This is a genomic window from Flavobacterium sp. 9, from assembly GCF_002754195.1.
GTDB lineage: Bacteria > Bacteroidota > Bacteroidia > Flavobacteriales > Flavobacteriaceae > Flavobacterium.
Genome location: NZ_PEEU01000001.1, coordinates 576714 through 634384 on the forward strand (window position 1 = coordinate 576714; position 57671 = coordinate 634384).

Below are 57671 nucleotides of genomic sequence, written 5' to 3' on the forward strand. Positions count from 1 at the left end.
AATCATACACTTGTTTTCTTGTAGAATTTGATGGTAAAGATGTGTCTTCAAAATTGGTTACAATTGGCACATTACCAAATAAATCCAAAAGATTATAGTAGTAATATGCTCTTAATGCTTTCAATTCGGCAAAAATTGGAGCTTTTGCTGCATCTGTCAATGATGATTTATTAACCTGATAAATAATCGAATTGATTTTTGCGATTCCGGTGTAGTTGTAACGCCAAGCCGAAAGAATCAAACGATTGTCCGGTTTCCAGGTATGTTTTTGAGCATCCTGATATTGTCCGCCATCGTACCAGTTTGTACCTCTTGTTGGAATTGTAGCTTCGTCAGAAACAGTTTCTTCAAGAAAGAATACATACTCAGAAGTTGGATAGTTATTAGAAATTCCATCGGCAAATCCTCTTAATGAAGAATATGCTCCACCAACTAATGCATCGACCTCTTTTGGAGTATTTCCAAAATTTCCATCTTCTACCTTATCATATAAATCCTCGTTTAAATTGGTACATGATATCGTAAAAAGCATGCTAATTAATAGTGCTGCTGTTATTTTGATTTTCATTTTTTATATTTTTGAGTTAATTCGCTTAATTATTAAACGTGAAATTTAATCCAACAGAAATTGTCGTTGGTCTAGGATAATTATTGTATCTGTCAATTCCAGGCGCTGCTAATCCGGTTAAATCCATTACACCAGTTTGATTAATACCATCTTGTGCATTTAAACCAATCTCTGGATCTACGCCTTTATAACTTGTAATTACAAATAGATTTTCTCCCATAAGGTAAACTCTCAATTTTGAAGATTTTAATCTCAATGGCATTGTGTAACCTACTGAAAGTGTTTGAAGTCTAAAGAAAGACGCATCTTCGATCCAGTAATCTGAATACTTTGGAGCAGATGTAATTCCGCTGTTCAGGAAATCATCCGGCACATTAAAACTTGGTAATCTGTTAGGATCGTTCAACATCATGTTTGTAGCGTTTAATGCTTTTTGACCAAACATTCCGTATCCTGAAATTCCAAGATCAAAATTTCCGTAAGTAAAATTCATTCCAATACCCATAGTCAAATCAGGCTGAATATTTCCTAAATCTGTTTTGTCAGCATCTACTAAAGCACTTTCAGGAACTACAGCTCCTGCTGCATTATAGTATTGAATTTTACCACTTGCATCAAGTCCCGCGTTTTTGTATCCCCAGAATGTTCCAACAGGATATCCTTCGGCAATAATTTGAGAATATTGTCCTGACATACCTGCTAATCCGTGTAGAGATCCGCTGTAGATAACATCTGTTTTATAAGTTGGATTTGAAAGTTTTTCGATTTTTTGAACGTTGTGTCCTAAAGTCAAATTAGCATTCCAAGTAAATTTATCTCCTTTTATAATGTCTGCATTCAAAGTAAGTTCAACTCCTTTATTCGACATTTCTCCAACGTTTGCCAACATTGTTCCTACTAAATAAGGAGGTTGTGGCACTTCGTAAGTATATAATAAATCGTCTGTGTTTTTAGAATAATATTCAAATGAACCTGTAATTCTATTAAATAAACTAAAGTCTACACCAATATTTAATTGTCTTGTTGATTCCCATTTCAAATCAGGATTTGGGTTTTGTTTTGGCGAATAAGCCAAACTCCAGGTTCCTGTTTTTGGATCATAATAACTATCGTTTCCAACTCCTAAAATAGAAAGAGATTTGTACTCACCAATTCCGTCCTGATTACCAGTAACTCCGTAACCAACTCTTAATTTTAAGTTGTCTAACCAGCCTTTTGTTCCGCTCATAAATTCTTCGCTTGAAACTTTCCATGCCGCAGATGCAGATGGGAATGTTCCCCATTTATTGTTTGCTCCAAAACGGCTTGAACCATCACGTCTCACTGTTGCAGTCAATAAATATTTGCTGTCATAAGAATAATTTGCACGAGCATAAAACGAAACTAAATCTGATTTTCCTTTATAAGAATAAACATCTCCTAAACGATAATTATATCCTGCACCTAAGTTATTATAACTAAAAGCATCAGTAACAAAACCACTACGTTGCGCTCCAAAACCTTCATAAATATTCTCTAAATACGAATATCCCGCAAGAGCTCCAATTGTGTGTTTGTCAATTACTTTATTATAATTTACATAAAGTTCCCCTTGTGCATTTGCGTATTCTGCATATGTTTTTTGAGCATAACCATTTTCAGTTATACCTTCCATAACTGCGTAACTTGGTTTGTAAGTACTTCCTTTTACCGCATTATGTTCGTATGAAATATTCCCTACAGCAGTAAAATCACGAAGAAATTTAACCTCAGTTTTAAAATATCCTAATAATCTATGTCTTTCATTGTCAACAGTTCTGTTAGTTAAAATCTCAACCGGATTCTCATAAATAGTTCCTGCTACAGATGTAAATTTTCCATTAGAATCATATACCGGAATTGTTGGATTTAGATTATAAGTACGTTCAAAAATTCTGTAATCTAATGGATGCCATTTGTCAACATTGGCAAATAAACCCATATCAAATTTCACATCTTTATTGTCTCCAAGATATTGATAAGCACTTACGTTTCCACTTAATCTTTCTAATCCTGTCTTTTTGATAACTCCTTCGTTATTTAAGTACGAAAGTGAAGTTCTGAAACCGCTATCAGCTTTACCGGAATTAATACTCAAAGTATGTGATTGCGAAATTGCTGTTTGCTCAATTGCTTTTTGCCAGTTTGTATTTCCGCCATAATCAATTGCATCTTTGTTTCCGCTGCTGCGAACATATCCTCTCCATTGATTTGCTGATAAAAGATCTAAATTGTCAGCTACATAACCTATGCTTGATAAACCGCTATAAACTACAGAAACACCTTTTGTCCCTGATTTTGTAGTAATGATAATAACTCCATTTGCTCCTCTTGATCCGTAAATGGCTGTCGCCGAAGCATCTTTTAACACATCAATAGATTTAATATCAGATGGTTGAACCACGTTAATATCAACTCCTGCAATACCGTCAACAACGATTAACGGACTGTTGCTTGCTGTTAACGAAGTTCCTCCACGCAAACGGATTGTAGAACCCGCAGCCGGATCTCCCGAAGGACGAATTATATTTAAACCCGCAACTTTTCCTTGCAAAACCTGTTCTGTCGAAGAGATTGTTCCTTTTACTAAATCATCCGCTTTAAGCGAAGAAATAGCACCCGTTAAATCTGCTTTCTTTTGCGTTCCATATCCCACAGAAACTACCTGAACTTCTGCAAGCTGATATCCGTCATTTTGTAAACGAACGTCTATATTTGGTTTTGTAGCTTCAGTAATTTGAACTTTTTGAGTTGTTGATCCAATAAAAGAAACTTCAATAGAACCTCCTACGGCTACATCCAACACAAATTTTCCGTCAAAATCTGTTGTAGTGGCATTTCTGGTTCCAGTTTCCAGAACTGAAGCTCCAGGCAATACATTGCCTGTATTGTCATAAACGGTTCCTGACACATGTTTTTTTCCCTGAGCAAATATTCCTGCCGAAAGAAAAAGCATGAAAATCATGAATACCAGCGATTTAGTAGTCCACATTTGCTGTAGGACTATTTTTTTATTTTTACTATTCATTATAATTGATGTTTTAATTTGATAGTGAATTATTTGTCTAAAGTTTTAAGAGGCATCATTGTATCCGAAATCGTTTTGTCTTTGTTGTCTTTTACCAAAACATGAATTTCAGTTAAATTTGGAATACCATTTAGTTCTGAAACCAAATTGACAAATCCTTTTATCTCAGCCGTTCCTCCAGAAAATTCTCCAGTAATTACTTTACTTCCCGCAGTAATCGTATAGATTAATTTGTTCACGCCGGACTCATTGTTTTTTCTTGACATTCCAAGAAAATCTTTTTGACTGATTTGTAAAGGGAAAAATCCAAAAACCGGTGCTGGTGGCGGTACATAAGCTCCTGCATATAAAACCTGATCTGGAGTTGTTGCTGCCCAATCGTCTTTTACCATCAGGAAAACTAAATTTTTCATCTCGTAACCATCCGGAGCATTGTAATAATCCTTTGGAACTAAATCCATTTTATAAAAACCGTTTCCTAAATCTTTCAATTTTGTTTTGGCTACAATATCCGGTAACCATGATTGGTATTCTTGTTTAATATCCCAGTCGTTCAATCCGCTATGCATGTGTACGCTTGTAGCGCCTGCAAATCCAGGAACCAAGTTGGCGTTGAACAAGATACTTACACCTTTATCAATAGTTGGTTTTGTCGGATAAGCTCTGATCAGCTCATTCGCCGTGTAAAATGATGAAAAATCAGTGTATGGCACATTTGCCACTTCGCTTTGTTTAGATCCGTTTTTATTTTTTAAACGAAACCAAAATCCTGCGCTTGCTGCAATTTCATCTGGGGTTTTAGAAAAATATTCAGTTGGAGTCAAAGTAAAACTCCAAATTTTATCACCTTCATAATGTAATTTTGCAAAGTCTGAAGAGTTTTCCCAATGTCCTGCATCTGGTTCAGATGGTGACCAAATCCAGATATAAAGATCTTCGGTTTCTGCAAATGTGGTTCCTGAAAGATCAAAATACCAGGTAACTTTTTCATCATATTTGTATACCACCGGAAATGATGATATTGGACCTACAGATCCCGCAGCTTCTTGCGCCTTCATAAAATTTGGGGCCATCAAAAGGGCAAGTAAGATTGTATATAGAAATTTTTTCATATTACTTTTTAATTAATAGCATTAAATTTGAATACATAAGACACGAACGGCGATCCTCCTGAAGAGTGCACCAATTGAAACTCCATTTCACCACTTTTACCCGGTGTAGAAGTCAATACAAGTTCATCTGTTTTTTGAGTTTTTTGAGCGTCGCTATACAAATAGATTTTTGTAGGTCCGCCTCCAGTTGTTGGTTGAAAAGCTGTACTTAATTGCCAGTATCCTTTTGGAGCAAATAATGGTGGAACATCTCCTGTAACCTCATAACTCGTTGGATTGTTTTTTTCGTCTACACTAAATTTAATTTTAAAATCTTCGTAGTTAAACCAGGTGTTCAAGGTTTGTTCGCTTGGCTCAATCTTATTTGCTTTCGCAAATTCATCGACCATTTTCAAATTTGTTAATCCCCAGTTTCCATTTACTTTCTCATAAATGGTAATTGGAGCAACGTAGCTTCCGTCATCTGTATTGTCGCAGCCAATGGCAAATAGACACATAATAACAGCTAACCAATAAATACTTTTACATCTCATAAAATTGTGGTTTTTGTTAGTTTTTATCCCTTTAAAAGGACAGTACGAAACTAGATGTTAAATAAATCTAAAAAAAAGAATCTGCGAAAAATCAAGATGTATTTCAAGTAAAAATAAATTCAAATAATTGATAATCAGTATTTTAATAAATTTCAATATTCGCAAAAATCAAGGTGCTGTTTAGATAAAAAAAGCAAATAATTAATGGTAAAAATGACAATATGAAAATTAAATGAGATATTTTTTTCACTATACATATATTTATTAGCTTTTTATTGTATAATTGCAAGTTATTAAACCACTTTTAACATTTCAAAACCATTTTCACGAACCTAACTCCCTTTTTAGAAGCATTTTAAAAAGAAGTTACCTGTTTTAAAAGTTGCTAATCATCAACTCTTAGACTAAATTTGACTTATAAACGAATTAACTCAAAAAAGAACCACCAACTATCTTAAACCAAACCAAACCATGCAAAGAATATTAATTCTATATTTTTTCATTGCGGGTTTTTCTCTAACTGCGAAAGAGACAAATCCTGTTCTAGAAGAATTAGATAAAGTACTACTCAAAAAAGATGTGTACTTAAAACAGAAGTATCATAAAATTGAAGCATTAAAAAGAAATGTTTCAAAATTTACGGTAAGTCAAAACAACGAACAGTTGTACAATACCTATATGGCATTATTTGAAGAGTATAAATCCTTTAAATATGACTCTGCCTATTACTATCTGGAAGAAGCCAAAATCAAAGCAATCGTTTTAAAAGATCCTAAATATTTGGCTAAAAGCCGAATTAAAGAAGGTTTCGTTTTGCTCTCATCCGGATTGTTTAAAGAAGCCATCGATACTTTGAATGTTATCGACGACAAGAAACTCGATCAGAAACACAAATTCGAATATTATTCCATCAAAGCCCGCGCCTATTATGATCTTGCCGATTATAATAAAGATCAGCGTTTTAACATTCATTATGTACAACAAGGAAATCACTTTCTGAAAAAAGCACTGGAATTAATTGGTACAAATACAAACGAATATTGGGCTGCCGAAAGTTTGAAACGCCTCAAACAACAAGATTGGCGTGGCGCCGAATTTGCCTTTAGTTATTGGATTAACAATTATGATTTACCACCGGATTATTACGGAATTGCGACTTCGAGTTTAGGTTATATCTATTCGGAACGCGGATACACCAAAAAAGCCATACAATATCTGGCGCTCGCCGCAATAGCCGATGTTAAAAATGCAACTAAAGAAACCGTTGCACTTAGAAATCTAGCCAACGAACTCTTTAAGATGGGCTATCTTGACAAGGCAAATGAGTATATTAATATTGCTATGGATGATGCGACATTCTATAATGCAAGACATCGTAAAATTGAGATTTCGTCGATATTACCAATTATCGAAAAAGCGCAACTAAACAATGTAAAAGAAAAAAATGATAAACTTGAACGCATCATTATTCTGTTAACGATACTTACGATAATTATCGTTTTGTTCTCGATTATCATTTTCAAACAATTAAAGGAAAGAAATAAAGCCCGAAAAATAATGGCTTCGTCTTATGCGCAACTTCAGGAAATGAACATAAGTCTGAGTGAAGCAAATGCTATTAAAGAAGAATATATCACGTATTTCATCAAAGCAACTTCCGCTTTCATCAATAAAATAGATCATATCCAGAAAAGTACGCTGCATAAAATCATTACCAAAAAAACCGATGAAGTTATTGCGAGTTTAAAACGTTATAATGTAAAAGAAGAACGAGAAAATCTTTTCCATCAATTTGATGAAATCTTCCTTAAGTTATTCCCAACATTTGTCACAGATTTCAATCATTTATTCCCGAATGATCACAAATGTATTGTCAAAAAAGGAGAACTTTTAAACACTGAACTTCGCATTTTTGCTTTGTATCGATTAGGAATCCAGGATAGCAGCCAAATGGCCGAATTTCTGGAACTTTCTGTGGCTACAATTTACACGTATAAAACAAGAATCAAGAGCAAATCAGATTTCAAGGATACTTTTGAAGAGAAGATCATGGCGATTAAAACGATCTAAGTTTCTAAGATACTAAGATGCTAAGGGACTAAGTTTTTTACGGTATACATTTAATAAAAAATGCCACGAATTCACGAATTTTTACACACGTAGATGTAACAATAATTAGTGAATTCGTGGCTAACTTTTTTAACTTTTATTCTATCTTCTTTATTCTATCTTCTTTATTCTATCCTCTTTATTCTATCCTCTTTATTCTATCCTCTTTACTCCGAGGTTTCTAATTGAAGAATTACATTTTGATATCTTTTTCCGAGAGAGAATAATTGCTCTAAAAAAATCATAATCGCCAACGGAACAAAGAAAAACGAGAACATATTTTCTTCATATAAAAAGTAAGTTGTAATCATAAAAATGCGTCCGTATTCAAGATAATACATCCATTTTCGTTGTTCTAATAAAGCGCCACAATTAACAAGCGTTATCAAAATAACCGAAAGCACAAAAACCTTATCAAGAACATTTAGCAAGTCAAAATAATAGGTAAAAACGGTTAAAACCAATGTCGATAATCCTAATTGTATATAAAGATAATTTCGGAATCGAAGTCTTTGATTTGGATTTGCTTTATCCTGCAAAAAACGTTTTTCTAATATTGGACGAATATCCTGATCCATATGTGCCGGACTTCCAAAAACGGCTTTCCATCTCGCCTTAAATCCTTTGGAGCGTTTCCATAATTCATAAATCTCAAAGTAATAATGAAAATGCTGCCATAAGAAACTATAACTCTTTAGCGGATGTGTTAATCCATATTTTGGTTTTTCTTCTTCTGCCTGGAAAGTTCCAAAAATACGATCCCAAAAAGTGAACATATCGCCGTAGTTTTTGTCTAAATATTTCTCATCAGAAGCGTGATGAATTCCATGAACTGAAGGCGTCACAAAAACATATTCTAACCATTTTATTCTTCCGATAAGCTGTGTATGCGTAAAAAAAGAATATGCTCCATGCACAATCAGCATTGTGATTACCATCGAAGGATGAAAACCAACAAAAGGCAAAACACACCAAAAACCCGTTCTCACAATCGCCTGAAAAGTCGTAATTCTGGCTGCTGCCGTAAAATTAAATTCTTCGCTATGATGATGGACAATATGTGCTGCCCAGAAAAAATTGACTTCGTGCCCCAATCTGTGGTACCAATACCAAACAAAATCTGTTGCGAGAATTAAGGCAATCCAAACAAAAATATTACTTGGAATCTCAAAAATTCGATAATTGTTATAGATAAAATAATACAATTGATAAAAACTGGCAGCGATAAATAAATTGATTAATCTCTCAGCAATACCAATGCTAATATTTGAAACAGAACTTTCATAATTGAAAATTTCAGGTCTTTCTTTTCGTTGTGCCAATTTATATTCCAGAAATAAAAACAGGAAAAAAGCAGGCATTGCAAAGGCAAGAAAATTAATATGTTCCATTTTTAAAAATTACTTTTTTTGATTCATAAAAAACTCCTATTCGATTCATTTTAAAACTAAGAAAAAGACATTTCCATTGACTATCATTCTTCTATCAGAATAATAACCAATGAAAATTATCTTTATATTTTAAAAACTTAATTTTAATTCTGTCTGTATTTTGGGGCTTCCAATGCCACTTCTTTTACAGCTTGAGTATCGGCAACTTTTTTCAAAGCAATAACATAAGCCGCAATACGTGGCGTAACATTATGTTTTAGCGCGATTCTAAAAACGGTTTCGAAACCTTTTTCAAGAATATCTTCCAGACGTGTATTGATTTGATGAATTCTCCACGATTCTAAAAGTGAATTTTGCAGCCACTCAAAATAAGAAACCGTAACTCCTCCAGCATTTGCCAGAATATCAGGAATTACCAACACATTATTGTCATGTAATATTTTATCAGCATCAGATGAAACGGGACCGTTTGCACCTTCAACTATAATTTTTGCGCGAATATCATTGGCGTTCTTTTGCGTAATCACGTCTTCTTTTGCAGCAGGAATTAATACATCAACATCCAAAAGCAATAAATCCTCGTGTTTTATAGCAACCGAATTTGGATATCCTTTTATACTTTTATTATTTAGATTATAATACAAGATTAACTCTGGAATATTCAGCCCCTCAGGATTATAAAAAGCTTCAGAAACATCACTAACAGCAACTACTTTTAGCCCTTTTTCGAACAAAAACAAAGCCGAGTGTAAACCAACATTTCCAAATCCCTGAATCGCAACTGTAGATCTTGCCGGTCTTAGCTTTAGTTTTTGAAGAGCTAATAATGTAATAATACTTACACCTCTTCCGGTTGCTTCTACTCGACCTAAAGATCCTCCTGAATGCAAATGTTTTCCGGTTACTACAGCATGAATTGTCTTACCGTGAAGTATCGAAAATTCATCCATAAGCCAGCCCATTTCGTCAGGTCCGGTTCCCATATCCGGTGCAGGAACATCTTTTTCCGGTCCAAAAATATCTGCTAAAGCTTTTGTATAAGCTCTTGTAATTTTTTCTAATTCGGTTTTAGAAAGCGTTCTTGGATCACAAATGATTCCGCCTTTTGCTCCTCCAAACGGAATTCCTGTTACCGCAGATTTCCAGGTCATCCATGCTGCAAGCGCTTTGACTTCATCCAGATTTACGGCTGTATCATAACGGATTCCTCCTTTTGAAGGTCCTAATGCCGTATTGTGAATAACGCGATATCCCTCAAAGTTCTGGATTGTTCCATTATCTAATGTAATCGAAAAATTAACTACGATTTGTTTTTCCGGACGTTGCAACTTTTGCCTGATTGATTCATCAAGATTAAGAATATTCGCCGCAATATTAAAGCGATCAATCATCGATTGAAAGGGATTCTGTTTTATAATTTCTGCACTCATGATATATATTTTTTTAATTTGGGTTCGTGTGATTTAGATTTTTTCCTTTTAGAACACTTTCAAAGCGTTTTTAAGAAAGAGTTTAGTTTATCCTCAATTATTGCATTCGCCAACATGGAATCTTCATCAGACAGCATTGCATCATAATATTGGTATTTCTATTTGATCTCATATTCTTAATTTTTTAATAATTCTAAAAAAAGCCTTTCATGGTGCATGAAAGGCTAAAAAAAAAAATAACTAACAAGTACTTTCTCTATTAACGCCATTTCATCGCATCGTTTGTCATGCAGCATATCTCTGAGCAGCACATAAACGGGATGATATATTGACTATAGTTCTTCATTGTTATTGCAAATTTATAAATATATTTATAAATTCTATAGAATTAGTCGAGTTTATTTTGCAAATAATAAAAGCATAACCTAAAAGAGATTGTAAATTAAGGCTTTAGCCGATTTTAAAAATTAATTAAATTGCGAAATAACAATCAAAATAATAGAAATCAAGGCCAAAAAGAGACCTAAAAAGTTGATTTTGGACAATTTTTCTTTAAAAAAGAACAAGCCAACTAAACTTCCAAGGATAATAACGCCCATGTTCATTCCTGCAAAAACCGTTGAAGGATTTTCCGCGAAAGCCTTATGTGCTTTTAAGTAAAATAGAATATTTCCGAAATTAAAGATTCCGACTAAACCTCCAAAAAGAATATTTTTTGGTTCTAATTTGACGTTTTTAATTCCAATTTCATAAACGCTAATTATAAGTGCAAATCCTAATGCAATACAGAAAACCACAAATAATGATGAAGTATAAGGTAATGTCGTGTATAAAGCGATTTGCTTAAAAAGAATATCGATAATTCCAAAACCCAGTAAAACTACGGCAGGATAAATCCATTTGTTTTCTTCATTATCAGATTGTTTTCTTAAGATGAATAAAAGCGCCAGAAAACCGACAATAAGTCCAATAACTTTATAAGAATTGAAATCTTCTTTAAAAATAAACCAAGCCGCCAAAATTGGGATAAATAATGATAATCGTTGCGCAGCATCTGTTTTTACGATTCCCATATGTTTTATGGAAGCTATTAAAAACAAGAAAACTACAGGTAATAAAATACCAATTGCAATGTAAATATTCCAGGGTGCATTATTATCAACTTCAGTTAAATCTGGAGTAAAAGTAAAATAACAAAGTGCCAGTGCAAACACATAATTGAAGCTGACAATTTGAGTTGGATTACCATTATACTTTCGGGTCATTTTGAAAATTACGCCAACAATTACGCTACAAAGAATACTTAAAATAAGAAACAACATAGGATTAAAATTTGAGTACAAAAATAGTACTTAAACTCCTTTGGTTTTATTTTTCACCTCTTTTATTCCTGCCTTTTTTATTTCTAACTGCGTAATTTTTCCTTTTTTGTTTTTGACAAATTCTATTGTAGTATTGTTATTGTCGGAACGGAAAAATTTCGTTTGAGATTCCGGCAGTAATTCAATATCAAAATCAGTGTAATACAATTTGTTACCCTTTTTCAGGATTTTAATATTTTCATATTCACCAATATATTGATCGTAAACTTTAGTATCTATTTCTGTTTGAATATGTTTGTACGGAAGTTCTACGTCTTTCCCAAAACAAATTCCGGCAAGTCCATAAGCGATATAATATGATTTGGATTGATTATTGGACAAAACAGTAATAAAAACTTTATCGTCAGGAAATTTATTAAACGAAGTCATTGCCCCCAAAAAACCTCCGTCATGCGCAATAAGCTGATGATTTTGATTGTAAAAAGGATTAATAATTAATCCAAAACCAAAATTTTGTTCATTATACGATGTAAACATCTTTTTCTTCGATTCTTCTGATAATAATGTCTGACTTTCGAAAAGTGCTTTATTCCATAAATTTAAATCTTCGACAGTTGAATAAACTCCGTCATGTCCAAAATTAAAATTCCAGTTGATATATGGGTTTTTAACTAATTTGTCTTTATCAGATTTACTATTATCAAAATAATACGATTGAGCCATTTTGTCAACTATTGCATCATTCGACGAAACTCCGGAATTGTACATTTTTGCTTTATCAAATAAATTTTGCTGCAAATACGCCGAATAAGATTCACCGGAAACTTTCTCGATAATACGTGCTAATAAATAATAACCAATATTACTGTAAGCTGTGCTGGTTCCAGGTTCAAACAATAAAGGCTTTTTTGCCAGATATGCATAAACGGAATCTTTATCAAGATTTGTTTTTGTCAAATACAATTCGTCAAAATCCATAGCAAAACCCGAATTATGAGTTAACATCATCTTCAAGGTTATCTTGTCTCCTTTTGTAAAACCAGCAAAATATTTACTAAGATTATCATCTAGCGAAAGTTTTTTATCTTCGGCTAATTGCAAAATGGCAACTGCTGTAAATTGCTTTGAAACCGAAGCTAAACTAAATTTCGAATCTATTACATTTTTTACTTTCCATTCGTAATTAGCAAAACCATATGCTTTTTTTAATAGTAACGAATCATTTTTAGAAACCAGTACAGTGCCGCTAAAATCATTAATAGCAAACTGCGCGTCCATGTATTGTTCTAATTTCGTATTCAGTTCTTTTTGTGAATATCCAAAGGTAAATACCAACAATGCAATTAGAGTTAAGCTTAATTTCATACTATTTATTTTGAACAATTAGTGATTATTTTATTGAGTGTTTTGTCAAGCAATGCTATTTCTTCTAATGATAATCCTTCGAGCGCCGTTTGCCTGTTGATTTTAATAACGGGTTGTATTAATTCGAGTGTTTTTAGTCCTTTCTCTGTGATTTCAAGATTGAATTTTCTACGATCTTCGGGATGAATCGTTCTTGTTATATATTCTTTTTTAACCATTAATTCGATCATTCTGGTAATCGATGCATTATCTTTAAAGACAAGATTTGCCAGTTCGTTTTGAGCAATATTCTGGTTATCGTTTAGTATAATTAATACCAAACCCTGATCTACCGTAATATCTTTTACAACTTTGCTAATATTTTTTTGTGCGAGTTTTCGATATTCTTTTATCGCCTTTTCGATTGAATACAAAGCAGTTCCGGTTGGATTTTCAAGTTTCATATCTTTTTTATTTGACACAAATATAATTGATATATCAATATAATTTCCAATAACTGATATTTTTTTTTAACAAACTCACTCCTTTAGATTTGAAATGGCTTAATTAAAATGAGGATTTTACCGCAAAGCGCGCTAAGTTTTTTTAATTAAGCAGTTTTATAAAAACACAAAGTTCGCAAAGCTTTGTATTGAACCAGCTTTGCGAACTTTGCGTTTGCTAAGCGCAAAACAAAACAAAAACCTTTGCGTGCTTTGCGGTAAATTTCTTTCGGTGAAACTAGTCACTTTTAAGCCAACCTGTAATACTCATTCTGGTATTTTGAGTAACCAAAACCTCATGAACCAATTCATTGCTTTTAAAGAAAACTGTTTTTCCCTGAGTCGGAGCAATTTTCTGGTTGTTATTTTCCTGATGAATCATCAATTCTCCTCCATCACTTTCCTGCCAATTACTATTAAGATAACTAATCATAGAATATTTTCGGCTTGGATTATTTTTAAACTGATCTAAGTGTTTCAGATAAAAATCTCCGGTTTCGTATAATGAATAATGAAATTCGTAACCGGTAATTCCGGCGTAACAGCTTTCGTTTAGATAGATAATAAAAGCATCGATCTGATCAAAGAATTCATTTTCGAATGCATTATTGTTTTTTTTATCCAGCCAATAAATAGAATCACTTCTAATCGCTCCGTCATAAGAAACTTTCTCTGAATTGCCAATTCCAGCTTCTTTCAGCAAACTTTTCTGATTTAAATCAACCAAGTTTTGCTTTAAATGATTTGCTAATTCAGCACTTAAAAAATGCTCTGATATCCCTACTTTGTTCTCAATATAACTCGCAATCAAATCTTCGAAACCATTTTCCATTTTTGTTTTGGGAAAACTGCAAATACAGCCAACGGAGCAAGGTAGACGAAATAAAACTGGTAATGGGTTTATTTTAAATAAATAAAAAATGATGACACTTAATCTTTGTCAAAGTTTTAAACTTTGACAAAGATAGCCGCGCATAAAAACAAGAAACCCGACAGGTTTTAAAACCTGTCGGGTTTGATATATAAGACACAAGCCTTAATTAAATAATTAATAATTCACAATTAATAATTATTTACAATTTACTAATATAACTTCCGTACATATCTTTAAACTGATGTCCTTGTGCGAAACGATCTTTGCTTAATTTTTTATATTCAACCAATCCCCAAAGGATAAATTCTTTCATGAAATATTGGTCCTTTTTATCTAATTGAGGCTGATATTTTTTCAGTAAAACATCTAATGGAGTTACTTCGTCTAAAATCGCCTGATATTCTTTATCCGTAGCGTCGTCTAACAATTCGAAACCACTTTCGGCAAAGAACCATTCGATTAAATCAGAATAAGCCGTTTTTTCACCTTGCTTTTCTAATTTTTCAATCTTAGGTAAAAGCGTTGGAAACAATGTTCGAATTGCCGAACCAATTAAGTTTTGTGCAACCGCCGCAGCTCCCTCCTGCTCTCCTTCGTAAACCAATTCTACTTTTCCTGTAATAGCAGGAATAATTCCAATAAAATCAGACAAACGCAAAGTAGTTTTATCAACTCCGGCTTTCAAAGCTCTGCGTTCAGCTGTGCTCATTAAATTCTCAAAAGCAGTAATACTCATTCTCGCACTTACGCCACTTTTATTATCGATGTATTCGCTATCACGAGCTTCAAAACTTATTTGTTCTAATATGTCTTTGGCTAAACTTGGCACGTAAACCAATTTATGTTGCGTTTCGTCCAGTTTAGCTTCTTGTTCCGTAATTGTTCTCGCAACTGCAACACTTTCCGGATAATGCGTTAAAATTTGAGAACCAATTCTATCTTTTAATGGCGTTACAATACTTCCTCTATTAGTGTAATCTTCTGGATTTGCAGTAAATATAAATTGCATATCCAAAGGCATTCTCAATTTAAAACCTCTAATTTGAATATCTCCTTCCTGCAAAATATTAAAAAGTGCAACCTGAATTCTGGCTTGTAAATCCGGCAATTCGTTAATTACAAAAATACAACGGTTCGCTCTCGGAATCATTCCAAAGTGAATTACACGATCATCAGCATAAGATAATTTTAGATTTGCAGCTTTAATTGGATCAACATCTCCAATTAAATCGGCAACGGTAACATCCGGAGTTGCTAATTTCTCAAAGAAACGTTCATTTCTATGCAACCACGAAATTGGAGTTTCATCGCCTTTTTCTGCAATTATATCTTTAGCAAAACGTGAAATTGGATTTAGTGGATCGTCGTTAATCTCCGAATCTGATACAAACGGAATATATTCGTCTAATAATTCGACCATTTTACGCGCCAAACGTGTTTTTGCCTGACCACGAAGTCCTAATAAATTGATGTTATGACGAGATAAAATAGCACGCTCTAATTCTGGAATTACAGTATTCTCGAAACCATGAACGCCCTCAAAAACTGGCTTTCCGGATTTGATTTTCTCACGCAGATTATTTCGTAATTCATCCTTGATACTGATGCTTTTATATCCCGAGGCTTTTAACTGTCCTAATGTCTTTATAGTATTTATTTCCATTTTTATTGAAATATCTGTTTTGTTATATTTTGATTGTGTTAGACGCACTGCAGTGCGTCTCTACGATATACGGTATGTATGCATTGTCTAAAAAAACCTTAGCAACTTAGATTCTTAGTTCCTTAGAACCTTAAAATTAACGTACACGTTTTTTCCTATTTGTTTCATAATCTTCAAAAATCATTTCGCCCAAACCTTTTAATCCGGTATAAAATGCTTTTCCTTGATTTGCTTCGGTAAAATGATTGACGAAACGCTGTAAATACGGATCGTTTGCAATCATAAAAGTCGTAATCGGAATATGTAATTTTCTGGCTTGTTGTGCCTGCGTGTAGCATTTATCTACGATATATTCGTCGAGTCCGTTACTATTCATATAATAAGAACCGTCACGTTCGCGAACGCAGCTTGGTTTTCCGTCGGTAATCATGAAAATTTGCTTGTTGGTATTTCTCTTTCTTCGCAAAATATCCATTGCCAACTGAAGTCCCGCAACCGTATTTGTATGATATGGACCAACTTGTAAATATGGCAAATCCTTGATTGGAATTGTCCAGGCGTCGTTTCCGAAAACCAAAATATCAAGCGTGTCTTTTGGATAACGTGTCGTAATTAATTCTGCCAAAGCCATTGCAACTTTTTTTGCCGGAGTAATTCTGTCTTCGCCGTACAAAATCATACTGTGGCTAATGTCAATCATCAATACTGTACTCATTTGAGCTTTGTATTGCGTTTCTTCGACAACCAAATCATTTTCGGTCAGCATGAAACTTTCTACTCCATTATTGATTTGTGCATTTCGTAGACTTTCCGTTAGCGAAATTCGTTCTAAACCGTCTCCAAAATTAAATTCGCGAAATTCTCCGGTATGTTCATCGCCATTTCCGGCATGTTTGGTTTTGTGATTTCCGTTTCCGGAACGCTTCAAATTACCAAAAATCTGATCTAAGGCTTGTTGTCTGATTGCACGTTCTGTTTTGGCAGTGATACCAAAACCATCTGTTCCATCTTCTTTAACCTCGTCTTTTATGTAACCTTTCTTTTTTAAATCTTCGATAAAATCATCGATTGTGTAGTTCTCGTCCGTAAGTTTATATTCTTTATCTAACTCCCGAAGCCAGTCTATAGCTTCATCAAAATCACCCGAAGTATGGGTGATTAACTCTTTAAAAATGCCAAAAAGTTTTTCAAACGGAGACTGAAATGGGGCTTCGTACGACTTAAAATAAAAACCCTTTTTAAATTCGTTTTTCATAATTCTAAAATTACGTTATTTTAGAATTACGAAAAAAGAAACGTTTATTAATTTTTAGTTAAAATATTGAAGCAAAACACGTTGAAATTCCTTATAAATTTAGCAATTATTCAAACTTTCCATCGACATAATACCAAGCATTATTTTCGAATTTAAAAGTTGAAAATTCGTAATGCGTCTGTGGTTTTTGATTTGAATCTAAAAAATAGGCTTTAAACTCTACTGTGTTTTCAGTAAAACTTAGAATTTCGAGTTTTTGCCATTTATTGCTTGTCGCCCATTTTAGAATTTCTGCTTTCGAATAATATTGTCTTTCAGAAACATAAGTGGTTTCTAAAAGATAATCGGCATTATGAGTTGCATATCCGGAATATCTTGAGCGCATTAAGGCCAATGCTGTTAGCGCTTTTTGATTGTTTTGAAGATACAATCCGCAGCAATTCTCAAACAACAAACCGGTGTCACAAAAGCATTTTTTATTCTCCATCAACTTGCTCTTCGCCGTTAATTTTTACATGCAGCTGATTCAATAAAACCTGGTATCTGCTTATTTCTCTTAAATCTTCGTCTTCTTCTGCATGATCCAGCATTTCGTCTAATGTTTCATTTACTTCAAGTAACTTATTATTAGCTTCTCTATCGTTTTTTGCAGCAATTAAATCAATAATTTCCTGTACACTTACTTTTAAATCTTCGAATTTCATATCTGTAATATTGTTTTTTTTGTTTCAGGTTTCAGGTTGAAATGAGAATTTTACCGCAAAGTTCGCAAAGTTTTTTTTAAATATCTAAGGCTAAAAAAAGTTCGCAAAGCTTTGCGAACTTTGCGTAATTCTTAGCGTTCTTTGCGGTAAATTTTACGTTCCAGTTTTCACGTTTCAAGTTACTCGTTGCAAAAACTTGAAACTTGAAACAAAGAAAACCTGAAACTTTTTTACTTCTCTTCTTTTTTGTCTTCGTTGAACTTTTTGATAATTTCTTTTAGCTTTTCTTTTCTTGCAATTTCGGCCTGTTTTACTTTGTTTTGGGCTTTATGCAATTTGTCATTATGCTTTTTGATATTCCTTTCGTTGTTGCGTCCCATTATATTTCTCTTTTAATTTCGTCTAAAGTTTTCTCGGTAAAAATCAATTCTGTTATAATTTGTTTTCTCAAATCACCTATATCATCATAATCAAAATGTTTTGCCCAAGACGTTAATTGTTGCAGATTCCTGATTTGTTTGATTCTTTTTGTGGTTTCAAAACTTGTTCTTAAAACAGGTTTTCCATCATATTTCGGATTCTTTTTATGCTGATACGTTACTGTATTTTTTTCAAAATCGGCTTCTATATAATAGAGCTTTTCTTCGGCATTATCCGGATAAAATTCATTCCATGCTGCAAAACCTATTTTAGTTTTAGATGGCGTTTCCGGTTCCATTGCAATTAAACGCCATTTGCTATTAGCCAATCTTCCCCAATGATTTGAAACGCGATACATTCCGGCTTCTGTATAATAATAGGTACTTCCGGTTTTGCTTTCAAACTGTTTTTTTAAACCTTCGATTTCATTTGGAAGTACTTCATGAAACACGCAAAAGGTATTTTTGAACGAATTAGGATGTGGCTTGAAGTTTTTTTGCATGTGCAAATATACTGAGATTGTCCAAGACTCCCTAAAACAAAGATAAATTGATTAACTTTGTACCTTCAAATTTTAAATAAAGAAGTCATGTCTAAAGGTTCAGAAGAAAAAATGATGCAAAAAGGAGTTTATACCGGTATCATGGAGAAAGATGAAAACAACAATTATTTTTGTGGTGAATATCTTTTAGATTATAAAATGGCTCACGCAAATCATACTGTTGGTGAATTAATTACAATCAAATCGGTAATTGAAAATCCAAGCGATATTAGTTATGATAAATATCCAAAGAAGTCGAAAAACTTTCATAAAGCAAATCAGAAACTTGAGGATAAATAAGATTTTGTTTCATGTTTTCTTTGTTTCAGGTTTCAAGTTGAAATGAGGATTTTACCGCAAAGTTTACAAAGGTATTCGCAAAGTTCGCAAAGTTTTTATTGATAAAGCTTTGCGAACTTTGCGTTTTTATAAAAGCCACGAACGAATACATAAAAATACTTTGCGTGCTTTGCGGTTAAACTTAAGTATCTAAAGTATTCAGTCTCACATTCTAATCTTTTAACTTCTAACTCTCAATATTTTACATTTTTTTCGAATATTTTTTCGATCAAAAGTAAAAAGTTAAAAAAAAGTGTACCTTTGCAAAAAATTTGTCGTTTTGAAGTAAAAAACACTCATTTCAAACTAATAGACAAGAAGTTACCTTTTATTTATGAAAAAAATAGTTGAATACCGCAAGTTACTAAACGTAGACAAAACTGCTGAATTAAAAGATTTGAAAACAATCTATCGTAATGCGATGAAAGAATCTCATCCTGATAAATTTCAAGGTGATGATGCTGGTTTAAAAGCTGCAGAAGAAAAAAGTAAGGCTATTATTGAGGCTTATCACTTTTTGGTAAGTATTAATCCTGAAACGATTAAAGCAAATTTACCTGAATATACTGAGACTATCGCAACTTCATCAATTACTGATTATAAATTTGTTGAAGGTCGTTTAATTATCGATTTCTCTAACGGAAGTGTTTACGAATACATCAGTGTTCCTAAAGCGACTTACGTAAAAATGGTAAATGCTGATTCTCCTGGAAGATTCGCAAAAAGACACATTTTGAACTCTTTTACTTGGAGAAAGAAAACAAATCAAGAATAGTTTTTATACTATAATATACTTACAAGCATTCTGGCAACAGAGTGCTTTTTTTATGTCTAAAAATTAAAAAAATGATAATTTAGATTCATAATAATAATAGAAACGAGAGTTTTAAATCAAATAAAGCCAGCAAACAAGCTGATTACAGGAGGATTAGATTCAAAAAAACTATAACAAAATTTTAGGTTCCAAAATTCTTTAAGTTTTAGATTTTTAGATACTTTTGTTGCACAAATCAATTAACTAATTATTTTATAAATGAAAAAAATACTTTTTTTACTTACCGCTTCTGTAGCGATTATGTCATGCAGCAAAGTTAAAGACGGAGAATATCTAATTACCGGAACAGCTAAAGGAATCGAAAACGGAAAAACTATCATTCTTCAAGGTCAGGATCCAACAACAAAAATGACAGTTGCTCTTGATACCGTAAAAGTTGAAAATGGAAAATTCGAAATAAAAGGAAAAGTAGCTGAACCAGCATTTCACGCATTAATTGTTCAAGGTGTTAATCAACCATTTCCTTTCATCTTAGAAACAGGAGAAATCGCTGTTGCAATTGACAAAGACAGTATCCACAAATCTAAAGTTTCAGGAACTTATAACAATGAAGAGTATACAAAATTCACCGAAGAACTAAACAAAACTCAAAAAGGTTTAGTTGATTTTCAGAAAAAAAATACTCAAAAAATGCAAGCTGCTCAACAAGCTCAGGATACTGCAACTATCAATGGTTTGATGAAACAATACATGGAACTTCAAACAGAAGTACAGGCAAATTCTAAAAAGAAATATACTTCTTATGCTGAAGGTCACCCAAAATCATTCATTACTGCTTTGATTCTTCAAAGTATGCTTGCTGATCCAACTGCTGATGTTAAAAAAATCGAAACTATCTATAATGGATTAGATGAGTCTTTAAAAAACACTACTCCTGGAAAAGAAATTAAAACTAAAATAGGTCAAGCAAAAATGCCTGCAGTTGGTGCGTCAGCTCCTCCTGTTGGTAGCGCTAAATGAAGATCAGATTTTTCAGCTCCTAACACAGAAGGAAAAGTAGTCTCGCTTAAAGAAAGTTTAGGTAAAGTGACTATTGTAGACTTCTGGGCTTCATGGTGTGGACCTTGTAGAAAGGAAAACCCGAATGTTGTAGCTATTTATAAAGAACTACACGCAAAAGGTTTAAATATTGTTGGTGTTTCTCTTGATAAAGAAGCAGCGGCTTGGAAAGAAGCTATTGCAAAAGATGGTCTAACATGGACTCAGGTTTCTAACTTGAAGTTTTGGGAAGAACCAATTGCAAAACAATACGGAGTTGAATCTATTCCGGCAACTTTTATTCTTGATGCTACTGGAAAAGTAGTTGCGCAAGACTTAAGAGGTCCTGAATTAAGAGCAAAAATATTAGAGCTTTTAGCTAAATAATACCAATTTCAGAATAAAACAAAAAAAATCTCCCTAGTGGAGATTTTTTTGTTTCTATACATATCTATTTGAATTCAAATTATAGGATTAAGACAAAATCAAGTTAAGGCAGATATTATGTCATAATTAAGCTCGCCATTTAGCTTGCTTAATTCAATGAAAAACCTTTCAATTCTTATCTTTCAGGAAAACTCTCATTCGCTGCAGAAAACGGCATTAAATCGCCTTACAACTCTTGTACTATCTCTATTGAACTTTACAAAATGGAAAACTTATATTTTTCAGCCGTACACAAAGAATCATATTGAAAAGGATACTCTCACTCTATTTCTTCCAAACAAAGCAGAATTAGCCTTAAAAAAGTCTGCAGAAAAAAACTTTAAGACAAACTTCCTTTTTTAATCTGGTTTCTTTGATCTAAGCAAACATTAAACGATGCATATTAAAATAAATTTCCAAAGATTTTATTCTTTGTAGTGCAAGAAAACTAGCTATTCGAGAATATAAAGATTAAAAATCAAAAGTAAAAACATCGAAAAAACAACAGAATAGTCTTACTTTTTAAAATAAATGAAGAAAATACCCAAATTAGATATTTTTTATTTTATTCAATTCCAATGAATTAAAAAATAACTTTAAAATAACTTAAAATTAAGTTGATTTTTTGTTTGTAGACATGAAAAACGTTCCTATATTTGCAACCGCTTAGAACAACAAAGCGCACTAACGCTGAGATCGGGGAGATACTCAAGCGGCCAACGAGGGCAGACTGTAAATCTGCTGTGAAAACTTCGCAGGTTCGAATCCTGCTCTCCCCACTAAAAGTCCTAATGAAAATTAGGACTTTTTTTATGCTCCAAATTTAGATTTTTTTGCTACAAAAACCAAATCAACGCGTAAACGGAATTTTACCACTAAAATTTTTTAGCTTTTATTTAAACTAACAGAACTGAGAAATCATTCCTGAAAATCTATATTTTTTCTGCCTGCATATCTTTGTAACTATTAATTTCTTCTAAGTTTTCATTTTTTGTTTGCAAACATGAAAAACGTTCTTATATTTGCAACCGCTTAGAACAACAAAGCGCACTAACGCTGAGATTGGGGAGATACTCAAGCGGCCAACGAGGGCAGACTGTAAATCTGCTGTGAAAACTTCGCAGGTTCGAATCCTGCTCTCCCCACAAAAAGGGTAAAAGAAGTAAAAAGGTCACTTTTTCAATCTTTTCAAAAACCCGCAAAAAACGTGGTAAAACCTGCAAATCCTAGGATTCGCAGGTTTTTTGCATTTTAGGCAATTTTCAAACTTTATAAAAACACTCAAAAGTTTTGTGGCAGAATCGTGGCACATTTGGGTGTTTGCAAAATGTGCCACAGAATTGCACCTTAACACTTGTAAATACAGGGGTTAAGGAGGTTAACGACTTGTTTTTTTGATGCTATAATTCTACATTTATTAATCTAAAAAGTTGAATTATGTTAGAAAGCAGCTTTGGGTTGGTTTTCTTTTTGAAAATCCCCCGCAATGAAAGTAAAATTAGAACAGTTTATCTTAGAATAACTGTAGATGGAATTCCAAAGGAAACATCCACCAAACGTAAATGGGACAGCACCCGCTGGGACCAAAAAACCGAAAGAGCAATCGGTACAAAAGAAGATGCAAGATCCCTTAACTTCTTTTTGGATTCACTGATTTTAAAAGTCAATGAATACAAAACAGAGATTATGTACAGCGGAAAACCCATAACTTCAGAAAAAGTTATGGATTACGTTCTGGGAAAAATCACCCCAAGGGTTAAACTGCTGGAGGAATTTCAAAAACACAATGACCAAATGACCGCGCTTCTCGGTAAAGGATATGCCAGAGGCACTCTTCAACGATTTACTATCACAAAAAATCATTTAACAGCTTTTATTAAATTTAAGTTTAAAAAAGATGACATGGAATTTGCGGATTTAAATCTTGAATTCGTAAAAGATTTTGAGTTTTATCTTAGAACAGTTCGCGACTGCAGCAATAATACTACGCTTAAGTACATAGCTAATTTCAAAAAAATAGTAATTCGTGCGATTGACAAGGAGATAATCCTAAAAGATCCTTTTAAAAACTTTAAAGGAAGAAAAACTAAGTTGGTAAAAAAACCTCTTTCAACTCAGGAATTATATGAATTGGAGAGACATTATTTTACCACAGACAGGCTCAATGTAGTCAGAGATGTGTTTGTTTTCCAGTGCTATACAGGACTAGCTTACATTGACGCTTACCAGCTTAGGCAGGCAGATATCAAAGACGGAATGGACGGTAACTTATGGATAATGTCTGAGAGACAGAAAACAAATTCGACCACGAATGTCCCGCTCCTGCCACAGGCACTTAAAATAATTGAGAAGTATAAAGATCACCCGATTTGTGTACAGCGTGGCACAGTGCTGCCAGTTTCTGGACTTGCAACAAAAAGTCGGACAAATTTTCTAAGACCTATGCTACACTTTCTATTTTATAAAATTCTAGTTCCATTTCTTTAGGTGTTTTATATCCCAAAGAAGAATGCAGACGTTTTCTATTATACCATACTTCTATATATTCAAAGACTGCTAATTTAGCTTCTTCAATGGTTGTGAATTTATGCTGATAGATAAGTTCTGCTTTAAGGGTCTTGAAAAAACTTTCAGCTACAGCATTATCCCAACAATTAGCTTTTCTACTCATACTTTGAGTGATTAAAGTATTTTTATTAATCAATTTTCTGAATTCTATCGAAGCATATTGTATTCCTCTATCTGAATGAAAAAGTAAAGATTCTGTTATTTCTCTTTTTGATACTGCCATTTTCCAAGCTGGAATAATCGTTTGATCGGTATACATTCGTGTGCTTAATGACCATCCTATAACCTGCCTGTCATATAAATCAATAATAGTAGTAAGATATAACCAGCCGGCAGCTGTTCTTATATAGGTTATATCAGACACCCAAACCTCATTAAGTGATTTTGGTGTAAAATTTCTATTGAGATGATTACTGCACACTGGATATCGATGATTAGAATCTGTGGTTACTTTAAAGCGTCTTTTAAGTTTACTTCTCCAGCCATTAAGAAGCATCAATTTAGCAACTTTCCTTTTGGATATTTTATATCCTTTTCTTTTTAGCTGTTCCGCTATTCTGGGACTTCCGTAAGTTTGACTGCTTAGATCAAAAACTTCTTTTATTAAATCTGTAAATAGACTATTTTCTATAAATCTATTAGAAGGACCGCCACTGAACCATCTATAATAACTACTTCGGCTTACTTTTAAAACGCTGCACATCTTTTCAATAGGATATAAATGTTTATAGCTGACTATAAATTGGTAGATTTCCCATCGCTCTTGGAAAAGATGTGAACGGCCTTTTTTAATATCTCAAGCTCTAATTCTTTTTCTTTAAGGGCTTTTCGTAATTGTTTTACTTCTAAAGAATCTATCTCTGTCTTTTTAGAAATAATTGGTTGTAGATTAGTAAATGTTTTTTGAGAAGACCTCCATTTATAAATACGCTCTACCTGGACGCCTAGTTCATCTGCTAATTCTTTGATGTTTTCTCGCTCGTAACTTAATCGTACTGCTGATGATTTAAACTCAGCACTGTAAACTCGTTTTTTCATAATTCTAAGATATTTATTTTTATTTAAACAGTCTTAAAATTTATGTCCCAGTAAATGTAGCAACTCCATATTTACGTCTTGTATAAAATGGGAGGTGTTTCTCTCTATTATCTTATTTAATTTCCTCACAAAGTACGGGAATCGCTTGTCGGCGCTAGCAAAAAAAAACCATAAATACAAGAAAAAAACCTGCTTTATTGCGTTGCTTTTTGCGCTTGCTTAGCGATTCTCGATGAATGTTCCATAATTATTTACAAATAAGTACTAGTTGAAAAGTATAAAAAAACTCCATTTAGAAATGGACTTAGAATTAAGAAAATTCTATATTATTAAACAAGTTCATAAATTAAATCTCCATTTTTTATGTGCACTAAATAAATTTGAGGTACAATTAAGATATAATTGGGAAAGTAAAATTAGAGTCGTAAATCAAAGGAATTTTATAAAGTAAGCCTAAAAATCTTAGTACTCAAAGTTTTGTGGCAGAATCGTGGCACATGGGTGTCTTGCAAAATAGAAATCTAGTAAAACCAAGGTCTGGCGAGTTTAGGTTCGAAACTTTTAGAAAAAAGTCCCCCAATTCTGCTGACAGGGTCGGCACAATTTATTTTCCATATTCAATGTTTTCAAAATTACATTATATTCATTAAATTAGTACTATGGATAAAGAAGCAGAATTAGGACTCGATTTTATAATTGATAAATTAACAAACTCTATAGAAAACGTGATTACTGGAGATAGTTTTCAGACTGAAATTTCTATTCTCCAAAATTCTGATTTAAAGTCTTTAACAAAGAAAAAAGGTTGGCTTTTTAATTGGAATGAAGAATTTAAAAATCCAATTAGAGATGTTTATAAACTTACAATTTTTGGAAATTCAAAAATAATTCAAGGTCTTATAAGCTTAGAAGTTAAGTCAGATCATGTCTATATGCATCTAGTTGAGAGTGCTCCATTCAATAAAGGACAAACAAAGGTTTATGCTGGTGTACCTGGTAATCTAATTGCTTATGCTTGTAAATTATCTTTTCAGCGCGGGCACGATGGAAATGTTTCTTTTCTTTCAAAATCGCAATTGGTTGATCATTATGAAAAAACACTTGGAGCATTGCATTTCGGTGGTAGAATTATGATAATTGAAACAAAATCAGCTTTGAAATTAATCAATAAATATTTTCAAAATAAATAATTATGAAAACTAAAAAATTAGATTTAGAAATAGACAGTATTGGTGGACTAAGTTCTCTAACATTAGCCGAAGAAAAAGCTTTAAGCGATTTTTTTCAAAAGAAAAAATTAACAAAAAAGAAAACTGAGAAAAAAAAATAATACTTAAAAATTAGAACGTAGCATATCAGACATTTTTTGATGGAGTTGATTCTTTTTTGCCACAAAAGTTGGCAATCGGATCACTTACTATCTCAATTGTTACATTATTGGTTTTGTGGCAAAATCGTGGCACATGTTAATTTGAAAAATTAGAAATTCAATGTTTATAAGCGGTAACGCGTATGGGTCGAATGTCTGTGCTGCCCACTAAAAGGGTAATATTATGAAAGTAATTTACCACTAGTTTTTTTTATTTTAAAGGTCATTTAAAAGTGTATTCTCCTTTATTTCAATCGTGTCCACTTTAATGCGTAATTGGATTTGAAATTTATTCCGAAAGGTATTTTCTTTCTATTTTTTCTTTTGCTTCAGTTAGTAATGAATGCATTTTTTCTTCAAACTGCTTTTTAAGTGGTAAATCGGTCCAGTATTCAGCAACTATTATCCCATCTTTGTGCATTTCAAGTAATTCTATTTGTTCACGACTGCTTTCTGCGCAAAGTATTAATCCAATTGGTGTTTTTTCACCTTCTTGCTTTTCATACTTGTCCAACCATCGCAAATATAACTCCATTTGTCCTTTATGTTTAGCTTGGAATTTCCCTAATTTTAATTCAATTGCTACTAGTCTTTTTAATTTACGATGATAAAATAGTAAATCTAAATTAAAATCTTCACCATCTATAATCATTCTTTTTTGGCGTTCCACAAATGTAAATCCCTTTCCTAGCTTAAGAATGAATTTTTCTAACTCATACAATATTGCCTGCTTTAAATCCTTTTCCAAGTAGCCATTTCCTAAATTTAGAAAATCCAATAAATAAGGATCTTTAAATGAGTATTGTAAATTATATGGAGATGATATTGTTTGAATATTGGCTATTGCGGTACGTTCAAAAGTTTTGGCTGCTATTTGCTTGCGCAAATCCCTAACACTCATTAACTGGTCGCTTACCTGATTAGCATAAAACAGTTTAGCTTCCGGATTTTTGATAGGAATTATTGCTAAAAAGTGGGACCAGCTTAATTGTCTGTAAACTGATCAGCAAACTGCATTCTCCGAAGATTTTTTTCTTCGAAGTTTCTTCCGTATTTACTTTCCAATTGTATCGACAATGCCGACACAATTTGCTTTCCGTATTCTGCTCGTTTGTTTTGAAGTATAGTATCGTTAATTCTAAAACCAATCTCCCAAAAAAGCAATGTTAAAGAACTATTGTTTTGAACAATAACTTGTTGTTAAGTTTGCTCAACAAGCATTGGATAATTCGTTGAGTAAATCAGTTTCAATAAATGCTATATTATTTTCTCTATCCTAGTATGATTATTAATAATAAGTGTCGTAAAAAGCATAGGTTCGAATATATTATAAAATAGAATTAGTGTTGTCCAGTACTTGTTAGTCAGCCGCACTTTTTGGTAATGCAATGTTAGGGTCAGGCATCTTTCTTAAATTAATCACCTCGGGGTTTTCTTCTTATATCCTAAGTATGGCTCACCAAACCATTCTGCCATCCATTTTTCTTCCCGAAGTACAAATTACGTGTGAAGTATAAAAAAATGACTGGAATTACAAGAAGGGATCAAAATGTTCCTAAAAGTATTGAACTGCCAATGAGCATAGTGATGTACCCCAAATACATCGGGTTTCTTGTATACTTGAATGTCCCTTTTGTTACAATTAGAAATACCCAGGTACCTGGAGGAGAATCTGTGCCTAATTTTTGAAAGAACATGCCACTTCCAAGGATAAGAGAAAATACAAGAACAATTGTTATAATTCCAATGTATCTCCAAGGAAAATGTAACCATCGTCCGATTGGAGCAAATGAACGGAGTAGTATCATCGCAGTTAATCCTAAAAGAAGATAAATTGGAGGACCAATACCAAAGGTTATAGGCGAGACATTCGCACATCGACTACGATGAAGCCTTCGTACAGCAGGTGTTTTTAAACAAGATTATATCTAATCAATAAATTTTACCGGAATCTTATTTGAAAATAATTTGCCATGAAATATTTTCACATAATTCTCTTGTAATTCTTTTAATTTAAACTCTGGTAAGCTTTTTTTTGTTTGAGTGCTATCTGAAATATAAATTAAATTAAAATCATACTTTATTTTATTTTTAAATATGAAATATGAAATACTATTATCATAAATATTTGCCTCCTTCAATGGTAAATAAATGATTGTTTGAAAATACTTACTTTGATTTGGATATAATACAAATGAATTTTTCCTTATTGAATTAGAAAAATCAAAATCATTGTTTGGACAAGAATAATTTAACTCATTCAATTTATAACGATTTTCCTGAATTCGATAAGTTTCCGGATTTAACATATCATTAGATTTTATAAAACTATCCCCTCTATTTAAAATATGATGTGGCATAATATTATTATTATTTGTTTGAATATTATAAAAAAGCTTACTCTTTACAATATAAACAAGTATTTAAATCATATTGATTTAGTTACTTCTATCAAATCTTCATTCAAAACAAAGAAATATTTGTATTTAGAAGTATTGGTTAATTTATATGTAATAATGTTTTTTGCATCATTTTTCTCTTTATCATTATACATTAATTTTGTCCTATTAAAGATTGAGATATCTCCAACTGAATTAACTTGCTCATTAATTATTTTTATGGCTACAGGATTTTCCGATAATTCCTTGTTTTGACAAGAAATAAAAACAAGACAATTGAAAATTTTATTTTTCATAATATTATTATTTTTTGATTAATACTAGCTCACTATATGATGGCATACCATGAACATATGCTGCTCCAATTGCGTAATTAACATAAGTCTTAATAAATTAATTAGACGGAGTATAATTCGTAAAAAAAAATCCTAATAACAATGCCGTTTGTGAAAGTTTTTTCTATTATTTTAAAGCTGAAATACTTGTCGGAAATAGTTATAACGAGAAAACAGATGAGATCTGAAGTTTACGAATACATCGAAAATTGGTACAATAAAAAGCGAAGACATTCAGCTTTAGGCTATAAAACAATCGAAGAATTTGATAGAATTAATTTAAGATAAATTTGGAGAAGTAAATTAATAATATTTGGAAATGTAAAAAAACCTGAACATTGTGCTTTTTAAACTTTTTAAATAATTTCAAAATGGAGTAGATACCCTTGTGCCAGAAAAAAGTTAAGATGAATTAACAGATAATTCTTCATCTCGATTATGAGGCAAAATCTTAGCGCATACCTTTTCTCGGAAACAACACCTCACACAAATAAGGAGCTTAGGTTTGAATATATTAAAACCATTTAGGATAAAGGCCACATTAAAATGAAAAAATGAGGATTATTGCTCAACTTTAATTCTGTTAATGTTTGCATTTATCTCTTTCACTATTTTATTTATCTAAAATTACTAACTCTGAACAATACCTTATTGTTCATTTATTTTTTTTGCAACGTCTCTTGAGTTTTTTTGCTCTTTATAATATATACATAGCCTAGATTAGTCATATCATTGAACAACTTAACATGGATCATAAAAGAACTATTTGAAGTCTCCATTTTATCAATAGTTCCAATATCAATATTTTCAGGAAAAATTTCAGACAATCCCCCAGTCACAATTGTGTCTCCTTTTTTTATAGATACACCTCTAGTAATATCACTAAGTTGAACAAAACCAGTGCTTTTTCCATTCCAACTTATAGTTCCAATAAGGTTACTATTTTTTATTTTAGCATTAATTAGACTTTTGTTATTTAAAATACTTGCAAGCTTCGCAAAATTTGGAGACACTTTATCTATGACTCCCACAACGCCTAAGTCATTTATCACTCCCATATCTACATTAATACCGGCTTTCCTTCCTGTATTTATGATTATATAATTTTCATGTAAATCATACGAATTGCTTATAACTTTTGATATAACAACATTTTTAGGGCCTATTCCGAATACACTATCAATTTTTATTACTTCGTTCTTATTTTCTTTATTGAAAAGAATTCTTAATAATTTAGCATTTTCTTCCGCTAATGAGTCATTTTTTTCAGCTAGACCCATATAATTGCCAATGGTATCAATTTTACCATGAACCCCATCACCCACGAATTCAACTGCACCAATAAACTTACTTGTATGATAAGAATGAGATTGAATTGTTAATGCAAGGGAAATCCCTAAGAGTGATAAAAACAATAACCGATTACCATTTTTAATAATAAAATTAAATATTCTCTTCATTATAGTAAATCATTAATATTTATAGATTCTAAAATCTCCAATTTCACGAAAGTACAACTCTTTTTCTACAATTTAATATTTTCACAATAGCCTTAAAACCAAACGATAAAGCTACCTTACAAACTCAGCTAACGATTGCTCATAATTCTGAAAAAGATATTAAAGTGGCTCAATTTCTAGACTGTGATGTTTCACCGGCATATAGTTTTACCGCTCTGGTCTGTCCTTTGGCATAGTCGTAGTTAAAGGAAATACTTAAACTACTAAAAATCTTTTAAGTTTTTTAGATTGTCTAAAAGAACCAAATTATATGTTTTTTTATTAATCGAGTTTAGGTTATAAGTAATTATTTTTTAATCAACTGCTTTAAATCTTGAGTTCAGGAAATTTTAAACCAAAAATGTCAGCGTGAATTTCAGATACTAATGTTATTTTTTCTAAAACTCAAATTCTCCAATCAGAATCTTACTGTCGTTTTCGCGTTTGTTTTCTTTCTGACTCTGAAAAACAGCAATTTTACGTTCTTGTCTTCCATCAGAATAGTACAGATATACTTCTGCCATCACTGTTGTTGGCCCGGAAAGTATATTCTGTCTCTCTCCAAAAAAATTGGTTTTAATTTTATATTTACCCTTTATGGCTTTTTTTAGTAAAAACTGTTCGGGGCCAAAACCCTGAGTGAAATCATTACTTAATCTTCCTCCAATTTCTGTAGATTTATGAGAGTATGAGCAATCTTCCCCTCTTGGATCTGTAACCCAAAGATCTATATCTGTATTATCTTTATTCCAGTTAATTACAACGCGAATGTCTACGGGTAAATTTGCTTTTAGACGATCATCTATTTTGCTCGCATCTACATTTTTGTTTTGGCTCAGAATATTATTAATTTCCATAATCAAAATCTCCTCTATACCGTTGTCTCTTACTGAAATTTCATCTGTATATTCCTGATAAAGCATCGATTTATAGACATTAAGAGCCTCTTGAGGTTTTTTATTATCAATCAGGGCCAATGCATAATCTCTGTGGCTTTGAGAATCGAAAGGTCTCCATTCCAGAATTTTCTGGGTAATCCATAATTCCTTTTCATAATTACCTCTCTGTTTTAGGAGATAATATATAGTCTTGTATAACTCTTCATTCTCCAGATCGAGCTCTGCTAATGTACTTAAAACCTTTAAAGAAAGCACTTTATCTCCTTTTTTGAATAGCAATTTAGAGACATCAAAATAATACGTTACCTGCTTTTCATATTTAGAACGATTTTCAAGATACTTCTGGTAGATTAATTCAGAGGACTGTAAATTCTGAAAATCTTTCATATACTCTTCGTTGCTTTCTACCTCTACCAAAGTTATTTTACCTTGTGGTTTTGTTACCCCGCCAAGCACTGCATTATCAGCACTTGAAATATTGTAAACAGCATTTTCTTGTAATTGATCTTTATTTGCTGATTCTGCTAATGATTGATTAGAAATTTTAGGGTATTGTTTTTTTTCGGAAGGTTTAAACTCAGTATTATACCAAGTTACCAGTTCACGGGTTATATCGAAAGATTTGGATAAAAGGTTTTTTCTTTTTTCTAAAATTTCTTTTTTGTTTCTTGAAACAATTTTATTGTATTGAGATAATAACTCCTGAGGTGGTGTAATTCCGTAACGCACATAATCATTGATGTCATCCAATACAATAAGACTGGTGTTTTTACTCACCACTCCAAACTGTTCGCTCAAATTTCTGATTTCATCACGGTTTTGAGTCGAATTGAGTTCAAGATCATTGATTTTCCTTTGTGCCCAAAATTGCGCAATTGGCCAGTTATCTACTTCTACAGCGGTATTAAAATCTACAGGCACTTCATAGTTTTTATTCCCTACGGAAAAAACAGCAGTTAGTTTACCCAAATTTGGAGCTGAAATTCCAAATATATTTATTGGTTCATTTATTGCAGTTCCCACATTAGGAAATAGTTCCTGAATATCGGCACTTTCTTTAAATCCTAAAAATTTAACAGGCAGTTTATTGTATGTTTTTATAGCAGACTCGGTGTCTAATTCATTAAGATTGATAAAATTTCCTCCTGATTGGAATGCTAAAAGCTTTAGGAGGTTAAAATCAGAAGTAGGCGTACTTACGATACTATTTAGAGGTTTTTTGAATTTTAAAGTCAGATCACCAAAATTTGAAATTCCATCAGAAAATAAAAGATATTCTTCTACTTCCGGAATTTCTTTTAATGCACCAAAATCGGTTCCACCATCATATTTCAAGTCAACAATTCTATTTTTTAATGCACTCCAGTTTCCACCGGAAACCGTAAATTCTTCTGTCTTCTCCAGAACATTATTTAAAAGGATAAAGGATACTGAAATATCTGTGTTACTGGAAAAATAGGCATTAAGAAAGTCAAGCTCTTTTTGGCGGTTTCTTTTCGATCCGCTGAATGAATTGTCCCAAATAATAGCAATCCTATTAGTTTTTGGCTTTTCCTTTACAGGGAAATCCATCGAAACACTCGCTGCAAAATAAAATTTATCACCAGCACTTTTCTGCAGCAAAATATTTGACGACTGATTTACTTTTGGTATTGTTATTTTAAGATTTTCATTTGGTGTAAAATTTTCTTTGCTAATCTCAGCAATCCATTGATTTCCTTGTTTCTGAAAAGCAAAACTTCCATCTGGATTTTCAGTAATTTTGGGAATTATAAGACTTTCATTAATTAGAACTTTCAGATTAAATTTTGGAATACTAGCCGTTCCATTAGCAAAAGTTAAAAGATATTGATAGTCAGAAGCAAGATTTTTTAGTTCCTGATGATACGTAATTTTAATCGTTCTGCTGCCTCTTGCGGGAATCGGATAAATTCTTGTTCGAAAATTATTCCCATCTACTTTTTCAATAATTCCCGGATCTATATTTCTCTTTTCTATACTTTCAAATACTTCCTTAGCTCGTTCTTTGGGAACAGGAACTGCATCTCTTAACTTTCCGTTGATATCTAAAGCGTAGCCACTTATGCTTACTCCTTCAGGTAATGGAATAGTAAGTTTTCCTTCTAAAATTCTGTCGCCCGGATTATAAAATGTGTAAATGGCTGTTGTTGTGGCAAGATTTCCCAAAATCTTCGTCTCAATTTTTGCTTCCTGCATGATAACTGGATGTTTTTTTTGATTTTCTACGTCCAGAGTTGGGATTTGAGAGAAAACGACACTAAATACCATTAATGCACATATAGTAAAAACTTTATTCATATTAAAAAAGTGATTTTTATTTCGTTACAAAAGAGAAAAACTAATAGATTCTTAAGAGGCTCTAATTAGAAAGTACGAATATGCTTAGCGACAATTCCAAAATTAAAACCTTGTACCTCATCTACTCCACTGAAATTGACTGCGATTAACTGACCACACTCATTAAATACCGGTGCGCCACTGGCACCATGTGTAGAAGTGATACTGTATTGAATTTTATTCCCGTCTGATTCTTTACTTATTTTACCATCATAAAGCTGCACTTTTATACCTGAATTTGTCTTTGCCAAATCCATTCCCAAAGGATAGCCAACCATTATTGCTTTTTGTCCGGGAGTTAAAGAGGCATCATTCTCAACTGCATTGTCAAGATTGATGATGTTAGCAACACTTCCCGGTGTTGCATGATCTGTTAATCGTAAAATCCCTAAATCAACATTTGTATCTTCTGAAATTTTTTCAATCTCGCAACTAAGCCATTGGTCATCTGAATCATGAAGTGCAACCGCAATATAGATAGTTTTTACATATACCTCAATATCTTCCTTAGATACATATTTTTTAACCGGAATAGCAACTGCAATATCTATTGTTGCTTTGGTTGTATCTGCTTCTGTATCATTTGAACTGACAAATTCTTCACCCGCTGGCTCTTCACTGGTTTCTTCGCCTTCATCTTCATAATCCCCTTCGCCTTCACTTTCGTCATAATAAGATGCAACTTGCCAGTTTCTTTCAATAAAACTTTGATACTCATCTTCTGAAATATCAGTAGTAAGAATTGAAGCAATTTTCAATTTTAGATTTCTTAACGCAGTATTTGTTTTTTCCTTTTCTTCATCTGATGAGTTCCATGGCTGTAAAACATGGCTATTGGTCAATATTTTTCCGTCTCTGTCTACGAAAAAACCTGTTCCAAAAACAGTTTCTTCTTTTGCATCCTGAGTAGTAAGCTGAATTTCTTTTCCCTTTATTTTTGCAAAATAACCATAGCTGTGTCTTATCAATACAACTGCGTCTTTGTATGCGTTATAGACTTTTGTATCTGAATCTAAACAAATAGCTGCAGGTGGCGTTTTAAAATATTTAAAGCCAAAAAAAGTTACTGTTGAGAGAATGATTACAGTAAAGAAGATAATTTTGTAAGGTTTTCTTTTTGTATTGTTAATGTCATGCAAATAATTATTGATTCCGATTTTTCTAATTTTCATTTGTAAATAAGTTGTTTTAAAAATAATTCAAGTTGCTAGTTAATTGATTTGTTTAATTACAGTCCAAACAAAAACAGAGTTAACTTTATTAGAAAACCTTCAAGTATAACTTTATATAAAAAGGTATTAATTTGCAAATTAATTTCCATCAAGATATTTATAACAATTAAGACTCATTAATATTAGTCTAATATTTTGACTAAAGCTTAATAAATTACACAATGCTAATTTAATTCGGAATCCTAACAAAATAGAGCTTCGATAAGCCAAAAAAAAAGCACAATTAGGCATATTTTTAAATCACAACCCACACAATGATTTAACAAAAAAACATCTATTGTATCAAATTTTAAAAAAAGTTCAATTAAATGTTATATCGAGAGCTCAATGTGTTAATTTTTACAGAAACCCATTTTAACTTTTTCAACAATTGAAATACTTATTTCTTTTTTCTAAATATTAAATAGATGGAAAATTTAAATTTTAGAAATAACTCGTAAATAAGAATACAAATGGCGCTTCGTCGCCTTTACCTGATGTAAACTAACTTGGCTGATATTTGTTCCGTCATTCCTAACAATTGCGAAGTCATCCAGAGAATCAAGTTGCAACTCGAGATCATCTACGTTAGCTTTATTTAGTATTATATGATAAAGTGCAATCTTGCCTTGATAAATAAACCCACTCCGTGTATCAGCCGCAGAGTCTATATCGTTAGGATTGATTAATGGCATATTTTTTCTTTTGAGTTATTTTGTCCAACTTTAATCTATTTTTCAGCTTAAAGTTTTTTTTTGAGAACAAATTATTAGAATATAGCAGTTAGTAGAATTTTGTGAACTTCAAAGTAAGAGTTTTAAATAAATTAAAAATGTCGTTTCCCTTTAGAAATGGAAATAAAATCTTTCTATGCCGTGGGAACTATTATATTTATTCAGCTACGCATTTTTGCAGAAAGAAAGTTTATAAAGTTAAGTCTATCAGAAACTTGTAAGACATAAATCAATTAAGCCAAGCCAAATTGATTTCATGTTCATCTAGATATTTTTTTCCATGTTTAAATTGAAAAAGAAATTCAATTCAAGTAAAATTGAATTGAATTTCTTTTAGTCAAGAAGAGTTTGGATAAATTAATTGAAGTTAAAAACCTCCCAATCAGTTTCTGTGGCTAATTCAATAACTTTATGAATTTAGAACGTCTCAACCAAAGAAAGTGCGTAGTCCCGATCGATGGGTAACATATCTGGTTTTATAACTTCTTCAAGATATTGTTCAGGATTCCATAATTTACGTACTGATACAGGATGTGTATGTTCAATACTTTATAGTATATTCTCGAACTTCCTGTTTGCTATTTCAATGAATTCCTTACGATCTATTCCGGCCAATGGAGGGTGGTAATTTTAATTGTAGGTTTCTTTTCCACGGGTTTAATATTTTAATTTTTAATTGCTGTTTCCTCTATTTCAGCCAGACGGTAGTCATAACCACCACTTTGGTGGCTATCTACATCAGCAAAAACTGCTTTAAAAATATCCAGTTTAAACTCGTCATCAAATAAAAAACCTTTCTCATCTTCCTCGCCCGAGATATACATAGCCACTTCTTCGATACTAACTTTATGCATGTTATCGAACAACAATTTTGATAATTCCAGTGCCTCTGGATTTGCTTCAGCAACCAAGTCCATTTTTCACATCCTCCTAGCCTGGCAATGATATGCTGTGCATTCAATTAGTGTGAAATGGTTTTCATGGATCTCGAAGTCAGTGACCAGCGCGTCAACATCGAAAAATTTTGGCGAATACTCGAAGAGGTTGTCCTCTAAAGAAGAATCGAAATAAGGTTTTTGTGTTTTAAAATCTTTGTGCAGATTTTTTGCATGAAGTTTGAAGTACTCAATAGTTTTTAATACATTCCTTTAGTACCAACTTAATTATCCCGGATATTGCGTTCGTAATCTTTATTTGGATAATAAGCAGCTAGGTTAGCATTATTAAACTATTGGCTGATGAAATCCTTGCATGAACGAGCAAGCTTGCCTATAAGCATATACAATATTAGCAATAAAAATTTAAATTACCAAACTTATTGCACTGACTTATAACTACATGACTATTAACTAAATATTTATATTTCACTATTCTATTTAGTTGGATTACACAGCAACAGCATAAGAATTGAGGAATTTCGGATTTTAAGGATAGCCAAATTAAATACAAAGAAGAGGTATAAATATCATTGGCGATAACAATGCTGAAACAACAATTCTCTCGAAAGCATTGTCACTGTGTATTGAAAAATGAAACTTCAAAAATAATTGAAATTGATTATTTTAATAAAAACCACCTTATGATGTTTAATTTAAAACTTTATTTTTTTTACTTATACCAATTTTTCAAGTAGGAATTTCTATTTACCCTTGTGGTAACCTTGTGGTGATTTAATAATCCTAAAATATATTTTTATTATATATTTATGTATAATTAACCAAATGTCCTCTGCTATACTCCAAGAAATTCAAGATGGCGTAAAGGGTTTATTTAATATCATTAATTCTATCAAATTCTTCAATTGTTTTAAGCCTAAGGATGAATGCATTCTTTTTTTATTTTACCAATTTTCAATGTATTCATATACTTCGACTCTCATCTGTTTCCTTGGCAGAAGTTTGTTTCGATTAATTAATTCTTTTTTAAAAGAGCTGAAAAAGCTTTCGGAAACTGCATTGTCAATACGATTTTGTTTACGGCTCATACTGCGTATAACATACTTATAAGATTCTAAATCTATTAGTGAAGATTTTATTAGCATATTGAATACCTCTATCAGAATGAAAGATTAAATCTTTAGTGATTTTCCTTTTATTTACTGCATATAATCCTGCGACGGTGAAAATTTCATCATCTTATGAGTTGATCTGGTATTTGTCTTTGCTCTTTCCTTTTTCATCATTCCAATGCCATTCATAATAGGCAGATGCTATTATCAGACAGCGGTTGTGCGTTATATTTTTAAAAGATGCTTTTTCTTCGAGGGATTCAATCCTCGCATTTAGGGTATTTTATCTAAATTCCATATCTTTTGCCTAGTCCCCATGTATAGTCCGTTGTAATTAAATGCTGCGATGAATTAAGGATTACAGGAATATTAGGATGTGAAAATCCATTTATAAAATCAGATTGAAGATAAGTTTCTTCATTATCCACTTCAGAATTAAAACGTCGTTTTACATTTTCAATTGCTGCTGACTGCTGGGTATAGTAACACATAATTTTTATGTCCGTTAAAGTTAAAAAATACCTTATTTTCATAATGCTAAACCTTTTAAAGGCCCCTTTGCTAAAATGTCCTGTCATAAATTTGGCATTAAAATTATTTAAAATGAGCCAGTACCAATTTGACGTAAGGCTTATCGAAAGCCTCGTTAGGAAAAATGCGCAGAGGAAAAATAATCTACGTCAGAAAAACAGCAACAGAATGCTAATTTATATGCTAATTTTTATCTTTATATTTTTCGCTTTATATCAAATTTAGTTCATAATTAAGACTTTACATAAATAAAAAATTAAAATTTCATCCGATGACTCGGGAGGTTGATTTCATGTTCCTGTGGATAAGGTTGCTGATCAGTATTGCTGACATCTTCTTTTATTAGCTGCTGTGTTTTAAACTGGTTATTTGTATCCATGTAACGCGAATCAGGCATAAATGGCATTTTTGCCATTTTATGAAGCATAATAGTTGGGAAATGATAATCAATCTCGACTGTTCCAAGCAGCAGGTAACAGCCGCCTTCCTGCAACGGGTGTACCGCAAAACTGTCAGAAAAAGGTGCAATATCAAAGTAAGCCCCTTCATTGTCTATCCAGATTCCAAAATACATATTGCCTATTTTGATTGGTACCTGTTTGGTTGAAATAAGATAAGCCAGTATACGCACCTGTTTTTTATGGCTATTAACAAGATCCTTTACTTTTATGTCACCACGGTGTTTGGTTTGTAGCAGATCAAATATAGTGCAGGAAATCGGAAAACTAACCAGTTCAATCCCATCAAAAGCATCTTCAAAAACGGATCTTTCCAGTGTCGGTAGTTTATACTCCTTCACTAGTTCCTGCAAAAGCATAAGTCCTCTATTTTCAGGTTTAAAATTGTTAAGCAGCAGGCTTGCGATCACCAGAAGCTGGTTCTTAGTTTTTTCCGTAAAACGGAATGCACCTATAAAAATCAGGATTTTAATGCTTTCAATTCCCTTTGGGATCCGGTTTATGAAATCTTCCAATGATTTGAACTCACTGTTCCTTTCGCGATCTGCTTCAATAAAACTGTGCCATTTTTGAATCAAGGCTCATCAGGTGCATAAAACCCCAATACACGTCATTTCCGTACAAAGTAGCTTCAAACACACTCTCGTTGACGCAGGGATTGTGTATCACTGCGCCAGCCATACGCGCCTCATGCACATATATCTCAAGACTGTAAAAGGCCTCTCTGATTATTAATTAATTCAAGTTGCTAGTTTATAGGTAATAAAAAAACAAAGCAAAGGTTCAGTAAATTTGTTTTGCGAACCAATAAACCTTACCCATGCTTTGTAGAGACAAAATTATATCAATTTTTTGTTTAATAGATGATATTTCAGAGTAGAATCTGCAACTCACCACTACAAGTCGAAAAAAAATTTCATACTAAAACTACTCAACAACAATCCAATTGTGTCCACACTGTAGACAAAATTTATTCAGATATTTTTTTAGAATATATATTAACTTTTAAATCATATTCTTAATACAAACTTTAAATCAAATTGCAACTAAATTATTCTTTCTATTTGAACTTAACATATTTAGGCAATAGAAAAGAAGCTGTCACAAAACTGAACAGCTTCTTTAAATTATTTTTTAATGAATTTTATTCTATTTCAACAGGTTAGAAATCTAAAATCTCATATCACTAACTTTGAAACACCATCATCAATTCATTGATGAAATTACATTAAAAATAAGTTTTTTAAATGATTTCGTTTCCCACATAAGCAAATAAAAAAATTGACTGCCAGTTTTTTCCAATTATAACTATCGTTTAATTGATTCTGAAATACGCTAATCTCTTCTCTAGATTTATTTAGCATCTTTTATTAAAGATTAATAAAATTATTTCTTTCTAACTTACTTAATTTGCAAAACTAAGTTACGGTACTGCATTTTAATGGTTAATTAAAAGTAAAAGAGGCGACCAAAGCTGCCTTTTCTTCTACATAATTAGAAATTTACATCCTCTTCCATTTCATTCTGTTATTATCTTATATAATCAACCAACTTAAAACTGGAGTTACCCATATTTACCACAAAAATTTAAGGCAGTTTTTAAATTTACTTCACCATTCCAAGTTTTGAGGCAGAATCGTGCACATCTTAAAAAATTTAGAATTTGACTTCCGTGGCACATTCGTGGCACAACAGTAAAAAAATATTGAAATTGCAGTATAAAAGCGGGATGCGAGGTAATAGTTCTAATCCCTCCTTAATAATCTTTTTTCTGAGTGCAACATCAAAGACCCTTTTTTTGAACGCTTTTGAAGCCAATCATTAAAAACCTAAAACATGCCTTGGGATGATATTGGTTTAAACTTTACTAAATTGTAGAGCCTATGTATGTCTACCTATATATTTAAGAAAGTGCATTTCTATTAGCTGTTTTTTCTGATTTACATACGAAATTTACAACAAGTTCAACATTGTTTATCCTAAGAATCGCCTTAGGATTAAATAGTTTTTCACTACATCCAATTATTTATAAACCAATAATTTACGATTTTAATTTAATCTAACTAAACAAATATTCATACAAACAAGATAGGAGCCGAACCATTGTAACACCATCAAAATCAATTATTTAAATTACTTTTTTTATATATAAAAACACTCACTACATGAAAGCAAAAGTGGTAATACCAAAAGTGGTTCAAAAAAAAGAGAGAGAGCGGAATTGAAATAAATCTTAAAGAAACTGAACAAATATTAGCTTTCTTACACAAATGGATTGGTTTAGTTTTGCGTCAGCATATTCCACATAATTTTATATAATGTAAACAATTCCATTCATTTTTTTATTATCAGCCTTTTTATGCAAACAATAAAGTAAATAAAAAATTAAGCTCAGTTTTGGTTGGCATTTTCATAATAATTCATGCCCATTTAAATTACAGCAAAAAAGCCAATTGATATTGGCATTATTTTTAGAGCTATTCCATTAGACATTTTATTCCATTATTACAGTGAATAAAATGTATGTGGTTCATAGGGTTTTGGAATATCTATATCTTTCAATAACTGTTTTATATTAATTTCAATAGTAGTGGTAATGGTTGTCATCGCAGTATCTGTTGGCTCGTTTTCAAATGGGTCCTGCAAAAGTGTAGCTGTTTTTTCCAACACAAAAAATCCAGAAGCGATTATTAATAGAAGCGGGGTTTCAAATATAGGGTTAACATCCCCCAATGAAATTGAAAGAGTAATAACAAATATGTAAATCATTAAATGCAGAAATACACGATAGGTTACAGGAAACATAGTGTTCTTTATCCTTTCCGCCATTCCCATTGAACTTGAAAAATTCAGCAATGTTTTATTAAGCTGAATTTGGCTAAAAATATCCATTTCCCCTCTATTCTTAAGTTCTGCTATTTGCAATACATTTATTTGTAATAGCCCTAAAGGCTTATTGTTATGTGCACTAATTCTTTTTATTTCCTCATTTGAAATGAATTTCTCTAAGTTTTCTAATGGATCTAGCCCTCTTAAGGATTGCCCCAAACTGTAACACCATGCAATGTGCCTCAAGGCTATTTGTCTTACGTCATCTTCATTACCCTTAACAATGTAGGATTGTAATAGAAGTGTCAAGTTTCTGCTTTCATTTACGATGTTTCCCCATATTTTTCGTGCTTCCCACCATCTGTCATAAGACTGGCTAAGTTTGAATGATAAAAGAATTGATATTGCAGTTCCTAAAAATGCCGGAATGGAAATTGGCATTTTTGGAATATCTGAGTGAAACTTATAGGTCAAAAAGGAAATCAGCAATGCGATTACTGCTGAATAAATGAATTCAATTCTTATCTCTTTAAGAATATAAAAAATACTAAGTCTTCTAGTTAATAACATTTCTTCTATTTAATATATTTGAATTAATTTTAACATACATGAATCGCAAAATAAATCAAAAGACAGCAGCAAATTCGAATTTTAACAACTTTAAAAGTACCTTGATGGGCATTCAAAGATCAAGCCAAAGCAAAGAACATCCGCTTTAGTATACCCATGTATAGGATCACTATCTTTTGAAAAATCTTCTTCTTTTGTTTATCTACTCGGGTTCTAATAATTTTTTAAATAATTGTATGAAATTATTCTTGTTTTTTATGCCCATAATCAATGTCACTAAAAACAGTGCATTTCTTGGATAAAGATGTGCGCTTTTTCCGCTTTAAATAACTTTCATAAAAAAAATACCCCTTACTTTATTACTCGACAATCAGTTTCATACGGTTCTTCTAGAAATCCATACAAAATTATCTTTTGCCAGTCTACGCATTTTATTGGGATTAGTTTGTCGATATAATTATCTGAATAAAGTAAAAGAATGTATCATCTAATTTTTTTAGTAAATCTTATTTCCTTTTTATTCCATCTCTCATTTATCTCCCTTATTACCGGAGGGGCTAATATTTTATTGAAACAAATATTCATTTTTTCGCCGTTTAAATTAAGCTCAAACTTTAATTGCTGAATTTCATCTTCTGTAAGCTCTGTTATAGTCGGCCTTAGTTTTCCATAATCATTTTCGAATATACAATCCTCAATAGTTGACTTTTCATCATTTAAAACAGTATAAATTTTTCCTTTTTCAAAAAAGCGAACTCGATCTGTATTAATAAATTTATATTCCATGAATTCTCTATTACTATTTTCCGCAATTATTTTTATTGACGAAGCTTAATCACTTTTCTCAACTTTAAAATAATTAATTTTATTACTGTCAAATTGAATTATCTTTGGTCTCTCGTAATGATCTGGAGTCTTTATAAATAGCCAATTTTCTTTCATATATTATTTCTATAAATTCTGAGTTATTTTGTAATACCTAATATAAGGTCCTATCAAAATTAAAAATTATATCTTCTACTTCACTAGCTTGAAATCTTATTTTAGATTTTAGCTTAATATCTTATATAGCAAACATCATTACCAGCTTATCATCAAGATAAAAATTAAGTGTCTGATCTGCCAAATCAAAACGTAATTTCTGATTAAGAAAACCCAGTATTTTTTGCTCCGTTATACCGGTCTGCTCATCTAAACATGCCATTCTAGTGGTGCCTATTTTACTGAAAACAATAAAATCACCATCTGTTGTATAAGTGCCAAAAAAACTGTTACAGCCACTTTTTCCACTTACTTTACTCGAAACAGGGTCAAATTTTATTGAAACTGGCCCATAGTCCCTTCCAACGCCCTCCAGTTGTATGAGTTTCCAGTTTGTTTTACCAATGAAACTCCAGGCTCCGTTTTGAGTCGGTACCATAAATTCCATGATTGTTTTGCTACGTAAATCTTTAAAAATAACAGTGTTTTTTTTCCTTGTAATTTTTAATATTTTATTGTCCATTACACTGATAAACTCCTGTTCCAATCCCATTTTTTCTTCGTCACAGGCCATCATAGTACCTATGGGCGATGAAGTTTCGATATGGTTCTTTTTTGCAAGATTTTTATAATTTACGCTAAAGTTATTACATCCGCTTTTACCTTGTATGGTATTGTTGCCACTGTCTATAGTAATAAAAAAACCGGTACTGCTTACAGCTTTTCCATTTAGGCGTGTCAATATCATTTTCGTATCGTAAATTCCATCTGCTGATACAGATGATTTTAAAATATTTTTCAAGTTATATTGAGCGGCTGAGATATTACTGTTTTCTATTTTTACCTTTTCTATTCCGTAGGATACAGTTGATAAAAATAATAGCGCAATCAAAATGCATTTGTGTTTCATGTTTTTAATTTTTTGTATTTATAACTGATGTGCATCAAGGATCAAGTCAAAGCAAAGATTCATCCAATTAGTTTTTAATCATTAGGTGCTTTTGGTTGTTTTTGTAATTCTAAAAATTACTTCTTGAGTACGATTGAACTCCCAAAATTTAAAATTTGGACTTAATATTCCACATAGTACTTAAAATCATACTGATACCAATTCTATTTTGGCTTACTTCTTATATTCTTGGTTTCTTCGGCTTGAGCTAAAGCAATGAACTTTTTAAATAGAATATTTTCACATTTTTAATGATTCTTTCCACTAAAAGTACCTCCTCTCTGGTCAGAGGCTTGCTGGATTTCTTTTGACTCTTTTAAATATCACAGTTTAGGCCTTGCTTTAGATTTACACCTAAGCCCAGTAAAACTCTGTCTCTATTTTTTTCCTATTGAATTATAACAGATTCGCTGGAATATTAAGCCAAAACTGAAGTAAAAAATAACTCTACAGTCGATTAACCATATTTAAAATAGTAAATCCAACCATAGAGCATTATTTATATCCGCAAATTATTTATAATCAATGAACTTTAGAATTCAAAAATATTATATTCATACAATAAGCGACTACGCCAAATCAAAACGATCAAGGTTCATTACTTTATTCCATGTGGCAACAAAGTCTTTTATAAATTTATCTTGAGCATCGCTACTAGCGTAAACTTCTGCAAGAGCCCTTAATTCTGCATTAGCCCCAAAGACAAGATCGGCACGTGTCCCAATCCATTTTAGCTGGCCAGTTGAACGATCGTTTCCTGTATAAAGTTCTTTATCGTTAGAAACAGATTGCCATTGCGTATTCATATCGAGTAAGTTCACAAAGAAATCATTTGTAAGCTGACCCGGACGATTGGTAAACACCCCATTTTTAGAGCCATCAGCATTAATATCCAATACACGTAATCCACCTAAAAGCACTGTTAGTTCTGGCGCCGTAAGCTTTAACAAATGTGCTTTGTCTATAAGTAATTCTTCAGTTGAAACAGATGATTTTGTTCTGCGATAATTACGGAATCCATCCGTTTTAGGTTCTAAGAATCCAAAAGATTCAACATCCGTGTGTTCGGCAAATGCATCCATACGTCCCGGAGTGAAAGGTATGCTAATGGAATATCCCCCAGATGCAGCTGCTTTCTCTACTGCTGCTGATCCCGCAAGAATAATTAAATCCGCTAATGAAACTTTTTTTCCATTACCTTGCGCCGCATTAAATTCCACCTGAATACTCTCCAGTTGATCTAAAACGCTTTTAAGTTGAACAGGATTATTTACAGCCCAGTCTTTTTGCGGAGCCAGTCTTATACGGGCACCATTAGCACCTCCGCGCATATCAGATCCTCTAAAAGTAGAAGCCGAAGCCCATGCAGTCCCAACTAATTGAGAAATATTTAATCCTGAATTCAGAATTTTTCCTTTTAACTGCTCAATATCGTCCGCATTTATAAGTTCATTCTTTACCGAAGGAATAGGATCCTGCCACAACAATTCTTCCTGCGGAACATCTGTACCTAAATATCGCGAGACAGGTCCCATGTCGCGATGAGTTAATTTAAACCAGGCACGTGAAAAAGCATCTGCAAACTGGTCTGGATTTTCAAGAAAACGTCTTGATATTTTTTCGTAGTCAGGATCCAATCGCAACGATAAATCTGTTGTAAGCATTGTTGGCAAATGCTTCTTAAAACTATCAAAAGCGTCTGGAATAATTGGCTCAGCATTTTTGGCTATCCATTGGTGTGCACCGGCAGGACTTTTTGATAATTCCCATTCAAAGCCAAATAAATTTTCAAAAAAGTTGTTACTCCATTGTGTTGGTGTTGTTGTCCAGGTAACTTCAAGTCCACTTGTAATGGCATCTGCACCTTTACCAGAACCAAAGCTATTTTTCCATCCAAAACCTTGTAATTCCAAACCTGCAGCTTCCGGTTCCTCAGCTACATGATCAGAAGAAGCAGCTCCGTGTGTTTTTCCAAATGTATGACCACCAGCAATTAAGGCCACAGTTTCTTCATCATTCATTGCCATACGACCAAAAGTATCTCTTATATCTCTAGCAGCGGCAATAGGATCGGGATTACCGTCTGGTCCTTCTGGATTTACATATATAAGTCCCATTTGCACAGCTGCAAGTGGTTTTTCTAAATTTCTAGCATGAATCTGACCATCTGCACCATCATCAGATGAAACAACTCCATGATCATTTGGTACACCATCAGAACCATCTTTATAACGCTTCTCTCCACCTAACCAGGTAGTTTCAGAACCCCAGTAAACTGCTTCGTCTGGTTCCCAAACATCAACTCTTCCGCCGGCAAAACCAAACGTTTTAAAACCCATAGACTCCAATGCGACATTTCCTGTTAAAATTATCAGATCTGCCCATGAAATTTTTCTACCATATTTTTGTTTGATTGGCCACAATAATCTTCGTGCTTTGTCAAGACTTACATTATCTGGCCAACTGTTAAGTGGGGCAAAACGCTGTTGTCCTGCACCGGCTCCACCACGACCATCTTCTACTCTATAAGTTCCCGCACTATGCCATGCCATTCTAATAAATAACCCCCCATAATGACCAAAATCTGCTGGCCACCATTCTTGCGAATCCGTCATAAGTACATGTAAATCTTTTTTTACCGCTTCAAGATCAAGGCTTTTAAAGGCTTCTGCATAATTGAAATCTTCACCCATCGGATCTGATAGTGAGGAATTTTGTCGTAGAATATTTACCTTTAACCGTTTTGACCACCAGTCACGATTTTCCGTGCCTGTAGCTGCTACTTTGTCCATACTCCCATTATGAAAAGGACATTTGCTAATGTCATTTGATTGGTTGTCCATAAATGTTTATTTTTATTTTTGATACTAATTTACAAATGAAATGAAAGAATTACCATTACTGTCGATAGTAAACAAATCTTCCAATAGTTAAAATCTATTATTAGTATTGCAATGACCTCTGCTTCGAAATAGGACGTATGCGTAGAATACAATCCACTTAGTTTTTTTTAGCAAATGAAGATAGATTAACCGTCATGCAAGTGATGCTTATCAAATCATCAGCATGGTACGTAGTTTGGATGTCGAGCCACAATTAACAGAACAGCCATTAGATTTATCGATTCCTGGTAATAAAATTTTTATTCTTGCCCTACAGCTATTACTAATTTTTTAATTAAAAAAGACTCAGTGATCATTCTCTGTCTTCTTCTAGTCAAAAGAAAGTCAACCTCAGAATTATCTACTTGTCTAAAAAAACTTCCCATTTTGAAGGATGTTTAAAAATGATCTATTTTTGATCTAAGTTTTTCAATAAGCATTTTGATAATAATAAATATTTGAAATATTAAACAAAGTGTAATAAGAATGAATCTCAAAATAGTACTTAAGAACAAATACCAATATGATATTAAAGACAAGAAAATTAAAACCTCCAACAACAAATTTAATCATAAGAACGAAGTATGCAATTTTAAAAAAAATAGCAAGCTTTTAAAACAACACTATTGAAACTAACTCTATAGAAAAGCAATTATTTGATTTAAGCATTTATTTTCTATTAATCAATGAAATATCACATCATAAATTGATTTACAAAATAAATTTTAACACTTACAAATCTACACACAATGTACCATTCAAATCATTGAAAAAAGACATTAAAACAAGACAATAAGATATTTTTACTAAATTCAACATTCACCCTGATTCACAAAGCCTTATCTTAAATAATCAATCTCTGCTAATCAGGCAATGAAAATATTAAAAAAAAAAAAAAAAACATATCAGCACAGCACAACATGTATAAACGAGACACTTCGTTTCCTGTATATATAATAGATATATTTGAGAGATTTAAATATATCTGACTTAATGAGTAGCCAGCAAAGGGGATATCGAATATCAAATCTTTATTTATTTTAAGACATTTTTTAAAACGATTTTACAAATCCAAAAAATTGAACCAGTAAAAAATCAAAAACAACACAACTTCTTTTTGGTCAATAATCACGAAGTCCAGGCATAGCGAGCGGTTTGTTTTTACCCCCATAAAAACAAAGATTAAGACTCTGCTTTATTACGTTGCTTTTTACAATCGCTATTCTTTATCTGGTATTGCGACATTTTATGATATTAAAAAAAACTTTTAACCATGTTTTAATGTCTTTATTTGTAAAGCGCATTGAAACCATATTTGTACTTTTAATTTTTTAAAACAGTAAAAAATTAACAACCAAATACAGATTGATGAGATTAATTTTAAATGAAAACGAAATTACAAATACTAAAAGCTTTAAAAAACTAGACCAATGCTATAAGAACATAATTTTAAGACCTACAAATAAGAAAGTAATTGCACAGGGACTAGAAATACATCGCAATTCCGGTCTAATCCCTGGGAATATTTCGGGCAATAATCTAAAAATATTGAAAGATTTAATTGAAAAAAACTAAAAACTTCTTTCTATTTAAAAATCAAGCCAGATAGCTTTACGATTTATTTTCACGATCTAAATTTTTTTTTCTTAACTAAAACTCCATGCTAAGTTACTAGTTGAAAGATATTACAAAAGAGAAAAATATTGGAAAAATGAAATCTGAATATATACAATTCCATTAGCTATTGAGTGCAGATTGTAGAAAATTATTATTTAGCATTTCGATAAACGTACCGCCGATAGTTCAAAAAACTTTTGTCATGTTTGACAAAGTACAGGAAACAACTAAAATTAATAAACCATTACGAGAGTATTATCAAAATAACAGTTTTAATATTACATATTATAAATAAACAAATCTAAAAATGAGTACAAGAGAAGAATTAATTACAAAGTATGTAGCAGATCTTAAAGAAAAATGTGGAGTTACTCCAAATATAGAGCTACTGACAAAAGTTACAATTGGATGTGGACCTTCAATTTACAACACTGATTCATCTACGGTTGCCGGATCACAACAATCTGAATTAGATACAATAAAGAACAATTTTCTAATTAAGAAATTAGGATTACCTGATAGTCCAGCTTTAAATGAAGGAATTGATTCCGTCTTAGAAAAATATGGTAAATCTAACAGAAATAAATACAGAGTAGTTGTTTATTACCTACTAACTTTACACTTTAAAAAGGAAGGTGCTTACAAATAATCCTACAAGAAGAAATAGCAAGAAAACAAGAGTAGCCGAAAGAAATCCAAGCTACTCTAACCACCTTGTGAGTATATATCATTACTATAAATATGAGCCATTAATTGACTTAATTACAGGAGTAGACATTAATATGATCTTAAGAAAACAAGAAGTTGTAAAAGCTATTATCGATCCAAGTACTTTACAGAAAATAGCTTTCAATAATCGTTAGTTTGCCTGAATTACACTAACAGAAGAGGTTTTCTAACCTTTTATTTATGCAATATTTGATTTATAAGGATCATTAGTACAGTTCATAACTAAGGAAAATATTGGAAATTCGATTCACGAAGACAATAATATTAAAGCACTAAAAAGCTGTTATGGTAACCCTTGTACTTAAAGCAACGGAACTATAAATAAAAGTAATTTTATTGCGACAGAACATCACAATTGCACTGGTTTGAATTAAAGAGCTAAAACTCTATATTTTTGGTAGTTTATAAGTGATTATCACAACAAGCACACATTGCATAAAAGGTCAATATAACTCAAGCTGATTCCTTGATCCAATATTCTTCACTGTCCATATTTTACAAAACAACTAATTGCTAAAACTTGAACTAAAACGCCAATTTTATTAATTAGGTTTTTATCTCAAACGTATTTAGCTATCAAAAGTAATTGGTTTGTCTCCGAGTACATGATAAACTCATTTTCCCAATAGCACTTAATACATCAGAGAGAAGCCTGCAGTCAGAGAAATTTTGAAACGCAATCCGACCTTCAACTGTTCCATTCTATCATTGAGATTAATACTTATTAAGTTGTTAAAACTCTTCCCATATTAATTCAGGACAAGGTCCTGCTTTTGAAGTTATAAAATCGCCAAGGCTTATAGCTTGTTTCACAATATCTTTTACAGCAGCATCTTTTACAAATCTTTGAGACAAAAATCCTGAAAGAAAGGAATCTTCGCTACCCACCGTATCGACAACCGTGATGTTTCGGCCAAGGTACAAATGAAAATCATCATCATTGACATAAAAAGCTTCTTTATTCCCTTCGAATAATAATTCCCCTTACTCTAAAGTTGTCTTGTAATTGTCTGACAGCATACTCTTCTGAGGTATAGGACTTTCCCTAATAAATCTAAAACCATAAGTAATTCTGAGTTATTAAATTCAACGGTGCCTAACTTATGCAACAGTTTTTTTAAGAGATTAAAATTATAGTGTGGTTTACGCAGATCGATATCAAAGATATTAAATGAGCTCTGTTCTATCAATTCAAGCAATAAATTTCTTCAGTTGCACGAGTTGCCAATATAAATTACAGGATACGGATAAAAAAGCGCAATAAATACCGGATTTATGTGAGCGTATCACGCATCCATATCAAAAAATGTGTATTTTTATTACCAAAAAGAACGCGGCAACGAAGGCCCATTGGAAATACTAAACAGTTTTGAAGGCTATCTTCAAACCTATGACTACCGAGCGTATCCATAATTTGCACTCAAAGAAAACATCACGCAAGTAGCTTGCAAGACACATGCCACCTGCTATTTTGAAAAAGTACTGGGTTATAACAAAGTCAATTCTTCACACATAATGTCGTGTATTCAAAAGCTATATAAATTCAAAGAAAAGCGACTTCTCAAAACAGTCTAACCAGTAATGACATGCTTTGAAACTGGACAAATCATATCCTGTTTAAAACGAAGTAGGCAGAAACATTGGGACACCCAAACAGGGTATCTAAAGACGGAAATCTGTATATCGTCAACAATGTGTTGAAAATGCCATTTGCCCCTTGGTTCTATGAAAGAAAAATTGTCTTTTTGCAGGTTCATGCAAAGCTGCAAAGAATATTGCCATATATTATTCTTTTTTTAGCCACGTGCAAAAAGAACCATATCAATCCATCCAAATGGTTACATAATGTTCTTAAAAATATCAACGACACCAGATCTTTAGAACTCGCAATCTTCTTCCTCAATACTTCAATCAGAATTTATAAAATAATGCAGTTGCTGAGATGGATAGGACTATAAGGTTGAGCCTTACCTTTTCAACTTACACAATTTTGGAACAGTTTTCCATAGTTCAAATTAGACCCCTTCTTCGAATGAAATTTTAGATATTTTAATCATAGAAGTTAATCAAAATCTAAGAGAATGATTTTACTACATATAATTTTCATCAATAAAATAAGGCTTATTGCTGTGTTTTTATGTCTTTTAAAAAGTTTTTTCTGCATGTATAAAACTTATTATTGCATCATATTTGAAACCGTTATTTTCTTTAAAAACTTTAATTAAGTTTGTTTTTTAGTAGACTTTTTATGGTAAAAAAAACACTTCTGATATATGGTTTTAACTTTAGCACTTTGGCATAGCGCGTTTGAATTATAGAACACAAATTAACTAATTATAAAATGAACATAACTTTTTCTTTCTTTCTTAACTACATAATCATGTTAGATTTATAAAAAATTATGATAAACATTACTCCTACAGTAAAACAGTTATTAATAATAAATTCATTGTTTTACATTGGCTCGACAATTGTTGGCGAACCCGCTTATAAATTTCTTTCGCTTTGTTTTTTTGAGAATCGCGATTTTTATTTTTGGCAAATTATCACTCATATGTTCATGCATGCACCAATACCAAATATAATGCATATTATTTTCAATATGTTGGCTTTGTATTTTTTTGGCTCAGCATTAGAACATTTTTGGGGTAGTAAAAGGTTTATCCTTTTTTATATTTCTTGTGGATTAGGAGCTGCTTTCTTATACATTGCTATGAATTATTACTATTATGAAAACGGAATCAACATCTTAGTGAGGAATGGCTTCTCCAAAAATGAAATATTAAAAACCATATGGGAGGGCAAAATGAATGTAAAATGGAGGGAAATATTGACCCCGACAGATTTTCAAGCATTTAAAGATGCAGCATATTCAGGAAATTTTTTGGGCTCATCAGGAGTTGTTTATGGCTTAATGGTAGGATTTGCTTGCATGGTTCCAAATCAAGAATTAACTTTTTCAGCGTCCATTCCAATTCCAATTAAAGTAAAGTATTATGTCTCAGGATTATTGTTGGTTGATTTATATTGGGGTGTTTCTGGAGATTCTATTTTTAGCCCAACCGGAATTGACAGTTTTGCAAATCTCGGAGGTGCAATAACCGGCATGCTTATGATGCTGTATTGGAAAGATAATAAATTCAAACATAATCGCTGGAATTAACACCAACAATCCCAAGCAATAAATAATACACTATAACTTTATGTATAGATTCTGTGGCATCTGTCAAAATCAAATATAAGAATTTAAGTAATGTAAAAGTTAGCTCGACAATTTACAGAAGGATTTAAACCTCTGGTCTAACCGTCTGATTCTTCCCGAGCATGTGGACAACTTCAATCCCACTCAATGTTCGTCCAGCTGATTCAAAGCTTTAAAACCTAATCCGTTTTGGATGTGCCACTTGACAAAACGATGATCCTGTGCTACAATATTGTTGAGATATTTACACTGTCGGATTTTAATCTTTGAGAACGAACGCTTGTTATAGACTTTGATTACTCAGTTATTAGAACCGCTTTTATCAAGGTTCACTACGTTTGGTCGGAAAATTATTGCTAATTGCCTTAATTAGAAAAGTTTGAGCGCTCATTCTCTGTTCTTTTTCTGATCAAAAGAAAGTCTACTGTATTGCCTATTTTATCTAATGCCCTATATAAATAACACCATATACCTTATTACTTTTATATAGGTTTGATCCAATCTCCAGCTTACCCCTACTCTCACCTTTCTATTTTCTTCATCTCTGACTCAATGAAAGGTGTGGACTTGTAAACCCAACATTGGATCGTGGCATGATCAACATAAACTCCTCGCATTTTTATGATCTCTTCAACATCCCCATAGCTTAATGTAAACTTAAGCTTAAAATATACTGCTAGCAGTATGATAGATTTCAGATAGCAATGGCCCTTCGTATTCATGACTTTAAGAATTAAAAAAAGGCAAAGATAGAATTTCACTATAAATGAGACAGAGCCCAAAATTCTAATATTAGTTACTAGAGTGCAAATTCTACTTATATTGACAACCAATTTTCTATTAGACAAAAGATTGGTAATTATTTTATTTAGTATTGAATTTATTGATAATTTACAACTCCAAATTAGATTTTTATCTTCTAATTTCAAAAGCATTACAATCTGAAATAAAATCTTGATAATATCTATTCTTCTGCCACAGAAAGTTATTATGTTTTTTAATTCAGCTATCTTAATCATTTAAATATCGCTGCACTAATCTCTTCTTTTTACAATACCCAATCATTCACAAGCAAAGCGCGTCTAACTAATATTTCTTTATCAAATTACACTTACAAAACTTCTTATTATCTTTAATCTAATTATCCTCATCATAAATTTCAATTATTCAAGCTTGCCATCAATAACGTCTCATTTATCGTAAAATAACATAAACCGTTGTATTGTAATAACAATTGGCCGCTAAAAAATAAAAAAAAATCTCTACTTTCTCTTTTAGATTCGATGCTTTTTCTTAGCAAGAAATCAATTGTTGCGTGACTGCATATTTATTAAGAGTAAAAAAATCTTTTGAGCTATAAATCCTGGTGTGTATTTTTAAAATAAAAAACAGGCTTTTGAAATTGTTCCAATCTTATATTAGATGCTTGCAATTTATGAAAAGGGTATTTTGGCTAAATGAAAACTCACTAAAAAATGGTAATTCCTCTAAATTTGCAAACATACGGAAACATGTGCTAACGGTTAAGGTCCCAAAGTTCGTTCATGCTTTTATTCCGCATTTTTTTTTAGCAAATTCTCTGTAATATTTCAAGATTTCTTTGAATGCTTTGTCAAAAGTATAATTCCCACCCTCATAGTCCGTATCCGAAATTTTCGCACAATTTTCACCTCACATTGCTAATTTTTGTTTTCCTTGACACATTATAACTTATACTGCAAATATTTAAAAAATAAGTTTCGCATATCTCCCTCAATGTTTTTTTTTAGAATAGACTTGTTCCCAAATAAACCTTTTAATTATGTATAAATGTCTTAAAACCCATTGATAAAACTCCACCAGTGTATAATTTAGCGCTTTGTTAAAAAGTAACACAGTAAACAGAAGATTAGTAAAAGAATTAAAGCCTTTAATATGTTAGAGATGTACAAAAAAAGTAGTTATAGAAAAAGTACGCAAATTTTAATGGAAGAGCAAGAAGAAAGGAATTTTGGTAATTATTTTATTTCGATAGTTATTGACGATTATAAACAGCGAAGACTTTGCTTTAGTGTATAGCTATCTTTGGGATGACATTGGTCTTCATCCATACATAAATTATAAAGATGAGATTGGAGTTTTTGACAATAAAATTCAAACCAAGAAGGACATGAATCCTGATAACTTAAAATATGCAGGAGAATATTTGGAAAAAAAATGGATGAAATTATACCATCAGGACTAATGAACAATTAAAAGCATTTGTCAAAAAGAGATCTGAGTCTAGTATACGCCGAAATGCAAAATTTAGACTAGCAATTCTAATAAAAATCAGTCGTACAGCATCTTTCCGCATAAAATCGTGTCTTAACGCAAAGTTTTAGTATTAAAACAATGATGGTATCCTCACAAACTATTACCATAATTATTTATTAAATACTAGTGGTTTATCAACGACTTACGAACACCAAATTATACATTAAAAAAATGAAAAGAATAGAAGACCTAAATGATCTAAAACTGTTAATGATCGAATTATTTAATAATGAAGGAAGTGACTTTATAGACACCCAAGAACATGGAATTATGTTCGTAGCTTCAGGAAAACCAAAGACCACTTACGAATCGATTAAAAAAGGTACTGAGGAAAAAAAATGGGAATTTGATGGGTCGTTTTTTTATAGGGATAAAGCTAATAATTTGACAATATATTTATCTCCCATGTCAAAAAACACTTTGATTTTCGCTTCCGTACTTACTTTGCATGAACTATATATGGATAAACATAGGTGAGTTTTATTATCAAATTTATTTGATAATGTAACATTGTGTATATCATTTTTAATCTTGAAACTTTATAATGTAACAATACGCCAAAGTGAAAAAGTATATTCTACTTTTTCACTTGTATTGTAGAGGGATTCATTGTAAAAAAACAAATCCTTCAAGAAATTTACACTTTAAATAGTAACTAATTAGCAGGCATTTAAATTAAATCCACCCTCTTATTGGGTGTAATTAAATTGTTTGATTTTTAATATTATTTATTAGTTCTGTCAAAGATGAATTTATTGATATATTGAACCAATGTTAATGCTGTTGTTTTTACTAAAATTCTTACTTTAAAATCTTCAAAAGTTTTAGCATAATTGTTTCTAATTCTAAACTGGTCGCATAGTTGTGAAAATAATATTTCATTCTTTTTTTGATTTCCTTAAATTATAAAGTTGTAGCTAATAATCTTTTTGATCCTTTCTTTTGATGTTTCTAATTTAATGTTTACCATTTGAAACAAATCTAATCGAATGTGTTGAGATAAGTAACCTCTGTCATCATTTACCAAAAATGAGTAAAATTGATCAAAAAAAGCAACGTGTTTCTGTTGATCATTTTAAAAACTCACAGGTTCCGTTAGTAAGATTATAAAAAACTCCAACAATTTTTATTTTACCTTTGTCCTCCATTTCTTTTAGAATTGTACTTTTTTCTCTGATTTGTTGAATGGTATATTTTATATTATTCTCCGCAACGTATTTTACAAATTCATCATTTTTAGATTTTTTTTCACCTTGAAAATCCTGACTCATTTTTACGGCTGGTTTAATTTTAGCCAGCATAGCAGTTATATTTCCAAGTTTTACATCATTTATTGCTCCTTTTATCGCACCACAATGCTGGTGCCCCATCACTAAAATTAATTTAGCTCCTGTTAATTTACAGGCAAATTCCATACTCCCTAACTGGTCTTCATTTACAAAGTTTCCAGCAACACGGCCTACAAATACATCACCCAAACCTTGATCGAAAACATCTTCAACCGGTACACGACTGTCTACACAACTCAATATAAAAGCTTTTGGAAACTGTCCCGGTGCAGATTTACGAACTTGAGCACTATGATCTCTTACTGTTGTAACGCCACTTTGAAATCTTTTGTTACCATCAATAAATTGTTGTAAAACATCATTAGGTGTAAGTTTTGTCTGTTCTTCTTTGGTCATTACATGTACCAGAGGCTGTATTTTTTCTTTTTGCTTTTTATAATCTTTATTACAAGAAATAAAAAGTATTAATATTCCACTTATTAGCAATATTTTGAATTTCATTCGTGCCTTAATTTTAATTATCATACGAGATTGGTTGATATATTTGTGTTTTTAAAAAATTAATTGATTTTTCGGAATGTTATTATAACTTTCTGAAAATATATAAATACAGAATGTAACTCTTAGGTTACATTCTAATAAAAAAGTAGTTTTCTAATCTTTTCAAGATATTATTTTTTTCCTGCATGCCTTTAATATTATTACACGTATTCAGAATAAAATGCCTCTTTTATAATAAAGAAGCAACGCAGAAAAATTAATAGAACATTGCTTAAAATCAAACAACTAGCAAAAACTTAAAAAAAAAAAAACTTACAAGCCTATTACCTATTTTTAATACAGCAAAACCGACCATAGAGAACTATTATATCACCTAAATTTTATTATTTAGAATTATATTTTTTTAGTATAGAATTAAAAATACTATAAACAATTATAACAAATCAAAACGATCAAAGTTCATTACTTTAATCCAAGCCGCAACAAACGAATCTTTTATTTTGTAACTTTGGCTTCTTAGGAAATAGTTTTCATTAATTGTAAACTTTTTTTTAGAATATCTTTCATTTTTACCAATCCTTAAAAGCTACAGTAAAGTTACGTGAACAAATATACATGCGCATATTGATAAAGACTTTAAAATAAGACAATACGTTTTTTTGTATTCTAAGAAACAGTAAATTATAAAATCCTATATGAAATGTGTGAATGACTACATTATTAATAATATTTTTTTCGGGGTCTGTCGCATCTGTGAAAATCAGTCCTAAATATTTATATAATTAAAAAAATAAACTGCCAATATACAGAATGATTTAAATATAGTCATCTCCGGTCGAACCTTCTGATTCTTTCTAAAATTTACAAGAACTACAATCTCTTCTACTAGATATTCTACAGCAGAAAATTTATTAAATCAGAATTTTAAAGTGAGTAACCAAAATCAGGTATAAGTTTAATCGTTAATACTTTATCTGCATGTATGAATACTCCCGGTTTTCTTTTAAAGATGTTCCAGATTGAAAAT

Annotated in this window: 50 protein-coding genes, 2 tRNA genes and 4 pseudogenes (2 of these 56 cut by a window edge); 17 read left to right on the forward strand and 39 right to left on the reverse strand. The window is 31.9% G+C overall.

Features of this window, described 5'->3' with window-relative positions; genetic code table 11:
• The 4 genes in view from CLU81_RS02115 to CLU81_RS02130 are tightly spaced (at most 29 nt apart) and all read right to left on the reverse strand, a layout consistent with a single transcriptional unit that may run on beyond the window.
• Positions 1-568, reverse strand: the beginning of a protein-coding gene (locus CLU81_RS02115; protein WP_099708324.1) for a RagB/SusD family nutrient uptake outer membrane protein. It extends 947 nt beyond the left edge of the window; only the first 568 of its 1515 coding nucleotides appear in the window; it begins with the start codon at positions 566-568; its stop codon lies off the left edge, out of view.
• Between the two features lie 25 nt (positions 569-593).
• A complete protein-coding gene (locus tag CLU81_RS02120) occupies positions 594-3614 on the reverse strand; it encodes a TonB-dependent receptor (protein WP_099708325.1) in 3021 nt (1006 codons plus the stop codon).
• Positions 3615-3643: 29 nt separating this feature from the next.
• Positions 3644-4726 (reverse strand): hypothetical protein, encoded by a 1083-nt coding sequence (locus tag CLU81_RS02125; RefSeq protein ID WP_099708326.1) that lies wholly within the window; start codon positions 4724-4726, stop codon positions 3644-3646.
• Positions 4727-4734: 8 nt separating this feature from the next.
• Positions 4735-5259, reverse strand: coding sequence for a DUF5004 domain-containing protein (locus tag CLU81_RS02130; RefSeq protein WP_099708327.1), 525 nt, complete (start codon positions 5257-5259; stop codon positions 4735-4737).
• 471 nt (positions 5260-5730) lie between these two features.
• On the opposite strand from CLU81_RS02130, the gene CLU81_RS02135 reads away from it, so the two are divergent.
• A complete protein-coding gene (locus tag CLU81_RS02135; protein WP_099708328.1) occupies positions 5731-7329 on the forward strand; it encodes a DUF6377 domain-containing protein in 1599 nt (532 codons plus the stop codon).
• A 206-nt stretch (positions 7330-7535) separates the two neighbouring features.
• Here the strand turns inward: CLU81_RS02135 and CLU81_RS02140 are convergent, their stop codons facing one another.
• The 12 genes from CLU81_RS02140 to CLU81_RS02195 form a co-directional block, all read right to left on the reverse strand.
• Positions 7536-8759, reverse strand: a complete 1224-nt coding sequence (locus CLU81_RS02140; RefSeq protein ID WP_099708329.1) for a sterol desaturase family protein — start codon at positions 8757-8759, stop codon at positions 7536-7538.
• Positions 8760-8902: 143 nt separating this feature from the next.
• Entirely contained in the window at positions 8903-10189 is a 1287-nt protein-coding gene (locus CLU81_RS02145; protein ID WP_233209633.1) for a Glu/Leu/Phe/Val dehydrogenase, read from the reverse strand.
• Positions 10190-10656: 467 nt separating this feature from the next.
• Complete coding sequence (locus CLU81_RS02150) at positions 10657-11511, reverse strand: EamA family transporter (protein ID WP_099708330.1); 855 nt, start codon at positions 11509-11511, stop codon at positions 10657-10659.
• A gap of 30 nt (positions 11512-11541) precedes the next feature.
• On the reverse strand, positions 11542-12876 hold the full coding sequence (locus tag CLU81_RS02155) for a serine hydrolase (protein ID WP_099712643.1): 1335 nt from the start codon (positions 12874-12876) through the stop codon (positions 11542-11544).
• 5 nt (positions 12877-12881) lie between these two features.
• The gene (locus CLU81_RS02160) at positions 12882-13319 is read right to left on the reverse strand and encodes a MarR family winged helix-turn-helix transcriptional regulator (protein ID WP_099708331.1); all 438 of its coding nucleotides are present in this window, start codon (positions 13317-13319) and stop codon (positions 12882-12884) included.
• Between the two features lie 277 nt (positions 13320-13596).
• On the reverse strand, positions 13597-14190 hold the full coding sequence (locus tag CLU81_RS02165; protein ID WP_099708332.1) for a 2OG-Fe(II) oxygenase: 594 nt from the start codon (positions 14188-14190) through the stop codon (positions 13597-13599).
• A gap of 241 nt (positions 14191-14431) precedes the next feature.
• Positions 14432-15895 carry an AAA family ATPase gene (locus CLU81_RS02170; RefSeq protein WP_099708333.1) on the reverse strand — a complete coding sequence of 488 codons (1464 nt, stop codon included), beginning with the start codon at positions 15893-15895 and terminating at the stop codon, positions 14432-14434.
• Between the two features lie 136 nt (positions 15896-16031).
• Complete coding sequence (locus CLU81_RS02175) at positions 16032-17150, reverse strand: VWA domain-containing protein (protein WP_099708334.1); 1119 nt, start codon at positions 17148-17150, stop codon at positions 16032-16034.
• Between the two features lie 106 nt (positions 17151-17256).
• Positions 17257-17637 carry a YchJ family protein gene (locus CLU81_RS02180; RefSeq protein WP_099708335.1) on the reverse strand — a complete coding sequence of 127 codons (381 nt, stop codon included), beginning with the start codon at positions 17635-17637 and terminating at the stop codon, positions 17257-17259.
• On the reverse strand, positions 17627-17854 hold the full coding sequence (locus CLU81_RS02185; RefSeq protein ID WP_055091558.1) for a hypothetical protein: 228 nt from the start codon (positions 17852-17854) through the stop codon (positions 17627-17629). The genes CLU81_RS02180 and CLU81_RS02185 overlap by 11 nt, the downstream gene beginning before the upstream one ends.
• Positions 17855-18084: 230 nt before the next feature.
• Positions 18085-18234, reverse strand: a complete 150-nt coding sequence (locus CLU81_RS26930; RefSeq protein WP_099708336.1) for a hypothetical protein — start codon at positions 18232-18234, stop codon at positions 18085-18087.
• Positions 18234-18776 carry a hypothetical protein gene (locus tag CLU81_RS02195; RefSeq protein ID WP_099708337.1) on the reverse strand — a complete coding sequence of 181 codons (543 nt, stop codon included), beginning with the start codon at positions 18774-18776 and terminating at the stop codon, positions 18234-18236. The genes CLU81_RS26930 and CLU81_RS02195 overlap by 1 nt, the downstream gene beginning before the upstream one ends.
• A gap of 87 nt (positions 18777-18863) precedes the next feature.
• On the opposite strand from CLU81_RS02195, the gene CLU81_RS02200 reads away from it, so the two are divergent.
• The 7 genes and pseudogenes from CLU81_RS02200 (at position 18864) to CLU81_RS02235 (ending at position 23880) form a co-directional block, all read left to right on the forward strand.
• On the forward strand, positions 18864-19115 hold the full coding sequence (locus CLU81_RS02200; protein ID WP_099708338.1) for a hypothetical protein: 252 nt from the start codon (positions 18864-18866) through the stop codon (positions 19113-19115).
• Positions 19116-19488: 373 nt separating this feature from the next.
• Positions 19489-19929 carry a KTSC domain-containing protein gene (locus CLU81_RS02205; protein WP_099708339.1) on the forward strand — a complete coding sequence of 147 codons (441 nt, stop codon included), beginning with the start codon at positions 19489-19491 and terminating at the stop codon, positions 19927-19929.
• A gap of 258 nt (positions 19930-20187) precedes the next feature.
• Positions 20188-20949 carry a DUF4369 domain-containing protein gene (locus CLU81_RS02210; RefSeq protein WP_099708340.1) on the forward strand — a complete coding sequence of 254 codons (762 nt, stop codon included), beginning with the start codon at positions 20188-20190 and terminating at the stop codon, positions 20947-20949.
• Between the two features lie 18 nt (positions 20950-20967).
• Positions 20968-21354, forward strand: a pseudogene (locus CLU81_RS02215) (peroxiredoxin family protein); the annotation flags it as partial.
• Positions 21355-22091: 737 nt separating this feature from the next.
• Positions 22092-22172: transfer RNA gene (locus CLU81_RS02225), tRNA-Tyr, on the forward strand.
• A 285-nt stretch (positions 22173-22457) separates the two neighbouring features.
• Positions 22458-22538: transfer RNA gene (locus CLU81_RS02230), tRNA-Tyr, on the forward strand.
• Positions 22539-22830: 292 nt separating this feature from the next.
• Entirely contained in the window at positions 22831-23880 is a 1050-nt protein-coding gene (locus CLU81_RS02235; RefSeq protein WP_233209634.1) for a site-specific integrase, read from the forward strand.
• Here the strand turns inward: CLU81_RS02235 and CLU81_RS02240 are convergent.
• Positions 23834-24754, reverse strand: coding sequence for an IS3 family transposase (locus CLU81_RS02240; RefSeq protein ID WP_144444448.1), 921 nt, complete (start codon positions 24752-24754; stop codon positions 23834-23836). The two genes, CLU81_RS02235 and CLU81_RS02240, sit on opposite strands and share 47 nt — an antisense overlap.
• A complete protein-coding gene (locus CLU81_RS02245; protein WP_099707978.1) occupies positions 24697-24999 on the reverse strand; it encodes a transposase in 303 nt (100 codons plus the stop codon). The genes CLU81_RS02240 and CLU81_RS02245 overlap by 58 nt, the downstream gene beginning before the upstream one ends.
• Before the next feature lie 659 nt (positions 25000-25658).
• Here CLU81_RS02245 and CLU81_RS02250 point away from each other — a divergent pair.
• Complete coding sequence (locus tag CLU81_RS02250) at positions 25659-26189, forward strand: hypothetical protein (RefSeq protein ID WP_099708343.1); 531 nt, start codon at positions 25659-25661, stop codon at positions 26187-26189.
• A 2-nt stretch (positions 26190-26191) separates the two neighbouring features.
• Entirely contained in the window at positions 26192-26329 is a 138-nt protein-coding gene (locus CLU81_RS26705) for a hypothetical protein (protein ID WP_158235297.1), read from the forward strand.
• 328 nt (positions 26330-26657) lie between these two features.
• Here CLU81_RS26705 and CLU81_RS02255 read toward each other — a convergent pair whose 3' ends face one another.
• From CLU81_RS02255 to CLU81_RS02270, 4 genes and pseudogenes are all read right to left on the reverse strand, one after another.
• A complete protein-coding gene (locus tag CLU81_RS02255; protein WP_233209777.1) occupies positions 26658-27269 on the reverse strand; it encodes a PDDEXK nuclease domain-containing protein in 612 nt (203 codons plus the stop codon).
• Between the two features lie 9 nt (positions 27270-27278).
• Positions 27279-27532, reverse strand: a pseudogene (locus CLU81_RS27035) (DUF1016 N-terminal domain-containing protein); the annotation flags it as partial.
• A 764-nt stretch (positions 27533-28296) separates the two neighbouring features.
• Positions 28297-28728, reverse strand: coding sequence for a hypothetical protein (locus tag CLU81_RS02265; protein WP_099708344.1), 432 nt, complete (start codon positions 28726-28728; stop codon positions 28297-28299).
• 68 nt (positions 28729-28796) lie between these two features.
• Positions 28797-29063 carry a hypothetical protein gene (locus CLU81_RS02270; protein WP_099708345.1) on the reverse strand — a complete coding sequence of 89 codons (267 nt, stop codon included), beginning with the start codon at positions 29061-29063 and terminating at the stop codon, positions 28797-28799.
• A gap of 216 nt (positions 29064-29279) precedes the next feature.
• Here CLU81_RS02270 and CLU81_RS27040 point away from each other — a divergent pair, with 216 nt between their 5' ends.
• On the forward strand, positions 29280-29390 hold the full coding sequence (locus CLU81_RS27040) for an IS3 family transposase (RefSeq protein WP_233209635.1): 111 nt from the start codon (positions 29280-29282) through the stop codon (positions 29388-29390).
• Between the two features lie 371 nt (positions 29391-29761).
• Here CLU81_RS27040 and mreC read toward each other — a convergent pair whose 3' ends face one another.
• The 12 genes from mreC to katG form a co-directional block, all read right to left on the reverse strand.
• Entirely contained in the window at positions 29762-30562 is an 801-nt protein-coding gene (gene mreC / locus CLU81_RS02280; RefSeq protein ID WP_099708346.1) for a rod shape-determining protein MreC, read from the reverse strand.
• Between the two features lie 437 nt (positions 30563-30999).
• A complete protein-coding gene (locus CLU81_RS02285; protein ID WP_099708347.1) occupies positions 31000-33819 on the reverse strand; it encodes a VIT domain-containing protein in 2820 nt (939 codons plus the stop codon).
• 65 nt (positions 33820-33884) lie between these two features.
• Positions 33885-35030 carry a serine protease gene (locus tag CLU81_RS02290; protein ID WP_099708348.1) on the reverse strand — a complete coding sequence of 382 codons (1146 nt, stop codon included), beginning with the start codon at positions 35028-35030 and terminating at the stop codon, positions 33885-33887.
• Between the two features lie 1438 nt (positions 35031-36468).
• Positions 36469-36720, reverse strand: coding sequence for a hypothetical protein (locus CLU81_RS02300; protein ID WP_099708350.1), 252 nt, complete (start codon positions 36718-36720; stop codon positions 36469-36471).
• Positions 36721-37643: 923 nt separating this feature from the next.
• The gene (locus CLU81_RS27045; protein ID WP_369804774.1) at positions 37644-37844 is read right to left on the reverse strand and encodes an IS3 family transposase; all 201 of its coding nucleotides are present in this window, start codon (positions 37842-37844) and stop codon (positions 37644-37646) included.
• A gap of 94 nt (positions 37845-37938) precedes the next feature.
• Positions 37939-38076 carry an SOS response-associated peptidase family protein gene (locus tag CLU81_RS27285; RefSeq protein WP_099712644.1) on the reverse strand — a complete coding sequence of 46 codons (138 nt, stop codon included), beginning with the start codon at positions 38074-38076 and terminating at the stop codon, positions 37939-37941.
• A 22-nt stretch (positions 38077-38098) separates the two neighbouring features.
• Positions 38099-38302, reverse strand: coding sequence for a hypothetical protein (locus CLU81_RS02315; RefSeq protein ID WP_144444453.1), 204 nt, complete (start codon positions 38300-38302; stop codon positions 38099-38101).
• A 296-nt stretch (positions 38303-38598) separates the two neighbouring features.
• A complete protein-coding gene (locus tag CLU81_RS02325; RefSeq protein ID WP_369804775.1) occupies positions 38599-39315 on the reverse strand; it encodes a hypothetical protein in 717 nt (238 codons plus the stop codon).
• A 1990-nt stretch (positions 39316-41305) separates the two neighbouring features.
• Positions 41306-42199 (reverse strand): bestrophin family protein, encoded by an 894-nt coding sequence (locus CLU81_RS02330; RefSeq protein WP_099708353.1) that lies wholly within the window; start codon positions 42197-42199, stop codon positions 41306-41308.
• Positions 42200-42682: 483 nt separating this feature from the next.
• Positions 42683-42985, reverse strand: coding sequence for a hypothetical protein (locus CLU81_RS02335; protein WP_099708354.1), 303 nt, complete (start codon positions 42983-42985; stop codon positions 42683-42685).
• 277 nt (positions 42986-43262) lie between these two features.
• The gene (locus tag CLU81_RS02340) at positions 43263-44090 is read right to left on the reverse strand and encodes an META domain-containing protein (protein ID WP_099708355.1); all 828 of its coding nucleotides are present in this window, start codon (positions 44088-44090) and stop codon (positions 43263-43265) included.
• Positions 44091-44698: 608 nt separating this feature from the next.
• Positions 44699-46972: a catalase/peroxidase HPI gene (gene katG, locus CLU81_RS02345; RefSeq protein ID WP_099708356.1), complete on the reverse strand. Its 2274-nt coding sequence runs from the start codon at positions 46970-46972 to the stop codon at positions 44699-44701.
• Positions 46973-48935: 1963 nt separating this feature from the next.
• On the opposite strand from katG, the gene CLU81_RS02355 reads away from it, so the two are divergent.
• The gene (locus CLU81_RS02355; protein ID WP_099708358.1) at positions 48936-49277 is read left to right on the forward strand and encodes a DUF2853 family protein; all 342 of its coding nucleotides are present in this window, start codon (positions 48936-48938) and stop codon (positions 49275-49277) included.
• Complete coding sequence (locus CLU81_RS02360; RefSeq protein WP_099708359.1) at positions 49264-49491, forward strand: hypothetical protein; 228 nt, start codon at positions 49264-49266, stop codon at positions 49489-49491. The genes CLU81_RS02355 and CLU81_RS02360 overlap by 14 nt, the downstream gene beginning before the upstream one ends.
• A gap of 598 nt (positions 49492-50089) precedes the next feature.
• Here the strand turns inward: CLU81_RS02360 and CLU81_RS26610 are convergent.
• Positions 50090-50311, reverse strand: a pseudogene (locus CLU81_RS26610) (PfkB family carbohydrate kinase); the annotation flags it as partial.
• Positions 50312-50665: 354 nt separating this feature from the next.
• Between CLU81_RS26610 and CLU81_RS27290 the strand changes: the two are divergent.
• Together CLU81_RS27290 and CLU81_RS02365 are read left to right on the forward strand one after the other, a co-directional pair.
• On the forward strand, positions 50666-50770 hold the full coding sequence (locus CLU81_RS27290) for a hypothetical protein (protein WP_158235298.1): 105 nt from the start codon (positions 50666-50668) through the stop codon (positions 50768-50770).
• A 988-nt stretch (positions 50771-51758) separates the two neighbouring features.
• Complete coding sequence (locus CLU81_RS02365; protein ID WP_099708360.1) at positions 51759-52520, forward strand: rhomboid family intramembrane serine protease; 762 nt, start codon at positions 51759-51761, stop codon at positions 52518-52520.
• A gap of 404 nt (positions 52521-52924) precedes the next feature.
• Here CLU81_RS02365 and CLU81_RS27295 read toward each other — a convergent pair whose 3' ends face one another.
• Positions 52925-53029 carry a DDE-type integrase/transposase/recombinase gene (locus CLU81_RS27295; protein WP_369804812.1) on the reverse strand — a complete coding sequence of 35 codons (105 nt, stop codon included), beginning with the start codon at positions 53027-53029 and terminating at the stop codon, positions 52925-52927.
• 1547 nt (positions 53030-54576) lie between these two features.
• Here CLU81_RS27295 and CLU81_RS02375 point away from each other — a divergent pair.
• A complete protein-coding gene (locus tag CLU81_RS02375; RefSeq protein WP_099708361.1) occupies positions 54577-54783 on the forward strand; it encodes a hypothetical protein in 207 nt (68 codons plus the stop codon).
• A gap of 242 nt (positions 54784-55025) precedes the next feature.
• Positions 55026-55331, forward strand: a complete 306-nt coding sequence (locus CLU81_RS02380; protein WP_099708362.1) for a hypothetical protein — start codon at positions 55026-55028, stop codon at positions 55329-55331.
• A 225-nt stretch (positions 55332-55556) separates the two neighbouring features.
• Here the strand turns inward: CLU81_RS02380 and CLU81_RS27050 are convergent.
• From CLU81_RS27050 to CLU81_RS26710, 3 genes and pseudogenes are all read right to left on the reverse strand, one after another.
• Positions 55557-55869 (reverse strand): annotated as a pseudogene (locus CLU81_RS27050) (transposase); the annotation flags it as partial.
• Positions 55870-55924: 55 nt separating this feature from the next.
• Positions 55925-56644: a carbonic anhydrase family protein gene (locus CLU81_RS02390; RefSeq protein ID WP_099712645.1), complete on the reverse strand. Its 720-nt coding sequence runs from the start codon at positions 56642-56644 to the stop codon at positions 55925-55927.
• Between the two features lie 1003 nt (positions 56645-57647).
• Positions 57648-57671 carry the 3' portion of a hypothetical protein gene (locus CLU81_RS26710; protein ID WP_158235299.1) on the reverse strand. It continues 132 nt past the right edge of the window, so the window shows 24 of its 156 coding nt (coding positions 133-156); its start codon lies off the right edge, out of view; its stop codon occupies positions 57648-57650.

Coding starts and splice junctions, on each gene's coding strand:
- CLU81_RS02120 (WP_099708325.1), bottom strand. CDS start 3,614: ATGAATAGTAAAAATAAAAAAATAGTCCTACAGCAAATGTGGACTACT.
- CLU81_RS02125 (WP_099708326.1), bottom strand. CDS start 4,726: ATGAAAAAATTTCTATATACAATCTTACTTGCCCTTTTGATGGCCCCA.
- CLU81_RS02130 (WP_099708327.1), bottom strand. CDS start 5,259: ATGAGATGTAAAAGTATTTATTGGTTAGCTGTTATTATGTGTCTATTT.
- CLU81_RS02135 (WP_099708328.1), top strand. CDS start 5,731: ATGCAAAGAATATTAATTCTATATTTTTTCATTGCGGGTTTTTCTCTA.
- CLU81_RS02140 (WP_099708329.1), bottom strand. CDS start 8,759: ATGGAACATATTAATTTTCTTGCCTTTGCAATGCCTGCTTTTTTCCTG.
- CLU81_RS02145 (WP_233209633.1), bottom strand. CDS start 10,189: ATGAGTGCAGAAATTATAAAACAGAATCCCTTTCAATCGATGATTGAT.
- CLU81_RS02150 (WP_099708330.1), bottom strand. CDS start 11,511: ATGTTGTTTCTTATTTTAAGTATTCTTTGTAGCGTAATTGTTGGCGTA.
- CLU81_RS02155 (WP_099712643.1), bottom strand. CDS start 12,876: ATGAAATTAAGCTTAACTCTAATTGCATTGTTGGTATTTACCTTTGGA.
- CLU81_RS02160 (WP_099708331.1), bottom strand. CDS start 13,319: ATGAAACTTGAAAATCCAACCGGAACTGCTTTGTATTCAATCGAAAAG.
- CLU81_RS02165 (WP_099708332.1), bottom strand. CDS start 14,190: ATGGAAAATGGTTTCGAAGATTTGATTGCGAGTTATATTGAGAACAAA.
- CLU81_RS02170 (WP_099708333.1), bottom strand. CDS start 15,895: ATGGAAATAAATACTATAAAGACATTAGGACAGTTAAAAGCCTCGGGA.
- CLU81_RS02175 (WP_099708334.1), bottom strand. CDS start 17,150: ATGAAAAACGAATTTAAAAAGGGTTTTTATTTTAAGTCGTACGAAGCC.
- CLU81_RS02180 (WP_099708335.1), bottom strand. CDS start 17,637: ATGGAGAATAAAAAATGCTTTTGTGACACCGGTTTGTTGTTTGAGAAT.
- CLU81_RS02185 (WP_055091558.1), bottom strand. CDS start 17,854: ATGAAATTCGAAGATTTAAAAGTAAGTGTACAGGAAATTATTGATTTA.
- CLU81_RS26930 (WP_099708336.1), bottom strand. CDS start 18,234: ATGGGACGCAACAACGAAAGGAATATCAAAAAGCATAATGACAAATTG.
- CLU81_RS02195 (WP_099708337.1), bottom strand. CDS start 18,776: ATGCAAAAAAACTTCAAGCCACATCCTAATTCGTTCAAAAATACCTTT.
- CLU81_RS02200 (WP_099708338.1), top strand. CDS start 18,864: ATGTCTAAAGGTTCAGAAGAAAAAATGATGCAAAAAGGAGTTTATACC.
- CLU81_RS02205 (WP_099708339.1), top strand. CDS start 19,489: ATGAAAAAAATAGTTGAATACCGCAAGTTACTAAACGTAGACAAAACT.
- CLU81_RS02210 (WP_099708340.1), top strand. CDS start 20,188: ATGAAAAAAATACTTTTTTTACTTACCGCTTCTGTAGCGATTATGTCA.
- CLU81_RS02235 (WP_233209634.1), top strand. CDS start 22,831: ATGTTAGAAAGCAGCTTTGGGTTGGTTTTCTTTTTGAAAATCCCCCGC.
- CLU81_RS02245 (WP_099707978.1), bottom strand. CDS start 24,999: ATGAAAAAACGAGTTTACAGTGCTGAGTTTAAATCATCAGCAGTACGA.
- CLU81_RS02250 (WP_099708343.1), top strand. CDS start 25,659: ATGGATAAAGAAGCAGAATTAGGACTCGATTTTATAATTGATAAATTA.
- CLU81_RS26705 (WP_158235297.1), top strand. CDS start 26,192: ATGAAAACTAAAAAATTAGATTTAGAAATAGACAGTATTGGTGGACTA.
- CLU81_RS02255 (WP_233209777.1), bottom strand. CDS start 27,269: ATGAGTGTTAGGGATTTGCGCAAGCAAATAGCAGCCAAAACTTTTGAA.
- CLU81_RS02265 (WP_099708344.1), bottom strand. CDS start 28,728: ATGCCACATCATATTTTAAATAGAGGGGATAGTTTTATAAAATCTAAT.
- CLU81_RS02270 (WP_099708345.1), bottom strand. CDS start 29,063: ATGAAAAATAAAATTTTCAATTGTCTTGTTTTTATTTCTTGTCAAAAC.
- CLU81_RS27040 (WP_233209635.1), top strand. CDS start 29,280: ATGAGATCTGAAGTTTACGAATACATCGAAAATTGGTACAATAAAAAG.
- mreC (WP_099708346.1), bottom strand. CDS start 30,562: ATGAAGAGAATATTTAATTTTATTATTAAAAATGGTAATCGGTTATTG.
- CLU81_RS02285 (WP_099708347.1), bottom strand. CDS start 33,819: ATGAATAAAGTTTTTACTATATGTGCATTAATGGTATTTAGTGTCGTT.
- CLU81_RS02290 (WP_099708348.1), bottom strand. CDS start 35,030: ATGAAAATTAGAAAAATCGGAATCAATAATTATTTGCATGACATTAAC.
- CLU81_RS02300 (WP_099708350.1), bottom strand. CDS start 36,720: ATGGACTTGGTTGCTGAAGCAAATCCAGAGGCACTGGAATTATCAAAA.
- CLU81_RS27045 (WP_369804774.1), bottom strand. CDS start 37,844: ATGCTAATAAAATCTTCACTAATAGATTTAGAATCTTATAAGTATGTT.
- CLU81_RS02315 (WP_144444453.1), bottom strand. CDS start 38,302: ATGTGTTACTATACCCAGCAGTCAGCAGCAATTGAAAATGTAAAACGA.
- CLU81_RS02330 (WP_099708353.1), bottom strand. CDS start 42,199: ATGTTATTAACTAGAAGACTTAGTATTTTTTATATTCTTAAAGAGATA.
- CLU81_RS02335 (WP_099708354.1), bottom strand. CDS start 42,985: ATGGAATATAAATTTATTAATACAGATCGAGTTCGCTTTTTTGAAAAA.
- CLU81_RS02340 (WP_099708355.1), bottom strand. CDS start 44,090: ATGAAACACAAATGCATTTTGATTGCGCTATTATTTTTATCAACTGTA.
- katG (WP_099708356.1), bottom strand. CDS start 46,972: ATGGACAACCAATCAAATGACATTAGCAAATGTCCTTTTCATAATGGG.
- CLU81_RS02355 (WP_099708358.1), top strand. CDS start 48,936: ATGAGTACAAGAGAAGAATTAATTACAAAGTATGTAGCAGATCTTAAA.
- CLU81_RS02365 (WP_099708360.1), top strand. CDS start 51,759: ATGATAAACATTACTCCTACAGTAAAACAGTTATTAATAATAAATTCA.
- CLU81_RS02380 (WP_099708362.1), top strand. CDS start 55,026: ATGAAAAGAATAGAAGACCTAAATGATCTAAAACTGTTAATGATCGAA.
- CLU81_RS02390 (WP_099712645.1), bottom strand. CDS start 56,644: ATGAAATTCAAAATATTGCTAATAAGTGGAATATTAATACTTTTTATT.